General features: G+C 59.5%; 51 protein-coding genes, 1 tRNA gene and 3 pseudogenes (1 of these 55 running past the window's edge). 29 read left to right on the forward strand and 26 right to left on the reverse strand.

The annotated features are described in order from the left end of the window. The first annotated feature begins 327 nt into the window (after nt 1-327). A complete protein-coding gene (gabP, locus tag JIO00_RS01535) occupies nt 328-1719 on the forward strand; it encodes a GABA permease (RefSeq protein ID WP_077747581.1) in 1392 nt (463 codons plus the stop codon). Nucleotides 1720-2064: 345 nt separating this feature from the next. Next, nucleotides 2065-2391, forward strand: a complete 327-nt coding sequence (locus tag JIO00_RS01540) for a hypothetical protein (protein ID WP_010464627.1) — start codon at nt 2065-2067, stop codon at nt 2389-2391. Between the two features lie 79 nt (nt 2392-2470). Here JIO00_RS01540 and vapC read toward each other — a convergent pair whose 3' ends face one another. The 6 genes and pseudogenes from vapC to JIO00_RS01570 form a co-directional block, all read right to left on the reverse strand. Beyond that, nucleotides 2471-2878: a type II toxin-antitoxin system tRNA(fMet)-specific endonuclease VapC gene (gene vapC, locus JIO00_RS01545; protein ID WP_010464625.1), complete on the reverse strand. Its 408-nt coding sequence runs from the start codon at nt 2876-2878 to the stop codon at nt 2471-2473. Next, nucleotides 2878-3108 (reverse strand): type II toxin-antitoxin system VapB family antitoxin, encoded by a 231-nt coding sequence (vapB, locus tag JIO00_RS01550; protein ID WP_083375253.1) that lies wholly within the window; start codon nt 3106-3108, stop codon nt 2878-2880. The genes vapC and vapB overlap by 1 nt, the downstream gene beginning before the upstream one ends. A gap of 175 nt (nt 3109-3283) precedes the next feature. Beyond that, entirely contained in the window at nt 3284-3736 is a 453-nt protein-coding gene (locus tag JIO00_RS01555; protein WP_154911946.1) for a hypothetical protein, read from the reverse strand. 5 nt (nt 3737-3741) lie between these two features. Further along, a complete protein-coding gene (locus JIO00_RS01560) occupies nt 3742-4158 on the reverse strand; it encodes a hypothetical protein (protein ID WP_200667481.1) in 417 nt (138 codons plus the stop codon). A gap of 37 nt (nt 4159-4195) precedes the next feature. Next, nucleotides 4196-5170, reverse strand: a complete 975-nt coding sequence (locus JIO00_RS01565) for an alpha/beta hydrolase family protein (protein WP_200667482.1) — start codon at nt 5168-5170, stop codon at nt 4196-4198. A 183-nt stretch (nt 5171-5353) separates the two neighbouring features. Next, nucleotides 5354-5797: pseudogene (locus tag JIO00_RS01570) on the reverse strand (DUF1016 N-terminal domain-containing protein); the annotation flags it as partial. A 261-nt stretch (nt 5798-6058) separates the two neighbouring features. Between JIO00_RS01570 and JIO00_RS01575 the strand changes: the two are divergent. Then, nucleotides 6059-6508, forward strand: a complete 450-nt coding sequence (locus JIO00_RS01575) for a hypothetical protein (RefSeq protein WP_010464612.1) — start codon at nt 6059-6061, stop codon at nt 6506-6508. A 37-nt stretch (nt 6509-6545) separates the two neighbouring features. Here the strand turns inward: JIO00_RS01575 and JIO00_RS01580 are convergent, their stop codons facing one another. From JIO00_RS01580 to JIO00_RS01605, 6 genes and pseudogenes are all read right to left on the reverse strand, one after another. Continuing rightward, nucleotides 6546-7007, reverse strand: coding sequence for a DUF4234 domain-containing protein (locus JIO00_RS01580; protein ID WP_010464610.1), 462 nt, complete (start codon nt 7005-7007; stop codon nt 6546-6548). A 332-nt stretch (nt 7008-7339) separates the two neighbouring features. After that, a tRNA-Phe gene (locus JIO00_RS01585) sits at nt 7340-7415 on the reverse strand. 103 nt (nt 7416-7518) lie between these two features. After that, entirely contained in the window at nt 7519-7791 is a 273-nt protein-coding gene (locus tag JIO00_RS01590; protein WP_010464608.1) for an oxidative damage protection protein, read from the reverse strand. After that, nucleotides 7788-8857 (reverse strand): annotated as a pseudogene (mutY, locus tag JIO00_RS01595) (A/G-specific adenine glycosylase). The gene JIO00_RS01590 and the pseudogene mutY overlap by 4 nt, the downstream one beginning before the upstream one ends. Continuing rightward, a complete protein-coding gene (locus JIO00_RS01600; protein WP_200667483.1) occupies nt 8854-11085 on the reverse strand; it encodes an AsmA family protein in 2232 nt (743 codons plus the stop codon). The pseudogene mutY and the gene JIO00_RS01600 overlap by 4 nt, the downstream one beginning before the upstream one ends. Before the next feature lie 78 nt (nt 11086-11163). After that, a complete protein-coding gene (locus JIO00_RS01605; protein ID WP_077747588.1) occupies nt 11164-11568 on the reverse strand; it encodes an acetyl-CoA sensor PanZ family protein in 405 nt (134 codons plus the stop codon). Nucleotides 11569-11792: 224 nt separating this feature from the next. Here JIO00_RS01605 and JIO00_RS01610 point away from each other — a divergent pair, with 224 nt between their 5' ends. The 8 genes from JIO00_RS01610 (at nt 11793) to JIO00_RS01645 (ending at nt 18928) form a co-directional block, all read left to right on the forward strand. Then, nucleotides 11793-13457, forward strand: a complete 1665-nt coding sequence (locus tag JIO00_RS01610; protein ID WP_154911952.1) for an OFA family MFS transporter — start codon at nt 11793-11795, stop codon at nt 13455-13457. A 264-nt stretch (nt 13458-13721) separates the two neighbouring features. Further along, nucleotides 13722-14315, forward strand: a complete 594-nt coding sequence (gene hisB / locus JIO00_RS01615) for an imidazoleglycerol-phosphate dehydratase HisB (protein WP_003218037.1) — start codon at nt 13722-13724, stop codon at nt 14313-14315. Next, the gene (hisH, locus tag JIO00_RS01620; protein WP_010464592.1) at nt 14315-14953 is read left to right on the forward strand and encodes an imidazole glycerol phosphate synthase subunit HisH; all 639 of its coding nucleotides are present in this window, start codon (nt 14315-14317) and stop codon (nt 14951-14953) included. The genes hisB and hisH overlap by 1 nt, the downstream gene beginning before the upstream one ends. Beyond that, a complete protein-coding gene (locus tag JIO00_RS01625; protein WP_010464590.1) occupies nt 14954-15211 on the forward strand; it encodes a DUF2164 domain-containing protein in 258 nt (85 codons plus the stop codon). A 103-nt stretch (nt 15212-15314) separates the two neighbouring features. After that, nucleotides 15315-16052 carry a 1-(5-phosphoribosyl)-5-[(5-phosphoribosylamino)methylideneamino]imidazole-4-carboxamide isomerase gene (hisA, locus tag JIO00_RS01630; protein ID WP_010464588.1) on the forward strand — a complete coding sequence of 246 codons (738 nt, stop codon included), beginning with the start codon at nt 15315-15317 and terminating at the stop codon, nt 16050-16052. A 9-nt stretch (nt 16053-16061) separates the two neighbouring features. Then, on the forward strand, nt 16062-16832 hold the full coding sequence (hisF, locus tag JIO00_RS01635) for an imidazole glycerol phosphate synthase subunit HisF (protein ID WP_007972752.1): 771 nt from the start codon (nt 16062-16064) through the stop codon (nt 16830-16832). Nucleotides 16833-16910: 78 nt separating this feature from the next. Beyond that, entirely contained in the window at nt 16911-17666 is a 756-nt protein-coding gene (locus tag JIO00_RS01640) for a substrate-binding periplasmic protein (protein ID WP_010464581.1), read from the forward strand. A 299-nt stretch (nt 17667-17965) separates the two neighbouring features. Further along, nucleotides 17966-18928: an IS110 family transposase gene (locus JIO00_RS01645; RefSeq protein ID WP_017341458.1), complete on the forward strand. Its 963-nt coding sequence runs from the start codon at nt 17966-17968 to the stop codon at nt 18926-18928. Between the two features lie 32 nt (nt 18929-18960). Here the strand turns inward: JIO00_RS01645 and JIO00_RS01650 are convergent, their stop codons facing one another. The 4 genes from JIO00_RS01650 to gpmI all read right to left on the reverse strand — a co-directional run bounded on the left by JIO00_RS01650 (nt 18961) and on the right by gpmI (nt 24153). Next, nucleotides 18961-19737, reverse strand: a complete 777-nt coding sequence (locus JIO00_RS01650) for a divergent polysaccharide deacetylase family protein (RefSeq protein WP_077747589.1) — start codon at nt 19735-19737, stop codon at nt 18961-18963. A 1-nt stretch (nt 19738) separates the two neighbouring features. Beyond that, complete coding sequence (locus JIO00_RS01655; protein WP_010464576.1) at nt 19739-21058, reverse strand: S41 family peptidase; 1320 nt, start codon at nt 21056-21058, stop codon at nt 19739-19741. A gap of 31 nt (nt 21059-21089) precedes the next feature. After that, entirely contained in the window at nt 21090-22382 is a 1293-nt protein-coding gene (locus JIO00_RS01660; RefSeq protein WP_010464574.1) for a murein hydrolase activator EnvC family protein, read from the reverse strand. A gap of 241 nt (nt 22383-22623) precedes the next feature. Continuing rightward, entirely contained in the window at nt 22624-24153 is a 1530-nt protein-coding gene (gene gpmI / locus JIO00_RS01665) for a 2,3-bisphosphoglycerate-independent phosphoglycerate mutase (protein ID WP_010464572.1), read from the reverse strand. A gap of 153 nt (nt 24154-24306) precedes the next feature. Here gpmI and JIO00_RS01670 point away from each other — a divergent pair, with 153 nt between their 5' ends. The 3 genes from JIO00_RS01670 to secB are packed head-to-tail and all read left to right on the forward strand — an operon-like array spanning nt 24307 to nt 25503. Then, on the forward strand, nt 24307-24720 hold the full coding sequence (locus JIO00_RS01670; protein WP_010464571.1) for a rhodanese-like domain-containing protein: 414 nt from the start codon (nt 24307-24309) through the stop codon (nt 24718-24720). 1 nt (nt 24721) lies between these two features. Further along, nucleotides 24722-24976 carry a glutaredoxin 3 gene (gene grxC / locus JIO00_RS01675; RefSeq protein ID WP_010464569.1) on the forward strand — a complete coding sequence of 85 codons (255 nt, stop codon included), beginning with the start codon at nt 24722-24724 and terminating at the stop codon, nt 24974-24976. A gap of 41 nt (nt 24977-25017) precedes the next feature. Beyond that, nucleotides 25018-25503, forward strand: coding sequence for a protein-export chaperone SecB (gene secB / locus JIO00_RS01680; RefSeq protein WP_007949026.1), 486 nt, complete (start codon nt 25018-25020; stop codon nt 25501-25503). Nucleotides 25504-25624: 121 nt separating this feature from the next. On the opposite strand, the gene JIO00_RS01685 is transcribed toward secB, so the two are convergent. Next, nucleotides 25625-26080, reverse strand: a complete 456-nt coding sequence (locus tag JIO00_RS01685) for a tRNA (cytidine(34)-2'-O)-methyltransferase (RefSeq protein ID WP_007949025.1) — start codon at nt 26078-26080, stop codon at nt 25625-25627. On the opposite strand from JIO00_RS01685, the gene JIO00_RS01690 reads away from it, so the two are divergent. Next, the gene (locus JIO00_RS01690; protein WP_010464565.1) at nt 26079-26519 is read left to right on the forward strand and encodes a hypothetical protein; all 441 of its coding nucleotides are present in this window, start codon (nt 26079-26081) and stop codon (nt 26517-26519) included. The genes JIO00_RS01685 and JIO00_RS01690 overlap by 2 nt on opposite strands. Nucleotides 26520-27059: 540 nt before the next feature. Here JIO00_RS01690 and ntrC read toward each other — a convergent pair. From ntrC to glnA, 5 genes are all read right to left on the reverse strand, one after another. Continuing rightward, on the reverse strand, nt 27060-28496 hold the full coding sequence (ntrC, locus tag JIO00_RS01695) for a nitrogen regulation protein NR(I) (RefSeq protein WP_010464563.1): 1437 nt from the start codon (nt 28494-28496) through the stop codon (nt 27060-27062). Then, nucleotides 28493-29578: a nitrogen regulation protein NR(II) gene (glnL, locus tag JIO00_RS01700; protein ID WP_010464561.1), complete on the reverse strand. Its 1086-nt coding sequence runs from the start codon at nt 29576-29578 to the stop codon at nt 28493-28495. The genes ntrC and glnL overlap by 4 nt, the downstream gene beginning before the upstream one ends. 231 nt (nt 29579-29809) lie before the next feature. After that, nucleotides 29810-30430, reverse strand: coding sequence for a DUF4124 domain-containing protein (locus tag JIO00_RS01705; RefSeq protein WP_200667484.1), 621 nt, complete (start codon nt 30428-30430; stop codon nt 29810-29812). Next, on the reverse strand, nt 30427-30936 hold the full coding sequence (locus JIO00_RS01710) for a DUF4124 domain-containing protein (protein ID WP_154502675.1): 510 nt from the start codon (nt 30934-30936) through the stop codon (nt 30427-30429). The genes JIO00_RS01705 and JIO00_RS01710 overlap by 4 nt, the downstream gene beginning before the upstream one ends. A gap of 307 nt (nt 30937-31243) precedes the next feature. Next, on the reverse strand, nt 31244-32650 hold the full coding sequence (glnA, locus tag JIO00_RS01715) for a glutamate--ammonia ligase (protein ID WP_010464555.1): 1407 nt from the start codon (nt 32648-32650) through the stop codon (nt 31244-31246). A 330-nt stretch (nt 32651-32980) separates the two neighbouring features. On the opposite strand from glnA, the gene thiI reads away from it, so the two are divergent. Both thiI and typA read left to right on the forward strand, forming a co-directional pair. After that, the gene (gene thiI / locus JIO00_RS01720) at nt 32981-34435 is read left to right on the forward strand and encodes a tRNA uracil 4-sulfurtransferase ThiI (RefSeq protein ID WP_077747593.1); all 1455 of its coding nucleotides are present in this window, start codon (nt 32981-32983) and stop codon (nt 34433-34435) included. Nucleotides 34436-34574: 139 nt separating this feature from the next. Beyond that, nucleotides 34575-36395, forward strand: coding sequence for a translational GTPase TypA (typA, locus tag JIO00_RS01725; protein WP_010464551.1), 1821 nt, complete (start codon nt 34575-34577; stop codon nt 36393-36395). Between the two features lie 209 nt (nt 36396-36604). On the opposite strand, the gene JIO00_RS01730 is transcribed toward typA, so the two are convergent. After that, nucleotides 36605-37045 carry a YkgJ family cysteine cluster protein gene (locus JIO00_RS01730; RefSeq protein ID WP_102593477.1) on the reverse strand — a complete coding sequence of 147 codons (441 nt, stop codon included), beginning with the start codon at nt 37043-37045 and terminating at the stop codon, nt 36605-36607. A 259-nt stretch (nt 37046-37304) separates the two neighbouring features. On the opposite strand from JIO00_RS01730, the gene JIO00_RS01735 reads away from it, so the two are divergent. The 5 genes from JIO00_RS01735 (at nt 37305) to JIO00_RS01755 (ending at nt 46885) form a co-directional block, all read left to right on the forward strand. Then, a complete protein-coding gene (locus JIO00_RS01735; RefSeq protein ID WP_077747594.1) occupies nt 37305-39755 on the forward strand; it encodes a glycogen/starch/alpha-glucan phosphorylase in 2451 nt (816 codons plus the stop codon). 271 nt (nt 39756-40026) lie between these two features. Continuing rightward, nucleotides 40027-43626 carry a DUF2339 domain-containing protein gene (locus tag JIO00_RS01740; protein WP_200667485.1) on the forward strand — a complete coding sequence of 1200 codons (3600 nt, stop codon included), beginning with the start codon at nt 40027-40029 and terminating at the stop codon, nt 43624-43626. Continuing rightward, a complete protein-coding gene (locus JIO00_RS01745; protein WP_200667487.1) occupies nt 43623-44996 on the forward strand; it encodes a DUF3999 domain-containing protein in 1374 nt (457 codons plus the stop codon). The genes JIO00_RS01740 and JIO00_RS01745 overlap by 4 nt, the downstream gene beginning before the upstream one ends. A gap of 272 nt (nt 44997-45268) precedes the next feature. After that, a complete protein-coding gene (locus JIO00_RS01750; RefSeq protein ID WP_200667489.1) occupies nt 45269-46279 on the forward strand; it encodes a class 1 fructose-bisphosphatase in 1011 nt (336 codons plus the stop codon). Nucleotides 46280-46282: 3 nt separating this feature from the next. Next, nucleotides 46283-46885, forward strand: coding sequence for a DUF924 family protein (locus JIO00_RS01755; RefSeq protein WP_010464540.1), 603 nt, complete (start codon nt 46283-46285; stop codon nt 46883-46885). 116 nt (nt 46886-47001) lie between these two features. Here JIO00_RS01755 and JIO00_RS30040 read toward each other — a convergent pair whose 3' ends face one another. Next, a complete protein-coding gene (locus tag JIO00_RS30040) occupies nt 47002-47766 on the reverse strand; it encodes a methyl-accepting chemotaxis protein (RefSeq protein ID WP_442793946.1) in 765 nt (254 codons plus the stop codon). 141 nt (nt 47767-47907) lie between these two features. Beyond that, nucleotides 47908-48894: pseudogene (locus JIO00_RS30045) on the reverse strand (cache domain-containing protein); the annotation flags it as partial. Nucleotides 48895-49179: 285 nt separating this feature from the next. Here JIO00_RS30045 and JIO00_RS01765 point away from each other — a divergent pair. Together JIO00_RS01765 and JIO00_RS01770 are read left to right on the forward strand one after the other, a co-directional pair. Then, nucleotides 49180-49434, forward strand: coding sequence for a hypothetical protein (locus JIO00_RS01765; protein WP_010464535.1), 255 nt, complete (start codon nt 49180-49182; stop codon nt 49432-49434). Nucleotides 49435-49465: 31 nt separating this feature from the next. Then, nucleotides 49466-50035, forward strand: coding sequence for a lipocalin family protein (locus JIO00_RS01770; RefSeq protein WP_010464533.1), 570 nt, complete (start codon nt 49466-49468; stop codon nt 50033-50035). Between the two features lie 119 nt (nt 50036-50154). Here JIO00_RS01770 and JIO00_RS01775 read toward each other — a convergent pair whose 3' ends face one another. Continuing rightward, the gene (locus tag JIO00_RS01775; protein WP_200667493.1) at nt 50155-51519 is read right to left on the reverse strand and encodes a formimidoylglutamate deiminase; all 1365 of its coding nucleotides are present in this window, start codon (nt 51517-51519) and stop codon (nt 50155-50157) included. Between the two features lie 146 nt (nt 51520-51665). On the opposite strand from JIO00_RS01775, the gene hutC reads away from it, so the two are divergent. The 5 genes from hutC to JIO00_RS01800 all read left to right on the forward strand — a co-directional run. Next, nucleotides 51666-52376: a histidine utilization repressor gene (gene hutC, locus JIO00_RS01780; protein WP_154505298.1), complete on the forward strand. Its 711-nt coding sequence runs from the start codon at nt 51666-51668 to the stop codon at nt 52374-52376. Continuing rightward, nucleotides 52373-52942 (forward strand): HutD/Ves family protein, encoded by a 570-nt coding sequence (locus tag JIO00_RS01785; protein WP_200667495.1) that lies wholly within the window; start codon nt 52373-52375, stop codon nt 52940-52942. The genes hutC and JIO00_RS01785 overlap by 4 nt, the downstream gene beginning before the upstream one ends. Before the next feature lie 397 nt (nt 52943-53339). After that, nucleotides 53340-55028: a urocanate hydratase gene (hutU, locus tag JIO00_RS01790; RefSeq protein ID WP_083375241.1), complete on the forward strand. Its 1689-nt coding sequence runs from the start codon at nt 53340-53342 to the stop codon at nt 55026-55028. Nucleotides 55029-55139: 111 nt separating this feature from the next. Next, complete coding sequence (locus tag JIO00_RS01795) at nt 55140-56612, forward strand: purine-cytosine permease family protein (RefSeq protein ID WP_010464523.1); 1473 nt, start codon at nt 55140-55142, stop codon at nt 56610-56612. A 69-nt stretch (nt 56613-56681) separates the two neighbouring features. Next, on the forward strand, nt 56682-57004 hold the beginning of the coding sequence (locus JIO00_RS01800; protein WP_010464521.1) for an ABC transporter substrate-binding protein. The gene runs 646 nt beyond the window's last position; 323 of the gene's 969 nt are visible here — the first part of the coding sequence; it begins with the start codon at nt 56682-56684; its stop codon lies off the right edge, out of view.

Below are 57004 nucleotides of genomic sequence, written 5' to 3' on the forward strand. Positions count from 1 at the left end.
AGCTTTGACGGGGTGTTGGAAGCGCTAACCGGCCAAACGTTCCTGATCTGCACTTTTATTGTGCGTCGACACATTTTCAGGTGTGTTTCTGGTGCGTTGTTTCGTTCTCAAAGTGGGTCGCAGGGTAACGCTCTGGCGAATTGCCATTAATCTCAATGACTTGCGATGACTGTCTGGTCACGCCGCAGGCCCCGTGCTTCGGGAGTTTGAAACATTTTGGCGCAATTATTGCGTGCAGAATATGGAACGCCCTGTTGGTTTCTTTTTACGAGAAGGAGCGCCGGACGGGATGGATGCAAATCGCTTTCCCTTACAAAGGTAGTTTCAATGAGCAGTACCCCAAGCTCCAATGGCCTCGAACAGGGGCTCAAACCGCGTCATGTGACCATGCTGTCGATCGCCGGGGTTATCGGCGCCGGCCTGTTCGTCGGCTCCGGCCACGCCATTGCTGCCGCAGGCCCGGCCGTGCTGTTGGCGTACGCCGCCGCCGGTGCTCTGGTGGTGCTGGTCATGCGCATGCTCGGCGAGATGGCTGTCGCCTCGCCAGACACGGGCTCCTTTTCGACCTACGCCGATCGCGCGATCGGTCACTGGGCCGGTTTCACCATCGGCTGGTTGTACTGGTGGTTCTGGGTATTGGTGATCCCGTTGGAGGCCAATGCCGCCGCGACCATCCTGCATGCCTGGTTTCCCAACGTGGCGATCTGGGCCTTCACTTTGGTCATCACTTTGCTGCTGACAGTGACCAACCTGTTCAGCGTGAAGAACTACGGTGAATTCGAATTCTGGTTCGCCCTGGTCAAAGTCATCGCGATCATCGGTTTCATCGCACTTGGCATCATGGCGATCTTCGGCTACCTGCCGAACAGCCAGGTCAGCGGCGTTTCGCATTTGTTCGACACCCAGGGCTTCCTGCCAAACGGCATGGGCGCGGTGTTGGGCGCTATTCTGACCACCATGTTTTCCTTCATGGGTACCGAGATCGTGACTATCGCGGCCGCGGAATCGAAGAACCCGGGCCAGCAAATCTCAAAGGCCACCAACTCGGTGATCTGGCGGATTGGTTTGTTCTACCTCGTGTCGATCTTCATCGTCGTGGCCCTGGTGCCATGGAATGACCCGGTACTGGCCGCTGTCGGTTCCTACCAGACCGTGCTTGAGCGTATGGGCATCCCGAATGCCAAGCTGATCGTCGACATCGTGGTGCTGGTCGCTGTGACCAGCTGTTTGAATTCGGCGCTCTATACCGCTTCACGCATGATGTTCTCCCTGGGCAAGCGCGGTGATGCGCCGGCCGTTTCCCAACGCACCAACAAGAGCGGCACGCCGTACTGGGCCGTCATGTTGTCGACTGGCGCAGCGTTCCTTGCCGTGTTCGCCAACTACGTAGCCCCTGCTGCGGTGTTCGAATTCCTGCTGGCCAGTTCCGGCGCCATCGCGCTGCTGGTGTACCTGGTGATCGCGATTTCGCAGCTGCGTATGCGCAAGCAACGTATGGCTCGCGGCGAAAAAATCGCCTTCAGCATGTGGCTGTTCCCGGTCCTGACCTATGCGGTGATCATCTTCATCGTCGCGGCCCTGACCATCATGCTGTTCCAGGAAGCCCACCGCGTCGAGATCCTCGCGACAGGTCTGCTGAGCTTGTTGGTCGTGGCTGCGGGCTTGTTCGTAGCGCGCCGTCGTCGCAACGAGCAGTTGATCGCAGCGGTTGCGCGCTGAGTGTTCTGACACTGTAGAAACACAGAAACGACCGCCATCAGAAATGATCGCGGTCGTTTTTGTTTTCATTCAGACGAGTGATCGGGCGTTTACCTGATGGACACAGTGATGGCTAGATAGTAGCCTTCTCGCCGAATGTGTATCTCGCTGTTGCGGGGTGCGATGGAGTTTCAGGACACGGATTGTTCGACGCCCCCAGCCTTCCTGGCTAAAGCCCCGACCCTTTCTTACCTGCTCCCTCATCTGACGCGAGTCACAGATGCATTTGCGTGTGCTTGCCGTTTAAAGCGCTGCATGGAGAGCCCGGCCATCCAGCCAACCCATTGGGGCATCAAGGAGACAGGCATGGCGTTTACATCGGTTGTGTTCAAAAACCCTAACACCGGTGCCATGAAAGAAGCGCCAATCGGCTTCTCGTGGACCGTGTTTTTCTTTGGCTTTTTCCCGGCTTTGTTCCGTGGTGATTTCAAGTGGGCGGCGATCATGTTCGTCGTGGCCTGCTTCACGTTCAGCCTCAGCAACCTGGTGTTCATGTTCATCTACAACAAGCTGTACGTTAAGGACCTGATCGATGCCGGCTACAAGGCTCAGTCCATCGCCAAAGGCGAACTGGGTTATGCCAGCGCCAAGCTGGGTTTTGATATTCCGCGTCTGGAAGGTGTTGCTGCCTGATTGTTGTTTGAAGGTTTAAAAAAAACGGCCGCTGTCAGTGATGACAAGCGGCCGTTTTTTTTCGTTAGCTTTATTCGATTCAATCGGGATGAACCCAATCCTCTACACGTAATCCTGGCACCCGTTCGAACTCACGCAGATTGTTGGTGACGACAATTAACCCTCGTGAGCGCGCATGTCCGGCAATCATTTGGTCATAGGGACCAATGGGCGTTCCGGCCTTCGCTAGCTCGGACCGTATCATTCCGGTATGCGCGGCTGCTTCATTGTCGAAAGGGAAAACTTCAAGGCGGGCTGTGAAGCCTTCAATTACCGCGAGGTTCTTTTCGGGGGTCGCTGATTTTTCGGCACCGTAGATCAACTCCATCAGCGTAATCGCGCTGATGCATAACTGTCCGTCATGCAAGTTGAAAGCTTCTCTGACTATTTGCGGTTTGTTCTTGATGGTGAAAATACAGATATTGGTATCGAGCATGAACTTGATCATCAGAACGACTCACGCTCCTGATCGGCGGGTTGTTGGCGATCAGTCATAAAATCTGTGCTGACGTTATCTCCATCGAACCAGCTATCCCATGTCTCGTCTGCAGGCGTAATGATGCGAGCCCGACCGATGGCAAATACGTTGACCCGTTTGACGTCACTTGGCATCGCCACAGCTTTCGGCAGACGGACAGCCTGGCTTCGATTGCTCATGAAAAGGGTAGTCTGTTCCATTGTGGCCTCCTGCGTTTTTACTGGTGTCTGAGTCCAGAGAATAGATCTCTATTGGGATATGTCAATGGGATATACCTATCCGATGACGAGAGGTCGATGAGCTTTGGAAATGGACATAAAAAACGGCCGCTGTCAGTGATGACAAGCGGCCGTTTTTGCTTTCAAGGGCGAGTATTTATTCGCTCTTTTCTTCCTGCGCATCCAGCGACTGACGATAGCTGTCCAGCGCATCGCCAAAATCAGTGATGAACTGCGGATCGGTCAGCCACGCCTGTGCGGCATCGCGGTCCATGCCATCGGTCCACATGCGGTAGTCGATCAGCATGTCGGCGGCCAGGTGAGTGGCGGCCATGGCTTCGTTGTCGGCGTTTTCCATGTCCAGCAGTTCGGGGTGGTCGCTGATGATCCCGGCGAGGTCCGACAGCAGGGCCAGCAGCATGTCATTGCGGCTGATGGCTTCGGCGTCGCGCATTTTGCTGAACATCGCCAGGGTGTATTCCGGGATCGGCTCGCCGATTTCGCCCAGGTCATCGTCCAGTGCGGCGGGTTTGCGGCCGTGGATGTTGATTTGTTTGGCTTTGATCTTGGCCCGTTTGGCGCGTTTTTGCTGTTTGTTCAGGGATGCCATTAAATTCAGTTCGCTTTCTGTTGGGTTTGGGCCGCAATGACGTCGGACGCCGCGACATAGTCAGCCTGGAAGGCTGGCGATTCGATCCACGCCAGGGCGCCGGCTTCATCGACTTCGGTGGACCATTGGCGATATTCGATCAGCGCTGCGAGGATGAAATCCATCGCGCCTTCTTCGCCTTCCTGCTCGTACACCAGTTCCAGCAGCGGGTCTTCGAGGAAGGCAATGCACATCGCTTGCTGGTTGATTTTTTCGGCGTCGATCATTTTTTTGAACAGTTCGGTCAGGTCCACCGATTCGAAGTCGATGCGATCGTCATTCGGGTCCAGCTCGACCGGCGCAGCGGCCCGTTGGGTGCGGTTCTGCTTGGCCTTGGCTTTGGCGCGTGTGGCGCGTTTTTGCTGCTTGTTGGCGGAGGCCATGGGGGTCGTTCCGTATTTCGTTGAGTGGGCAAGTCCATCAGCTGCGTGGCACGCGCCGCCCGGGTGTGTCGGGGGCCAGTTCGCCGGTCCGCAGCCAGGACAATGCAATGGGCCATAGTGTGGCTTGGTATGCGCTGCGAAAAAAGGCGAAATGTCCGACTTCTTCTTCGCCGATGTCTTCGGGGGCGATTCGCAGGTGGGTATTTGTGCTGTGGGTGAAGTAGCCGAGCAGGCGCTCAATGGCGGCAATCGTACCGTATGGGTCGTCGCTGATGCTGATGGCCAGGGTTTTTGCGGTGACTGATGCAAAGGGAAGCCGGCCGGTTTTTGCGTGCATGAGGCGACCACTGGGCCGCGTTTCGTAGCGCGCAGTGGGGGTGCTCCAGTCGCGAACCACCGCAGCGGGCGTGTCCTCCAGCCAGCCGAGGCGTTTGCCGGGGAAGTAGCCGTAAAGCCGGGTCATCAACGGCATCACCACATGCCACTTGCCGAACATCCGCCAGCGATGGGCGGGCGCATAGTCGCGCCAGTAAGCGAATTGCGCGCCGACTGTCACCAAGTGCCGAATCAAATGCCCGGACGCTCCCAGACCCGCTGCACAGCCTCCAAAGCTGTGACCGACGACATCAATGGGCTGGCCTGGGAATTCGCGCTGCGCGCGCTTGAGCATCGCCTCGAAATCCAGCGCGCCCCAATCGGACCATGACGCCTGCAACCCTTTCAACGACGTTGGGCGCGACTCGCCGATGCCGCGGTAGTCATAGGTGATGACATCGAAATCGTTGGCGAACAAGTAGTCGGCGAAGCGCGAATAATGCCGGCAACGAACCGAGGTGGCCGCGTTGATGATGACGACCGGGCGCGCGCGGTCCTGAGAGGCGTGCCGCCAAGTGAGGCCGCCGAGGATGAAGGCGTCTGCGGCGGGCTCCTTGAACGGTTCGCCCGCAGTATCGGTGGTCAGCGACAATTCGATCTGAGTCGGTGCCAGTGAAGGCATGTCCTGCAAATTCATCGGCTTTGGACCTTTGCGGGTTAGTTGCCAACGATAGTCCTCACACCGCGTGTGAACAATCCGCCCGTATTTATCAGGGGATCAGATCAAGCAGTCGCTCCTCGATTGCCGCCCGTTCTCGATCCAGCTCAGCACGTAGTTCATCTTCGCTCGGCAGCACTAGTTTGTATTTGCTGGCGAACAGCTGATTTGGCGTTCCAGAGCTCGGCTTGACCAGTTTTGGTTGGCAGACTCGTCCATGTACCACTTGCGCGCCTTATCGCTGTCGACTCGCAGCAGCCTGCGGTAGTGGGTCCAGCTCAATTCGAGACGCAGTGCGTCTCGAATTGGAAACGCCTGATAAAACAGGCGCATTTTTCGCAAATTGGTTTCGTCAAAGCCTTTCCCGAACTCCGCTGTCAGTACCTTCGCCAGCGTAGACAGCAGCTGTTTGCCATAACCCGCCCGCCGAGCCCCCTCCTGCTCGAACTCGACAATATGCCTACCAATCTGCCAGCAGGTTTGCACCTGAACGGTATCGACCGCTCGCAACACCTTCTGGCGTGCCTGACGTATCAGTTCCCCAAGGTTTCCCACCAGAGAGGCGAGTTGGGGATCTTTAGTGATTTCGGTTTTGACGATGCTCATGAAGTCTTCCGCGGCTTGGAGAAACGGCGAAAGAGCATGCCAAGAGAAGGCAGGGCGGCGATGCAGGGCGCGGCCGGGATATCCGCAGGAAATGCCGCATTCGTTTTGCAGGAGCGATCTGACTGAAATGCGTGCTTCAGGAATACAGCGTGTAGTCCATTTCGCAGTGAGCCCAAGTACCAATCAATCTAAAACTTGAGCATCCAGCGAGAAATCCAAAGGAGTAACGATTGGGTTCCGTGGAACCCGGGAGCCACCATCATGAAGTCCATCCATTCCCTCATGTTTTCCATCGCCACCATCGGTGTGCTGATGTTTCCCGCCATGTCAGGGGCCGCGAGCCTGGAGCCCATCGACAGCACAGGCGTGCAGATTCAGCGCCAGGAACAGAACGGGATTACCTATCTGTCCGGCGGTATTGGCGAGGATGAAGCGAAGGCCATTCAGCAAGCGACCGGCTACAACCTGCACATGACCTTTTCCATTGGGCCGGAGGGCAAATATGTACCGGATGTTGAATTGGTTATCCAGAGTGCTCAAGGTCAATCAGTGCTGACACTCAGTCAGGCAGGGCCTCTGGTTTACGTCCAGTTACCGGCCGGCAAGTACACCGTGGTCGCCACCCGTAATGGTGAGGAAAAGCGCGACACGACAGATGTCGGCAGCGCTGGCGTGCGTAATCTGGTGTTCAACTGGAAGGGTGATGAGTGACGGTGGCAGTCCTTCGAGACTGCCCCTCGCCAGTTGATCAGGCTTGCGTCGTCTGGCCACGCAGGATCAGTTGTTTACGCTGCTCTTCAGGCAAGTCGTTGATGCAGTAGTTCACGTAAAAAATGTTCAGGAAGAAGGTATAGAACCCGTTCATGCGCAGGTCGATTTTGTGCTCGTTGAGGGCGTATTCCGACAGTGCGTTTTTTGCCTTGAAGGCCCATACGATGTACAGCGCGTTCAATGCGATCAGCAAAATGCCGGAAAGCGAGTCGAACAACACGTCGCCCAGGTTCGACAACGCGCCGCTCCAGCCAAGGCAGACGGCGACCCAGATGACGTAGGTGTCGTCGACCACTTTGATTTTCGTGGTTTCGTTGATCTTCTGGTTGCTCTTGTACAACCACAACAGCAAGTAGATCCCGGCGGTCGCAATCGACAGCAGGACCATGTTCAAGGTTTTGGTGTTGACCTTGTCTTTCAGTTCATTGATGTCAGACATAACTGTTCCATGTTCAGGACTTTCGAGAAGGGAGCGTGCCTGGAAGGCTGGCTTCGTGTCGTCGAACAGGGGAGGGCAGTGTTTTGCGGGGAGGGGTGAAATGCACGCACTCCTTGCGCTGTCTCTCTCCTGTATCGGCTGATTCGGATGCGGGGCATCGGGATCAATGTCGGCTTTATTCCATGCACGGGGAAAATAATAGCATGGTGCCATCATCGAGGCGGCGTACTAAAGCGTGATTGTTTTCCGGCAGCTGTGCTGCGGTGGATTGTCGTTATCAAATCCCAGGCATAAAAAAACCCTGAATCTTGCGATTCAGGGTTTTCGGTATTTGGTGCCCAGAGACGGAATCGAACCGCCGACACGGGGATTTTCAATCCCCTGCTCTACCGACTGAGCTATCTGGGCAACGGGGCGCATTAAACGGGTTTTTCGGGGGGTCGTCAAGCAAGTTTTCAAAAAAAATTTAACTATTACCGTCGCTTACGTTCCGACCCCCGATAAATCGGGATTATTCTGCCGGCGGAACGTAGCCGTCAGCCTTGGCGTATTCCTCGCCAGAGAAGTACTTGTCCATCTCGCCCTGAAGGTATTTGCGGTCTTCGGCGTTCATCATGTTCAGGCGTTTTTCGTTGATCAGCAGGGTCTGGTGTTTCTGCCAGTCGGCCCAGGCCTTGGCCGAGACGTGGTCAAAAATGTCCTGACCTTTGGCGCCCGGGAATGGAGCGCGCTCCAGGGCGGGCAATTCTTCTTTGTACTTGCGGCACATGATAGTGCGGGTCATGACAACTCTCCTGCGTTCAATACGGCGGCCGCGCGTTCGAGCAAGGTTTTGACCGGGGCGGCAAGGCCCAGGCGCGGCGGGGTGGCGAGGTTATACCAGAGCCAGTCGGCCTCGGCCACGTAATGGCCGGCCTCCTGGACCTGAACCAGCCAGGGTTCGATGGACAACTGGAAGTGGCTGAAGGTGTGGACCAGACTCGGCAGCGCTTGTTGCGTGCCCAGTTCCAGCGAGTGCTGCGAGGCCAGATGTTGCAGGTCGTCGAGGTCATCGAGTTCCGGCAGGCTCCACAGACCGCCCCACAAGCCCGTAGAAGGCCGGCGGTAAAGCAGAATCGCGCCTTCGCCGTTGGCGAGCATCGGCATCAACGTGCGCTTCTGTGGCACGGTCTTGCGCGGCTTCGGGATCGGGTAGCGGGTTTCCAGGCCCCAAGCATGTGCGCTTCGCAGCCCTTTTCCAGCGGGCAGAGCAGGCAACTCGGTTTGCTGCGGGTGCAGAGCGTGGCGCCCAGATCCATCATCGCCTGGGTGTAGGCGTTGACCCGATCATGCGGCGTGAAGCGCTCAGCGTTCGCCCACAGCTGTTTGGCGACCTTCGGCTCGCCCGGATATCCCTCTTGCGCGGTAAAGCGCGCCAGCACCCGTTTGACGTTGCCATCGAGGATCGGCGCCCGCAGGCCCATGCTCAGGCTGGCGATGGCGCCAGCGGTGGACAGGCCGATGCCCGGCAACTCGACAAGCTTTTCGACATCTCGCGGAAACTCGCCGCCGTACTCGGCCACAACGATCTTTGCGGTTTTCTGCAAATTGCGTGCGCGAGTGTAGTAACCCAGGCCGGTCCATAAGTGCAGCACTTCGTCTTCCGGCGCGGCGGCCAGGGCCTCGACCGTCGGCAGCGAAGCCATGAAACGGTCGAAGTAATTCAGCACGGTGCTGACCTGGGTCTGTTGCAGCATGATCTCCGAGACCCACACCCGATACGGCGTGATGCCTTGTTGCCAGGGCAAATCGTGGCGGCCGTGGCGGTCGTACCAGTCCAGCACCGCCGTTGAAAACTGCTCGGCTCTCATCGCTTGAACAGCCCCTTCAGCGCATTTTTCAGTTCGGGGCTGACCTTGTCGCCAAGCTTCTCGTCGATTTTTTCACTGATCCGCTCGCCCGCCAGTTTGCTCGCGACCTCGCCCATGCGTTCGTTATCGAGACGGCACGCCTTGGCGCCCAGTTCCAGCGGGCCACGGCAGCGCAGCGGCCACTCGATGCCGACGAACTTCTCGCCGACCTGGCAGGCCGGGTCCGGCATGTCGCTCTTATCGCCTTCGACGATCACGCCCACGCGATAATCCATGCCCAGTACTCGCAGGTCGACGTCGCCGTCACCTTTGACGGTCATGCCCGGGATGCGCACTTTCAGGTCCGGGTTGCTGGCCACGCCGTTACGGAAGGTCAGGTTACCGTTGAGCTCCTGGAACGGTGTGTCCTTGCCCCGTGGCTCGCCGCTGAGGCTTTTGCGGTTGAGTGTGGCGATGCCTTTGCACAGCTGTTGTTCAAGGTTGGCGTTGAGCAGCACGCCGTTGTTGATGACGAAACTGGCGTTGCCGTTGAGCGTCTCGATCAGCGCTTGCTGGCTGTTGCCGCTGCCGGTCAGCGCGCTGTTGAGCGTCACCAGGCCTTTGACCGGTGGATTCTTCCCTTGGCTTTCAAGGATTTTTTCCACGGGCACTTTGGTGATGCGCGTCTGCATGTTCAGCGCCGGTACTTCCGGGCGCACGTCCAGGGTGCCCTTGGCTTCGAAGTTGCCGCCATACAGGTCGCCGCGCAGTTCCTCCAGAGTCAGCAGGCCGCCTTGGCCAGCGGCCTTGAGCGTTGCGTTCTGAATCGGCAGTTTGTCGAGGGTCAACTGGCCGAAGGTCAGGTCGGCCTGTACGTCGAGTTTGCGCAAGCGTTCTACCGGCAACAGGCGTTCTGTACTCCACGCAGTTTTGGTCGGTGCGGCGGGCAACGGTGTGCTGCCGGCGCCCGCCATGGCGTCGGCTTCGGTGCTGGCGACTTCGGCCTGACGCACTTGCGTCGCGCTACTGGCTTCGGCGGACTTGGGTGGCAGATAGCGGTCAACGTTGAAGGTGTCGGCCTTGAGGGTTGCGCGCAGCGATTGCTTGGCGAAGTCCTCGACGGCGATGCGGCCACTGAAGCTGCTGTCGTCGACTTTCAGGTTGATGTTGTCGAGCGACAGGCTCGCAGGCGTGCCCGCCAGACGGCTGACCAGCTCGACCTTGCTCAGGCTGCCTTCGGCCATGGCCGGGAGTGTCTGGCCGATGCTGTCGACGAATTTCGCCAGGTCGAACTGGGCAATCGAAATGCCGCCGCTGATTTGCGGCGTCTTGTCGAGGTCGTTGACCTTCAACTCGCCCAGTGCGCGCATTTGGTTGGCAGAGATCTTGATACCGGTCCATTCGGCGACGTTCGCGGCTTTATCCAGCAGCAACTGGCCTTGGGCAGCGAAGGTCATGGTCTTGCCTTGCAGCGGATCGCCGGCGACTTCGCCGGAGAGTTTCATGTCCTCGAATTTGTAGCGCTGCAAGGCGCGTTCGAAACGCAACTCGCCATTGAGCTCGGTGCGTACCCGCAGGACCGGCTGATTGGTGCCGAGGAACGCGGTGAGTTTGACCGGAATGTTGGTTGAGTCGTGGACCGGGCCGGTGCTCAGCTGGATGCTTTCGGCGCTGAACTGCTTGCCTGTCTTCTCGTCGTTGTATTCAACGCGGGCGTTGTTGACGGTCAGGCTGTCGATGTCCAGGCGAATCGGTTGGGCCGGTTTTTCCGCCTGGGCGGTGGTGGTCGGCGCAGGCGCAGGTTCGCCAGCAGTAGCGGCTGGCGTGGCCGGGGTGACTGGCGCCGGGGCCTTGCCGATGTCTTCCCAGTTGCCGTGGCCGTCCTTGTCGCGGTTCAGGCGCAGGTTAAGGCCTTCGACGCGCACGTCACTCATCTGCACTTCGCGGCGCAGCAGCGGCAGCACGCGCACGGACAGACCCAGCATCTGCAAGTCGGCGAACGGTTCGGTGGGTTTGGCCAGGGTCGCGACACTGGCTTCGTGCAATTCCAGGCCAAGCCACGGGAACAGGCTCCAGCCGATATCGCCATTGAGCGTCAGCTCGATGTGGGCCTTGTCGCGGGCAATCTGGCGAATCTCGTCTTTATAGTCGTTGGGATCGAAGAGGTGGGTCAGGGCAAAGCCCAGCGCCACAATGATCAGCAACAGCCCGAGAAGCACCAGACCCAGGATTTTGCCGAACGCTTTCATGGGCGAGTCCTTGTAGTTAGTCGAATTCGAAATTTAGCCGGGGAGTATAGCGCTCCGAAGCGGACGACCGGTCAGCGATCACGTCGGCAGCACATCCAGCGGCACTTTCAGCTTGGCGGCCAGTGCCTGAGCTTCGAGATGCCCGGCAGGTGCCAGCAGACGCAAGGTCACGCCCGATTGCGAAGCCATTTTCCGCGCTTCGTCCACCATTCGTTCGGCAACGCCACGGCGACGGGTAATTTTTCGCACGCAGATTTGGGACAAGTGCCAAACGTCGTGGTTTCGTTGCAAGCGAGCCGCGCCGAGCAGCCGATCATTGAAGCGTCCGGCGATCAGCGAACCGTCTTCCAGGCAGCTTTCGATCAGCTGCAAACCCCCTGAAAACGGGGCGAACAGCCAGTCCGGAGCGTCGCGGTAAATTTTTTGCAGGTCTTGCTGATCCTGATAAGTGGCTTCGTGCAGCAGCTCGACAATGATCGGCATGGCGGTTCCTTCAGTGGTACGAGAACAGATGACTTACACAAAGGTGATATCACTTTGGTTTTTCTGTCACGTACAGATGGTAACCTCTGCCGGTTCGTCCGTCCTTCTGCGACGTGATGTCGCACCAAAATGGAGCTTCACCCTGAAAAAGACAGTCATGCGTGCGCATAAGGCTGGGGGCGAAGAGTGGCTGGCGAACCATACTAATAATTGGGGGATACACAATGACCACGAGTATCACGGCGGATGGCTTTACAGCCAATCAGCCCGGGTTCCTGTCCAAGGAACGCATCATCGCCAAGCCCGGTTTCAACCGCTGGCTGGTACCACCGGCCGCACTGGCCATCCACCTGTGCATCGGCATGGCTTACGGCTTCTCGGTGTTCTGGTTGCCACTGTCCAAAGCCCTGGGCGTGACCAAGCCGGTAGCCTGCGCGCCGGACATGAGCTTCATCTCGCAAGTTTTCTCGTCGCAATGTGACTGGCCGATCTCGATGCTCGGCTGGATCTACACCCTGTTCTTCATCTTCCTCGGCTGCTCGGCAGCGATCTGGGGCGGCTGGCTGGAACACGCCGGGCCTCGCAAGGCTGGCGTTGTATCGGCACTGTGCTGGTGTGGTGGTCTGCTGATTTCGGCGCTGGGGATTTATACCCACCAGATCTGGCTGATGTGGATCGGCTCCGGGGTCATTGGCGGTATCGGCCTGGGGTTGGGTTACATCTCGCCGGTGTCGACCCTGATCAAGTGGTTCCCGGACAAGCGCGGCATGGCGACCGGCATGGCGATCATGGGCTTCGGTGGTGGTGCGATGGTCGGTGCTCCGCTGGCCGCAGCCCTGATGGGCCACTTCGCTTCGGCAGACAGCGTCGGTGTGTGGCAGAGCTTCCTGGTGATGGCCGCGATCTACTTCGTGTTCATGATCGGCGGTGCACTGTCCTACCGCGTGCCGCCAACCGGCTGGAAACCTGAAGGCTGGACCGCTCCGGCGAAGAAAGCTTCGAACGCGATGATCACTCACCGTCACGTCCACGTGAATGTGGCGTGGAAAACCCCGCAATTCCGTCTGGTGTGGCTGGTGCTGTGCCTGAACGTGTCGGCGGGTATCGGCATCCTGGGCATGGCTTCGCCGCTGTTGCAGGAAGTGTTCGGCGGTAAATTGATCGGTGTTGACCTGCCGTTCGGTCAGTTGGACGCCGGGCAACTGGCTTCTATCGCGGCGATTGCGGCCGGTTTCACCGGTTTGCTGAGCCTGTTCAACATTGGTGGTCGGTTCTTCTGGGCGTCGTTCTCGGATTACCTGGGCCGTAAAAACACCTATTTCGTGTTCTTCGCCCTCGGTTTCGCGCTGTACGCGCTGATCCCGAACCTCGGTCACCTGGGCAACGTTGCGCTGTTCGTGGCGGCGTTCTGCGTCATCCTGTCGATGTACGGTGGTGGTTTTGCGACCGTGCCGGCTTACCTGGCGGACCTGTTCGGTACGCAAATGGTTGGCGCGATCCACGGTCGTCTGCTGACGGCGTGGGCGGCGGCGGGCGTGTTGGGTCCGGTGTTGGTGAACTACATTCGTGAGTATCAGTTGAGCATCGGCGTTGAGCGCGCCGCGGCTTACGACATCACCTTGTACATCCTCGCGGGCTTGCTGGTGCTGGGTTTCCTGTGCAACCTGATGGTTCGCCCGGTGGCCGACAAGTACTTCATGACTGACGCCGAACTGGCTGCCGAACAGGCGCTGGGCCACGACAAGGGTGCTGATGCCAGCACCGTGCTGGAGTGGAAAGCGGCGCCGGGCACCAAGCCGTTGGCGATTGCTGCGTGGCTGGTGGTGGGGATTCCGTTGGCGTGGGGTGTCTGGGTGACCCTGCAGAAGACGGCGGTTCTGTTCCACTAAGTAAAACGCACTGCCCCTGTGGGAGCGAGCCTGTTCGTGAATGCGGTCTGACAGTCGACAGAGATGTTGAATGTGAAGGCCCTTTCGCGAGCAGGCTCGCTCCCACATTTGTTTGAGGCGCCATCAAATCCGCTTGTATGGACATGTCTATCCCCGATACTCCCGGATTCACTCCGTCAGTGATATCACCTCCCGTGTTTCTGTTTCGCGCCCGCGCCCCTATAATGGCTGCCTTTTTCGCCCAATGATTTTGCGGAGCTGGTGATGGCCGAACGTAAGGCGTCAGTCGAGCGCGACACTCTGGAAACCCAGATCAAAGCCTCGATCAACCTGGATGGCACCGGAAAGGCCCGATTTGATATCGGTGTCCCTTTTCTTGAGCACATGCTGGACCAGATCGCCCGTCACGGGCTGATCGACCTGGATATTGTCAGCAAAGGCGACCTGCATATCGACGACCACCACACGGTGGAAGACGTTGGTATCACTTTGGGTCAGGCCTTCGCCAAAGCCATCGGCGACAAAAAAGGCATCCGTCGCTACGGCCACGCCTATGTTCCGCTCGATGAAGCCCTATCGCGTGTGGTGATCGACTTCTCCGGCCGTCCTGGCCTGCAGATGCATGTTCCCTACACCCGCGCCACCGTTGGCGGCTTCGACGTTGACTTGTTCCAGGAATTCTTCCAGGGCTTCGTCAACCATGCGCTGGTCAGCCTGCACATCGACAACCTGCGTGGCACCAACACCCACCACCAGATCGAAACCGTGTTCAAGGCATTCGGCCGCGCCCTGCGCATGGCCGTAGAGCTTGATGACCGCATGGCCGGTCAGATGCCGTCGACCAAAGGCGTTCTGTAATGCAGACGGTCGCGGTTATCGATTACGGCATGGGCAACCTGCACTCGGTGGCCAAGGCCCTCGAGCACGTCGGTGCCGGCAAGGTCCTGATCACCAGCGATGCCGATGTGATTCGCGAAGCCGACCGGGTGGTTTTCCCCGGCGTCGGCGCGATTCGCGATTGCATGGCGGAGATCCGTCGCCTGGGCTTCGACTCGCTGGTGCGCGAAGTCAGCCAGGACCGTCCGTTTCTCGGCATCTGTGTCGGCATGCAAGCCTTGCTCGACAGCAGTGAAGAGAACGACGGCGTCGATTGCATCGGTCTGTTTCCAGGCCAGGTGAAGTTCTTCGGCAAGGACCTGCACGAAGACGGCGAACACCTGAAAGTCCCGCACATGGGCTGGAACGAAGTGAAGCAGACGGTGAGTCACCCGCTGTGGCACAACATTCCGGACCTGGCGCGTTTCTACTTCGTGCACAGCTACTACATCGCCGCCGGCAATGCGCGGCAGGTGGTGGGTGGCGGTCATTACGGTGTCGATTTCGCCGCGGCGCTGGCCGATGGCTCGCGTTTCGCCGTGCAGTTCCACCCGGAGAAGAGCCATACCCATGGCCTGCAATTGCTGCAGAACTTCGCCGCGTGGGATGGTCGCTGGTAAATGGCTGCCAAGAAGAAGCCGCCGATCCTGACCCTCACTCCCGAACAGGAGAACGAGGCCAATCACAAGATCAAACGCTTCATGGAAGATCGCTTCGAACTGGACCTGGGTTCGTTCGAAGCGGCTGAAATCCTTGAGCTGTTTACTCGCGAAATTGCGCCGCACTATTACAACAGGGCGATTTTCGATGTGCAGACGCACCTCAAAGAGAGGTTCGAAAGCATCGAAAGCGACTTGTGGGCGCTCGAGAAAGCATAGGAGCAGCTGCAAGCTTTAAGCTGCAAGCTGCAAGAAGTAGAAACGCGTGCGTGCTTGCAGCTTATAGCTTGCAGCTTGCAGCTCTTTGGACGAAGGAAAAAGCATGCTGATTATTCCCGCTATCGATCTTAAAGACGGTGCCTGTGTTCGTCTGCGCCAGGGCCGCATGGAAGATTCCACGGTGTTCTCCGATGACCCGGTGAGCATGGCTGCCAAGTGGGTGGAGGGCGGTTGCCGTCGTCTGCATCTGGTCGACCTGAACGGCGCCTTCGAAGGCCAGCCGGTCAACGGCGAAGTGGTCACAGCCATTGCCAAGCGCTACCCGAACCTTCCGATCCAGATCGGTGGCGGTATCCGTTCCCTGGAAACCATCGAGCACTACGTCAAAGCGGGCGTGAGCTACGTGATTATCGGCACCAAAGCCGTGAAAGATCCGGCCTTCGTCGCTGAAGCGTGCCGTGCGTTCCCGGGCAAAGTGATCGTCGGTCTGGACGCCAAAGACGGTTTCGTCGCCACTGACGGTTGGGCGGAAATCAGCACCATTCAAGTGATCGACCTGGCCAAGCAGTTCGAAGCCGATGGCGTGTCCGCGATCGTTTATACCGACATCGCCAAAGACGGCATGATGCAGGGTTGCAACGTACCGTTCACCGCTGCCCTGGCCGCTGCCACGCGCATTCCGGTCATCGCTTCCGGCGGTATCCACAATCTGGGTGACATCAAGTCGCTGCTGGACGCCAAGGCGCCAGGCATCATCGGCGCCATCACCGGCCGGGCGATCTACGAAGGCACCCTCGATGTCGCTGAAGCGCAAGCTTTCTGCGATTCGTACAAAGGCTGAGGACTGACCATGGCGCTGGCCAAACGCATCATCCCTTGCCTGGACGTGGACAACGGCCGGGTGGTCAAGGGCGTCAAGTTCGAGAACATTCGTGATGCCGGCGATCCGGTGGAAATCGCCCGTCGCTACGACGAGCAGGGCGCTGACGAGATTACCTTTCTCGACATCACCGCCAGCGTCGATGGCCGCGATACCACGCTGCACACCGTCGAGCGCATGGCCAGCCAGGTGTTCATCCCGCTGACGGTGGGCGGTGGTGTGCGCACGGTGCAGGACATTCGCAACTTGCTGAATGCCGGTGCGGACAAGGTTTCGATCAACACCGCAGCGGTATTCAACCCGGAATTCGTCGGCGAAGCGGCCCAGCATTTCGGCTCGCAGTGCATCGTCGTCGCTATCGACGCCAAGAAAGTCTCCGGTCCGGGCGAAACCCCGCGCTGGGAGATCTTCACCCACGGCGGGCGCAAGCCAACCGGCCTCGACGCCGTTGAGTGGGCGAAGAAGATGGAAGGCCTGGGTGCCGGTGAAATCCTGCTGACCAGCATGGATCAGGACGGCATGAAAAATGGTTTCGACCTGGGCGTCACCCGCGCCATCAGCGATGCGCTGGGTATCCCGGTGATTGCCTCCGGCGGCGTCGGCAACCTGCAGCATCTGGCTGACGGCATCATCGAAGGCCACGCCAGCGCCGTATTGGCGGCGAGTATTTTCCACTTCGGCGAATACACGGTGCAGGAAGCCAAGGCCTACATGGCGCATCGCGGAATCGTCATGCGCTAAACAAATCCATGAAGGCCAGTGGACAGCATGGCGGGCTCAAGGCACTCTTGGGCACGCCATGGATTTCGGTAGCCCAACATGATCAAACGCCTGCTTCTTGTCCTCGCCAGCGCTTCTCTGTTGCTCATCAATGGAGCCCACGCTGAAGAAAGTCCCGACACCGACCTGGTGTTACTGACGGAAAATTTCCCGCCATACAACATGGCGAAGAACGGCAAGAACTTCGCTCAGGACGAGAACATCAATGGCATTGCCGTGGACATCGTCCGCGAGATGTTCAAACGTGCCGACGTCACCTACAGCCTGACACTGCGCTTCCCTTGGGAGCGAATCTACAAGCTCGCCCTCGAAAAACCCGGTTACGGCGTGTTCGTGATGGCGCGCTTGCCGGACCGCGAAAAGCTCTTCAAATGGGTCGGCCCGATTGGCCCGGACGACTGGATCATGCTGGCCAAGGCTGACAGCAAGATCAGCCTGGAGACGCTGGATCAGGCGCGCAAATACAAGATCGGCGCATACAAGGGCGATGCGATTGCCGAGACGCTGGCCAAACAAGGGTTGAAGCCCATTGTCGTGCTGCGCGATCAGGACAACGCAAAGAAGCTGGTGAGTGGTCAGATAGATTTGTGGGCCACGGGCGATCCGGCCGGGCGCTATCTGGCGCGTCAGGAGGGCGTTAACGGTCTCAAGACGGTGTTGCGGTTCAATAGCGCCGAACTCTATCTGGCGTTGAACAAAGACGTTCCAGATGACGTGGTGGCCAAGCTGCAAGCCGCGCTGGATCAGCTGCGCAAAGAAGGCGTGGTGGACGACATCATGGCGCGGTATCTCTGATACCACCGTGTTCAAGTGTGGGGGCGAGCCTGCTCGCGATGAGGCAGTGTCAGTCAACATCACTGTTGGCTGATTCACCGCCATCGCGAGCAGGCTCGCTTGTATGTTTAGACTTGAAGGGGTGGGTGGGACTAAAGCTCGTCATCTGACTCTGACCAGTACAGACCGTGGGAGACTTCGTCCCACCCCTTCACCTAATGCGCCGATAAGGAATGCATCGGCTCGGACCGACGATAGAAACAAGCCAGCGCAACGGTGAACCCCGTCAAGTATCTAAACCCTAGCTCGGAGGGTGTGCCATGACAATCCTGGATTCGCAGGTGGTCGTCGGTGTGGATGTGGCGAAGGACGAGATCGTTATCTATCGATCCGACCTGGAAAAGACCCTAAATATCGCGAACAAGCGATCAACCTTGAAGCAATGGCTCAAGACGCTGCCAGCGCACAGCGCTATCGCGCTAGAAGCGACCAATATCTATCACCTTGATACAACGGAAATGGCCCATGAAATGGGCCATGACGTTTACGTCATCGATGGCAGTCGCCTCAACAAATACCGCGATGGAATAGGCATGAGGGCGAAAACAGATACGTTGGATGCCGAACTGCTGGCCCGTTACTTGAGCCGCGAATCCGACAGATTGAGGATCTGGAATCCGCCACCGAAGGCTTACACACAAATGAAAAGCCTGCTTCGCCGTCGGGCTCAGTTGGTCCGGGCCTGTGTTGCACTCAAGCAGAGCTGGAAAAACGAATCCTTGCTGAAAGAGCACTTCAACCAGCTTCTGGCCGCCATTGCCCAGTTCGAAAAGATGATTCAGAAAACGCTCAAGGAAATTGCTGAGGAAGGTGGGATTGATGATCAGGTGAAGCGTTGCCAGGCCATCGAGGGCGTAGGGCTCCTGACGGCCACCGCAGCGGCCACTGCTTTTATGCGTGGGGAATTTGCCAACAGCGACGAGTACGTCGCCTTCCTCGGCATGGATCCGCGTGTGAGGCAGTCAGGACAAAAGGATCAAAAGCGCCGACTCTCTAAACGAGGGGACTCGGAGTTCCGGCGCTTGTTTCACAATAGCGCTATGGCTGCCAGCCGTTCGCCGACCTGGAAGCCGTACTACGAACGCTATCTGGCCAGAGGTCTAAAAGGCACTCAGGCCTTGGTTATCCTGGCACGCAAGCTGGCCAGAGTGATGTTTGCCCTGATGAAAAACCAAACCGAATACAAGCCAAATTCTATGTTTGGGTGTTCCCCCCAAACATAGAATCTCCCACAGTGGTTTTGTGTCGTTGCGGATTAGCGGTACACGCCATCCTTTCCATGCGCAGCCGTCGCGCGATTGCTGCGCACGCTGATCATCTGCTTGATGTCGATCCACTCAATGCCCTGAGCCTTGAGCTTGGGCAGTTCCCTCTCCAGCACCGCCAGCGTTTGCGGATACGGATGCCCGATCATCACCGCCGAGCCTTGCTTGTGTGCCAAATTAATCGCCGTCTGCAACTGCGTGAAAATCGCCGCTTCGGTGCGCTCGTCATCCAGAAACACATCCCGCGAAACGCTTGCCAACCCAATCTTCTGTGCCTCGGCTGCCGCGACGGTCTGTGCGCTGGTGCGGCTGTCGACGAAGAGCTTGTGCCGGCGCTGCAAGTCCGCCATCAACCAGGCCATGGCCGGTTGCTGAGCGGTCATGCGACTGCCCATATGGTTGTTGATGCCGGCGGTGTAAGGCACGACCTTGAACGCCGCGCTCAGGCGTTTCTCAAGTTCGTCGATGGGCAAATCGGGATGCCAGGCAAACGGGCCGGTGGCCGGGTCCATGGGCATGTGCAGGATGACGATCTTGCCGGCGCGATGGGCCTCGCGGGCGAATTCGGTGGCGTGGGGCGTGTCGGGCATGATCGCCGCTGTCACCGGGCCGGGCAGGGCCAGCACGCGACGATCCCGGGGCAGGTTCTGCCCCAGGTCATCGATGATCAACGTGAGATAGGCTTTCTGCGGCGCAGCGGTAGCGGGCGTTGCGTGGGCAACGCCCGCCAGACAGCACAGCAGACCGATCAGCAGCCGCAGGCGCACCTCAGCGACCGGAGGTGATGCTCAGCCCTTTGAGCAGGCTCAGCGCCTGGGCCAGCTGGTAATCGTCATCCTGCGGCATTGCCTTGGCCTTGCTGCTGGAACCGCTCGGTTTGTCGGCGCCGCCGTTGCCATTGCCCAAGTGACCCTGCAGATCGGCTTCCTTGAAGTATTCGCTGTCCTGCTCGTTGGTGATCTTGGCCCTGCGCACTTCGATGTCCGGGACGATGCCCTGGGCCTGGATTGAGCGGCCGTTCGGCGTGTAGTACAGCGCCGTGGTGATCTTCAACGCACGGTCGTTGTTCAGTGGCAGCACGGTTTGTACCGAGCCTTTGCCGAAACTGGTGGTGCCCATGACCACCGCGCGTTTCTGATCCTGCAAGGCGCCGGCGACAATTTCCGAGGCCGAGGCGCTGCCGCCGTTGATCAGCGTAACCATTGGCACGGCTTCGCTTTCGTCTTTGCCGGTGGCCGAGAAGCGCAGTTCAGAGTTGGCGATGCGGCCCTTGGTGTAAACGATCAGGCCCTTGGTGATGAAGTGGTCGACCACTTCCACTGCCGATTGCAGCACGCCGCCCGGGTTGTTGCGCAGGTCGAGAATGATGCCGTTGAGCTTCTTGCCGTTGTCCTTGCGCAATTTGGCCAGGGCTTTGGACACTTCTTCACCGGTCTTGACCTGGAACTGAGTGATGCGGATGTAGCCGTAGCCCGACTCCAGCAGCTGCGCCTTGACGCTCTTCACCTGAATGATGGCGCGGGTCAGGGTCACGTCGAACGGCGTACCGCCGTCGCGCACCAGGGTCAGGGTGATTTTCTGGCCGATCTTGCCGCGCATCTTGTCCACGGCTTCGGTCATGCTCTGGCCGCGAGTCGGCTGGCCGTTGATCTTCACGATGAAGTCGCCAGCCTGAATGCCAGCCTTGGACGCCGGGGTGTCATCGATGGGCGAAACCACTTTGATGAAACCGTCTTCAGCGCCGACTTCGATGCCCAGGCCGCCGAATTCGCCGCTGGTGCTTTCCTGCAATTCAGCGAAGTCTTCCGGGCCCAGATAGGCGGAGTGCGGATCGAGGTTGCTGAGCATGCCTTTGATGGCGTTTTCCAGCAGGGTCTTGTCGTCCACCGGTTCGACATAGGCGGCCTTGATCCGATCCATGACCTCGGCAAAGGTGCGCAACTCTTCCAGAGGCAACGGCGCCTTGGTGGTCGCAGCAGTGCCCGCAGGCGCGACCGCCGGGGCCGGTTGAGCGGCAAACGCCAGAGGCGCGCCGATCACCAGGGCGATCGTCAGGGCCAGCGAGGTAAGGCGGGACAAATGCAGCATGTCTAACGAACTCCTGAAGTAGATGGCGTACTTATCCTTGCGCACGACACCATTGCGCCGGATCACTCGGGTGACCCTGCTGACGAATAGCGAAATACAGCGCTGGTGTGTCCTGCCCGCCACTGTTACCGACAGTGGAGATGGACTCACCGGCTTTTACTACGTCACCCGCAGACTTGAGCAGCGTCTGGTTGTGACCATAAAGACTCAAAAAACCGTTGCCATGGTCGAGAATCACCAGCAGCCCGGCGCCACGCAACCAGTCGGCGAATACCACGCGACCGCCATGCACGGCGTGCACCTGGCTGCCGGCGGAGGCGCTGATCATCACGCCGTCCCACTTGGTTCGGGCGTCGTCGCCACGGGATTCACCGAAGCGTGCCAGCAGTCGACCATCAACCGGCCACGGAAGTCTTCCCCGGCTTGAAGCAAAAGGGCCGCCAAAGGTCTCGCCTGAACTGGAAACCAATGCGCCAGGGTTCGACTTGACCGGTTTGCGTGGGGCGTCAGTGGCATTCGCCTGCTCCTGAGCCTCACGTAAACGCTTTTTTTCGGCTTCCTGCTGGGCGATGAGCGCTTTTTGTCGCGCCTCTTCAGCCTCTCGTGCCTGGCGGGCCAGGGTTTCCTCGATGGTTTTAAGGACTTTAGACAGGTCTGCCTGATCCTGCTCGCGGGCGGCCAGCTTCTGGTCGCGCGCCTTCACGTCGTCGCTCAACTTGGCCAGGACTTGCTGGCGCTCCTTGCGAACCTTGTCGAGTTCGTCGCGCTGGCTGTCGAGGCTGCTCTTCTGCACCAGCAATTGTGCCTGTTGCAGGGCGATGTCTTTTTCGACGTTGGCCAGTTGGCGCAAGGTTTCGTTGAAATTCTTCAGCTGCTCCAGGCGGGCCTGGCTCAGGTAGTCGTAATAGGTGAGGGTTCGGGCGAATTTTTCCGGATTCTGCTGGTTCAGCAGGAGTTTCAAGTACTCCTGACGGCCGTTCTGATAGGCCGCACGGGCCTGAATGGCGATCAGTCGTTGCTGTTCAGTGCGCGCGCTCTGGAGTTTTTTTTTCTCAGCATCGAGTCGCTGCAGCTCGGATTCGCTTTTCTTCAGCTCTTTTTGCAGGGCTTCGACCTGCTTCTCGAGCTTGCCCATCTCGGTCTCGGTGCCTTTGAGGTCTTTCTGCACACCGGATTTTTCTTCCTGCAGCTTGCCCAGCAGTTTTTTCAGCTCGGCAATATCCTGACGCGTGGCGTCCAACTGTTGTTGGGTTTGCGCGCGCTCATCAGCGAAGGCCGGTTGGAGCAGGCAAGTCAGGGCAAGGGCTATCAGGACGCGAAGCATAGAGGCGGGCGACACCAGGGAAAGGGACGGCCTAGTATGCCCGCCAAGCGCCGCAAAAAAAACGCCCAATTGGGGTTGTGTGATAACCGGAGCAGCGTTGCCTCTGAAAACACTCCAAAACCACTGTGGGAGCGAGCCTGCTCGCGATGGCGCCCTGACATTCAACAATGATGTTGGCTGTCAGATTGCTATCGCGAGCAGGCTCGCTCCCACAGGGTTTGGCGTCGTCAGATGGATCTGGTTACACCAGAATCGACGTGCCGGTCATTTCAGATGGTTTTTCCATCCCCAGCAGCATCAGCATCGTCGGCGCGACATCCGCAAGCACGCCGCCATCACGCACCTTGAAGTTCCGCTTGCCGACATAGATGAACGGCACTGGCTCAGTGGTGTGAGCTGTGTGTGCCTGGCCGGTGGAGGCATCGGACATTTGCTCGACGTTGCCGTGGTCGGCCGTAATCAGCGCTTCACCGCCAACCTTGTCCAGCGCTTCGACGATACGGCCGACGCACAGGTCCAGGCATTCAACGGCTTTCACCGCCGCATCAAACACGCCGCTGTGGCCAACCATGTCGCCGTTGGCGTAGTTGACCACGATCACGTCGTAACGCTGGTTTTCGATGGCCTCGACGATGCGGTCGGTGACTTCCGGGGCACTCATCTCGGGCTGCAAGTCGTAGGTGGCGACTTTTGGCGACGGAATCAGGATGCGTTCTTCGCCCGGGAACGGTTCTTCGCGACCGCCGGAGAAGAAGAAGGTCACGTGGGCGTATTTCTCGGTTTCGGCGATGCGCAGCTGGGTTTTGCCGTTTTTCGCCAGGTAATCGCCCAGCACGTTGTCCAGGCTGCCGGCGGCAAAGGCCGATGGCGCAGGGATGCTGGCGGCGTATTGGGTCAGCATCACGAAACCGGCCAGTTTCGGCTGGCGCGCACGTTCGAATTCCTTGAAATCGTCTTCGACGAACACGCGGGTCAGCTCACGGGCGCGGTCGGCGCGGAAGTTCATGAAGACCACGGCGTCGCCGTCTTCGACTTTCACCGGCTCGCCGATGGAGGTGGCTTTGACGAATTCGTCGCTCTCGCCACGCTCATAGGCAGCTTGCAGCCCTTCCTGTGCGGTGGCGGCGTTGAATTCGCCGTTGCCGTCGACAATCAGGTTGTAGGCCTGGGATACGCGGTCCCAACGGTTGTCACGGTCCATGGCGAAATAACGGCCGATGATGCTGGCGATCCGGCCTTTGCCCAACGCCTGGAAAGTCGCGTCGAGCAGTTCGATGGACGATTGGGCGCTTTTCGGCGGGGTGTCGCGGCCATCGAGGAAGGCGTGCAGGTAGATTTTTTCGGCGCCGCGCTTGTAAGCCAGTTCGGCCATGGCGACCAGGTGATCCTGGTGGCTGTGAACGCCGCCATCGGACAGCAGGCCCATGAAGTGCACGGCTTTGCCGGCAGCAACGGCTTTATCCACAGCGGCGCAGATGGTCGGGTTTTCGAAAAACTCGCCGTCGCGGATCGATTTGGTCACGCGAGTAAAGTCTTGATACACCACGCGACCGGCACCCAGGTTCATGTGGCCGACTTCGGAGTTGCCCATCTGGCCGTCCGGCAGGCCGACGTCCATGCCGCTGCCGGAGATCAGGCCGTTCGGCACAGTGGCCCACAAGCGGTCCAGTACGGGCTTCTTCGCCGCAAACACGGCGTTGGATTCAGGGCTCTCACTGTGACCGAAGCCATCGAGAATAATCAGGACCAAAGGTTTAGGCGTGGTAGTCATGGATTCCACTCGTGGCTGAATTAAAAGAGGGCGATGGAAAAGGGAGTGGCAGTTTAAAGCGAAGTTCCTGCGCCGTCACCGCCGGACGGGGTTTGGCCCACCATAGTGGCTGTGTATACTGGCCGACATTTTAACGCCCTGGAACCTCCTTCGATGGTTGCTAACCTGATTCAATTCGCCACTAACCACTATCTGCTCGTCGGTATCTTCGTCGTACTGCTGGCGTTGCTGATCGCTTATCAGATGCAAGGCGGCGGCCGCAGCCTGAGCACCGGTGAACTGACCGGGCTGGTCAACAAGGACGCAGGCGTTGTAATCGACATCCGTCCGGTCAAGGATTTCGCCGCCGGTCACATTGTTGGCGCGTTGAATATTCCTCACGACAAGCTGACCGCTCGCATTGCCGAACTGGAAAAACACAAGGCCAAGACCATCATCCTGGTCGATGCCATGGGCCAGACCGCCGGCACTCACGCCCGCGAACTGATGAAATCCGGCTACACCGCCGCCAAGCTGTCCGGCGGTATTTCCAGCTGGAAAGGCGATAACCTGCCGCTGGTGAAGTGATATGAGCAACGTCGTCGTCTATTCCAGCGATTACTGCCCTTACTGTTCGCGAGCCAAATACCTGCTCGAGAACAAAGGCGTGGCCTTCGAAGAGATCAAGGTCGATGGCAAGCCGCAGGTGCGAGCCGCCATGGCCCAGAAGGCCGGACGTACGTCCGTGCCGCAGATCTGGATCGGCGAGCGCCACATTGGTGGCTGTGATGATTTGTTTGCCCTTGAGCGCGCCGGCAAGCTCGACGCCATGCTCAAGGCCTGAACGCCTTCCCTATAAGACCCCAAGATCAGAAAGGATCTGAGATGACTGACCAACAGAACACTGCAGCTAGCGAAGAAGAAACCGCACCGCAATTCTCCTTGCAGCGCATCTACGTACGTGACTTGTCGTTCGAAGCCCCGAAAAGCCCGGCGATCTTCCGCCAGCAGTGGGAGCCAAGCGTCGGTCTGGATCTGAACACTCGTCAAAAGGCCCTGGAAGGCGACTTCCACGAAGTCGTGCTGACCTTGTCCGTGACCGTGAAAAACGGTGACGAAGTGGCGTTCATCGCTGAAGTGCAACAGGCCGGGATCTTCCTGATCAAGAACCTGGACGACGCTTCGATGAGCCACACCCTCGGCGCGTTCTGCCCGAACATCCTGTTCCCGTATGCTCGCGAGACCCTGGACAGCCTGGTGACCCGCGGTTCGTTCCCGGCCCTGATGCTGGCGCCGGTGAACTTCGACGCGCTGTACGCACAAGAACTGCAACGCATGCAGGCGGCTGGCGAGACTCCGACCGTTCAGTAAGCGGTTCAGCAACACCCATGTGGGAGCGAGCCTGCTCGCGAAAGCGGTGTTTCAGTCGGTATTGATGTCGACTGACACGCCCTCTTCGCGAGCAGGCTCGCTCCCACATTTGTTATGGGTGTTACTTGAAACCGAGCTGACGCCAGCCTTCGTAGACGGCGACCGCCACGGTGTTCGACAGGTTCAGGCTGCGGCAGCCTTCGCGCATCGGCAAGCGCAGGCGTTGTTCGCCGGGCAGGGCATCGAGCACTTCCGCCGGCAAGCCACGGCTTTCAGGGCCGAACAGGAACGCGTCGCCCTCGGCGAAGCTGGCATCGTGGAACGGGCGCGAGCCCTTGGTGGTGAACGCGAACAGCCGTGGATGACCAAGACTTTCCAGGCAACTGGCGAGGTCCGCGTGGCGTTGCAGGGTGGCATACTCGTGGTAGTCGAGGCCGGCCCGGCGCAGGCGTTTGTCGTCCATCTCGAAGCCCAGCGGTTCGATCAAATGCAGGTGGCAGCCACTGTTGGCGCACAGCCTGATAACGTTGCCGGTATTCGGCGGAATTTCTGGTTGAAAGAGGATGACGTGAAACATGCACGGCTCCGAAGGTAAAGATGAGCGGCATTCTACGCCGCCCATCGATCCACGTTCGAAACTATTACCGCGGGTGATGGGTTCGCTGGCGATTGTCGGACTGATGGTGGGGCTGATGATCGGTCGCCTGACCACGCCTGACCCCAGCGAATTGCAACAGATCGAGGTGACGGACGATGGGCTGGTGGTGTGGTTCAACAACGAACCCAAATCCCATGGCGAATTCGTGGACGGCAGCCTCGCGCTGCTGTTCGAGGCGCAAGGCAAGGCGCAGAAAGGTCAGCTCAAGCTCAACGATAAGGTCGTGAACTGGCGCACGCGCTTGAGTGATGGGGGGTTGTTGCTGACGGTAGTGGCGGCCCGGCCTCTGCTGGGCGAGTGGACCGGTAGCGAGGTCGATGACCGCTGGCGGCTGGAGATCCATCTCCGGGAGCAATAAAAGAGGGAATCCCCGGCCTGCCTGTACCAAGGTTCCCAAAACGGCAGGGCTCGCGCATGGCGTCGAGCCCGGTGTAAAGAAGGAACCCCTGACCTGCCTGTATCAAGGGCCCCAAAACTGGGGGGCTCGTCGCGAGTGCGGTATGAGCCCGATGTAAAGAGGGGAATCCCCGGCCTGCCTGTACCAAGGTCCCCGAAACCGGGTAGTGAACTGAATCACTGAATGGACTATTGCAGGGGGCGTGCCAGGTTTTAACAAGTTGAAACAGAAAGCTGCGCTGGAATGCCGAAAGCCCCGTATTGCGGGGCTTTCGTGTTTTTTCGATAGGGGTTCAATTGCGAAAACCGGCGGGGTTCTGGATTTGTTTTTGTGCGCGATTGCGGTTCACGGTGCATTCAGTCGGTGCACGTTGGCCCCAAAAGCTTCGCGGGCAAGCCTCGCTCCTACAGGGTTTGCGCCATTTCAAGATTAGCGCGTGACCTGTAGGAGCGAGGCTTGCCCGCGAATGGATGTAACTGTCAGCGAAGATCCAAAGGCTGCTTAGCCTTCTTCCCCCTCATCATCATCCCCGCCATCAACCTTCATCCCCAATTCCTTGATCTTGCGCGTCAGGGTATTACGTCCCCAACCCAGCAAGACCGCCGCATCGCGACGTCGCCCGGCGGTGTGTTTCAGGGCGGTCTCGATCATGATCCGCTCGAACGCCGGTACCGCGCTGTCGAGCAAACTCGATTGACCGCGAGCCAACGCCTGATCAGCCCATTGACGCAGCGCTTGCTCCCAATTGGTCACAGGCGCCGAATCCTGCGGCAGGCTCAGCAGTTCCGGCGGCAGGTCGCTGATGTGCACTTCGCGACCCGAAGCCATCACCGTGATCCAGCGGCAGGTATTCTCCAGCTGACGCACGTTGCCGCCCCACGGCAGGTTCTTCAGGTATTCCTCGGTTTCGCTTTTCAGCAGCTTCGGTTCTACCGCCAGTTCTTGCGCAGCGCGGCTGAGGAAGTGCTTGGCCAGGGTCGGGATGTCTTCGCGACGGTCCGACAGCCGTGGAATGTGGATGCGGATCACGTTGAGGCGGTGAAACAAGTCCTCACGAAATTTCCCGGCGTGCACCAGGGTTTCCAGGTTCTGGTGCGTCGCAGCGATGATGCGCACATCGACCTTTACCGGCGTATGACCGCCGACGCGATAGAACTCGCCGTCGGCCAGTACGCGCAGCAAGCGGGTCTGGGTGTCGGCCGGCATGTCGCCGATTTCATCGAGGAACAGCGTGCCGCCGTCCGCCTGCTCAAAGCGCCCGCGACGCAGGTTGGCTGCGCCGGTGAACGCGCCTTTCTCATGGCCGAACAACTCGGATTCCATCAGGTCTTTCGGGATTGCCGCCATGTTCAACGCGATGAACGGCGACGCAGCCCGTGGACTATGGCGGTGCAGGGCGTGGGCTACCAATTCTTTACCGGTACCGGATTCACCGTTGATCAGCACGGTGATGTTGGAGTGGCTCAAGCGCCCGATGGCGCGAAACACTTCCTGCATCGCCGGCGCTTCGCCGATGATTTCCGGGGTGCGGGTCAAGGCGACCGGGACTTCTAGGCCTTGCTGTTCCTGGGCGTGCTGGTTGGCGCGTTTGACCAACGACACCGCTTCGTCGACGTCGAACGGTTTTGGCAGGTACTCAAACGCGCCGCCCTGATAGGACGCGACAGCGCTGTCCAGATCGGAGTGCGCAGTCATGATGATCACTGGCAACCGTGGGTGTTGCTCGCGAATCCGCGCCAGCAGGTCCAGGCCACTGGCACCCGGCATGCGGATGTCGGAGATGATCACGTCCGGCTGCTGGCGCGCCAGGCGGCTCATCACGCCATCGGCGCTGTCGAAGCTTTGCGTGGTCATGCCTTCCTGCTGCAAGGCTTTTTCCAGGACCCAACGGATAGAACGGTCGTCATCGACGATCCACACGGTTTCACTACGGCTCATGTCGATGTGGCTCCTTGTTCCAGGGGCAGAAAGATCGAGAAAGTGGTGTGGCCTGGGTGGCTGTCACATTCGATCAGGCCCTGGTGCTGGCTGATGATGTTCTGGGTAATGGCCAGGCCCAGCCCGGTACCGTCCGGGCGGCCGCTGACCATGGGAAAGAAGATGGTTTCTTGCAGGTCCGCGGGAATGCCAGGACCGTTGTCGATGATTTCGATCTTGGTCACCAGGCGATGGCGCACGTGGCCAATGGTGAACTGGCGCATGGCGCGGGTGCGCAGGCTGATTCGGCCCAGGCGCAGCTCGTTCTGGCTGCTGATGGCCTGCATTGCGTTGCGCACGATGTTCAACACGGCCTGGATCATTTGTTCTCGGTCGATCAAGACGTCGGGAATGCTTGGGTCGTAGTCGCGCACCAAAGTGATGCAGCCCTGACTTTCGGCCTCGACCAGATGACAAACGCGTTCCAGAACTTCGTGGACGTTGCACATGGCCAATGACGGCAGCTTATTGGAGCCGAGCATGCGATCGACCAGATTGCGCAGGCGGTCGGCTTCTTCAATGATCACGTTGGTGTAGTCGCGCAGGCTCTCTTCCGGCAGTTCACGGGCGAGCAATTGCGCCGCGCCGCGAATCCCGCCCAGCGGGTTCTTTATTTCGTGAGCGAGGCCGCGCACCAGCATTTTGCTGGTTTCCTGTTTCGACAGTTGCGCCTCTTCCTTGGTGATCCGCAACAAACGGTCACGGGGGTGGACTTCCAGCAGCAGCATCGTGGCGCCGTTGGCCAGGATCGGCGTCACCGCGTAGTCGACGGTCAGCGTCTGGCCGGTGAGGGCGGTGAGCATCGCTTCGCGCTTGGTAAACGGGTGCGCCTGCTCGACCGCCTGGCGCAAGGAATTCAGCGCTTCAGTGGATTCGGTGAACAACTCGCTGATGAACTGCCCATGGCTACGCTGACCGCTGATGGCCAGGAGCATCTCCGCCGCCGGGTTCATGTACTCGAGGCGCAATTCGGCATCGAGCAAAATGGTAGCGGTGGTCAGATTGTCGAGAAGCAGACGATGGAGTGCGTCACTGATGGTCATTTAGGACCTCTTTTGGAGCAGGGCATGCGCGCGAATAACGCGCCGATATGAGGAAAATGCAAAAACCAAACCAAGGCTCCGAAAAGAAGCGTTTAAAGCCTGAAACGGGCGTTTGACGCTCGTTTGCGTGGCGTTCTGCCAGCTTTTGCGGGTACTTTCGAACCAAAATGGGTTGAGATGTGGGTACGGTGCACCCTATTGCACCAATATAGTGCGCAAAGCTGAACGGCGTTAGAAGAAACGCAGGAAGGGATTTTTTTCTTCTACGGGTTTGTCTTTGAGCGGACATTCCGGCCGTTGGCCATAGTCGGTGAGAGCGCAAGGTTTGACTTTGCGCTTCTGTGCGAGGGAGATGCGCAGCATCTGGAAGGGTTGATTGGCCGTGCGTTCGACGGTGCGACCCAGTTCATCGAGGATTTCCACGGACAGGTTGTGGCGGCCGCGGTCGATGTTGCTCAGGGCAAACACCGGACTGACGCCGGGCTCGGCGGTGGGTTGGCCGTCGAGCAGCAATCGGTAGCGGTGCCCTCGTTGCAGGCCTGGTTCATTGGTGACACTGACGATCAGCTCACCGGCATTGCTACGGACCGTAGCGTCCGGTTCCGGGACAAGCACGCGGAGCATGTCGTAGTGGAACAAGGGTTTGTCTTCGGTTTTTTGCGTAGCGGTCACCGGCGCGGCCCCGCTGGGGTTGGCAGACATGCGATTGCTCGTCGCCAGCGGCACACGCTTGGCGTTGCCTGAGCCTGGCTGGTCGGTGTAGACCCGGTTGCCCTGGGCGTCGACGTAGGTGAACACCTCGGCCGTGACCGGCAGCGCGATCAGGCAGGCGATCAGCAGCCACATCCTCATCGCTTGTGCACCCGTTGCACGGTAAATGTCTGCGTCGGGCTCTGCTGGATGATGTTCTCGCCATCGATCACCTGCACCGCCAGGCTGTGTTCGCCACGATCGATGTTCACCAGTTGCAGGATCGGCACGTTGCTCGATTGCCCATAGGGTTGGCCATCAAGCAACAACCTGAACAGATGCGGCGCTTGCAGGCGCGGTTTGATCAGGACGCTGACTGTGAACGTGCCGTTGTTGGCGCGCAGGGCTTCGTCGGTGGGCAAACCGGTCAACTCCAGCACCTCATAGGCGCTGCGCGGCGGCTCGCGGTTGCTGGCTTCGGCAGCGGGCGCGGGAGGTGCCTGAGGCGCAACGCTGTTGAGCGGTGGCAACTCGACCGGCTGCGCCTTGACGCCATCGGGTGGCTGATTGCTGTAGGCGGTGTTGCCGGAGGCGTCAGTGTACTTATAGATCTGCGCTGCGGCGGGCAGGGCGATCAGCAGCCACATCAGAAGAAAACCACGACCCATAAAATCGACCAGAAACAAAAGCGTTGGGGTGCAGCATAGGTCAGGGGTGGCGGTTGACCCAATTCAAAAACATCCGGGCATGATTTACAGGGATCTCCCAAACGCAACAAAACCCTGTGGGAGTGAGCCTGCTCGCGATAACGGTGGATCAGCCAACATCAATATTGAATGAAAAAATGCCATCGCCGGGAAGCCGGTCTCACTCCCACAGGGTTTTTTCAGCGTTTGTTGTTGAATCGCGGGCATAAAAAAGACCTCCCGAAGGAGGCCTCTTTTTTGTCACGCCGCTTGCGCAGGCGCTACCGGATCAGCAGCTGTAGTACAGCTCATATTCCAGTGGGTGTACGAAGGTGCGGACCTTGATTTCTTCTTCGCTTTTCAGAGCGATGTAAGCGTCGATGAAGTCATCGGAGAACACGCCGCCTTTGGTCAGGAACGCGCGACCTTTGTCCAGCTCTTCCAGGGCTTCTTTCAGGCTGCCGCAAACTTGTGGGATCTCTTTCGCCTCTTCAGGCGGCAGGTCGTACAGGTTTTTGTCAGCTGCGTCGCCAGGGTGGATCTTGTTCTGGATGCCGTCCAGGCCAGCCATCAACAGTGCAGCGAAGCCCAGGTACGGGTTGGCTGCTGGATCCGGGAAGCGGGCTTCGATACGGCGAGCACGAGGGCTGGACACGTAAGGAATACGGATCGAAGCGGAACGGTTACGAGCCGAGTAGGCCAGCATTACCGGCGCTTCGAAACCTGGGACCAGACGTTTGTAGGAGTTGGTCGACGGGTTGGTGAAGCCGTTCAGGGCCTTACCGTGCTTGATGATGCCGCCGATGAAGTACAGGGCGGTGTCGGACAGGCCGGCATAGCCTTCGCCAGCGAAGGTGTTCTTGCCATCTTTGGCGATGGACAGGTGAACGTGCATACCCGAACCGTTATCGCCGTACAGCGGCTTAGGCATGAAGGTCGCGGTGCGGCCGTAGGCATCAGCCACGTTGTGTACGCAGTACTTCAGGGTCTGAACTTCGTCAGCCTTGGCCACCAGGGTGTTGAACTTCACACCGATTTCGTTCTGGCCGGCAGTGGCCACTTCGTGGTGGTGAACTTCGATAACCAGGCCCATCTCTTCCATGGCGTTGCACATGGAGGTACGGATTTCATGGTCGTGGTCGAACGGCGGAACCGGGAAGTAGCCGCCTTTGACGCCTGGACGGTGGCCTTTGTTGCCGCCTTCCACGTCCTGGTCGGACATCCACGAACCTTGTTCGGAGTAGATCTTGAACATCGAACCGGAGATGTCGGACTTGAACTTCACTTCGTCGAAGATGAAGAATTCTGGCTCTGGACCTACGAATACGGTGTCGCCGATACCGGTCGACTTCAGGTATTCCTCGGCACGCTTGGCGATCGCACGTGGGTCACGGTCGTAGCCTTGCATGGTCGAAGGCTCGATCACGTCGCAAACCAGGATCAGGGTCGGCTCTTCGGTGAACGGGTCGAGGACGGCAGTGGAGTCGTCCGGCATCAGGATCATGTCGGAGGCTTCGATGCCTTTCCAGCCAGCGATGGAGGAACCGTCGAACATTTTGCCTTCTTCGAAGAAAGCTTCATCCAGCGCGTCGCGAGCCGGCATGGTCACGTGGTGCTGAGTGCCTTTGGTGTCCGTGAAGCGCAGATCAATCCACTTGACGTCATGATCTTTGATGAGTTGAACCGACTTCGACATAGTGTCCTCCGGGTGGCTTCGGGCTTAGTAGTGGATGCCCTTAGAATGTGGGTGATGCCGGCGCGAATACTCTGCCAAGGCAACCTGCCTCACAAGGGAGCAAATTGCATGCCAGTGCCCCAGCATGGGTTTTTTGCCCCAATATCACGCTTATAAAGGCACAAAGCGTCTGTAAGCGGAAAATCTCGCCCTACAATGTAGCGTTAAAATCATCAAATGACCTGTTTTGGTGCGCGCAAAACCTTCTGCACATTAACTGGTTAAACCTTGAGCAATTTCCGCTATAATCCGCGCCCCCCTTTTTCGGCTGGGCCTGCGCGCGCTGTTTTCATGAAATTAATCGTAAAAGTCTTCCCCGAGATCACCATCAAGAGCCGCCCGGTACGGATGCGTTTCATCCGCCAGTTGGCCAAAAATATCCGTACCGTGCTCCGCGACCTGGACCCGGCTGTGGTGGTGAACGGTGTGTGGGACAATCTCGAGCTGGAAACCCGCGTCAGCGAGCCCAAGGCCCTGAAGGAGATGACCGAGCGCCTGAGCTGCATGCCGGGCATCGCGCATTTCCTGCAAGTCGACGAATACCCGCTGGGCGACTTCGACGACATCGTCGCCAAGTGCAAGCAGCACTTCGGTGATGCGCTGGCCGGGAAGATCTTTTCGGTGCGCTGCAAGCGTGCCGGCAAGCACGAATTCAGTTCGATGGACGTCGAGAAATACGTCGGCAGCCAACTGCGTCGTCAGTGCGGCGCCGCGGGAATCTCGCTGAAAGAGCCGGAAATCGAAGTCCGCATCGAAATTCGCGACAAACGGTTGTTCGTGATCCACAGCCAGCACAACAGCATCGGCGGATATCCGCTGGGCGCCCTGGAACAGACGCTTGTGCTGATGTCGGGTGGGTTCGATTCCACGGTGGCTGCGTACCAGATCATGCGCCGCGGCCTGATGAGCCATTTCTGCTTCTTTAATCTGGGCGGGCGGGCCCATGAACTGGGCGTCATGGAAGTCGCGCACTTCATCTGGAAGAAGTACGGCAGCTCCCAACGCGTGTTATTTGTGAGTGTGCCATTCGAGGAAGTACTGGGAGAAATTCTCGGGAAAGTCGATAACAGTCATATGGGTGTAGTTTTGAAGCGTATGATGTTGCGCGCTGCTTCCCGTATTGCCGATCGGCTGGACATCGAAGCGCTGGTTACCGGCGAGGCGATTTCCCAGGTGTCGAGCCAGACACTGCCGAACCTGTCCGTGATCGACTGCGTGACCGACAAGCTGGTCTTGCGTCCGCTGATCGCCAGTCACAAGCAGGACATCATCGACCTGGCCAACGAAATCGGTACTGCCGACTTCGCCAAGCACATGCCGGAATATTGCGGGGTCATCTCGGTGAACCCCAAGACCCACGCCAAGCGTCCGCGCGTGGAGTACGAAGAACAACAGTTCGACATGGCAGTACTTGAGCGTGCGCTCGAGAACGCCAAACTGGTGCCGATCGATCGCGTGATCGACGAATTGGGCCAGGACTTGCAGATCGAAGAAGTCAGCGAAGCGTTGGCTGGTCAGATCGTCATCGACATCCGTCACCCGGATGCCGCTGAAGACGACCCGCTGGGCCTTGCTGGCATTGAGGTACAAACGATGCCGTTTTATGCATTGAACGCTCGTTTCAAGGAACTGGACCCTACTCGCCAGTACCTGCTGTATTGCGACAAAGGCGTGATGAGTCGCCTGCATGCCCACCATTTGCTCAGTGAGGGGCATGCCAATGTGCGCGTTTATCGACCGAGCTAAGTGCCCGGGGCTGTTTGCCTGTGGCCTGCGTCACCGGCCCCCCGACGCCGCCGTCAAGCTGTAACGGCTTTGCCGGACTCTACTGTTAATCGCTGCCAAGACTTGTCAGCACACCGAATCCTCTGATCGAGATACACAAGTGATCGAAAATCTACGCAACATCGCCATCATTGCTCACGTTGACCATGGTAAGACCACCCTGGTAGACAAACTCTTGCGTCAATCCGGCACCCTGGAGCGCAACGAGCTCAACGACGAGCGCGTGATGGACTCCAACGACCAGGAGAAAGAACGCGGTATTACCATTCTGGCGAAAAACACCGCCATCAACTGGAACGGCTACCACATCAACATCGTGGACACCCCGGGCCACGCCGACTTCGGCGGCGAAGTTGAACGCGTAATGTCGATGGTTGACTCCGTTCTGCTGCTGGTTGACGCTCAAGACGGCCCTATGCCGCAAACCCGTTTCGTGACCAAGAAGGCTTTCGAAGCCGGCCTGCGTCCAATCGTGGTGATCAACAAGGTTGACCGTCCAGGCGCACGTCCGGACTGGGTTCTGGACCAGATCTTCGACCTGTTCGACAACCTCGGTGCTACCGAAGAACAGCTGGACTTCAAAGTCGTCTACGCCTCGGCCCTGAACGGCATTGCCGGTCTGGAACACACCGACATGGCTGAAGACATGACCCCGCTGTACCAGTCGATCGTCGACAACGTACCTGCGCCGAAAGTCGACCGTGAAGGTCCGTTCCAGATGCAGATCTCCGCTCTGGACTACAACAGCTTCCTGGGTGTTATCGGCGTTGGCCGTATCGCTCGTGGCCGCATCAAGCCGAACACTCCGGTTGTTGCTATCGACGCCGACGGCAAGAAGCGTAACGGTCGTATCCTGAAGCTGATGGGTCACCACGGTCTGCACCGTATCGACGTTGAAGAAGCAGCTGCCGGCGACATCGTCTGCATCAGCGGCTTCGACCAGCTGTTCATCTCCGACACTCTGTGCGACCCACTGAACGTCGAAGCGATGAAGCCGCTGACCGTTGACGAACCAACCGTTTCCATGACCTTCCAGGTAAACGACTCGCCTTTCTGCGGTAAAGAAGGCAAGTTCGTGACGTCCCGTAACATCAAGGAACGTCTGGACAAGGAACTGCTCTACAACGTTGCCCTGCGCGTTGAAGAAGGCGACACCGCCGACAAGTTCAAAGTCTCCGGCCGTGGTGAGCTGCACCTCTCGGTACTGATCGAAACCATGCGTCGCGAAGGCTTCGAAATGGGTGTTGGTCGTCCGGAAGTGATCATCCGCATGGTTGACGGCGTGAAGCACGAACCGTACGAAAACGTGACCATCGACCTGCCAGAAGAATCGCAAGGTTCGATCATGGAACAGATCGGTATCCGTAAAGGCGACCTGACCAACATGGTTCCGGATGGCAAGGGCCGTGTGCGCCTTGAGTACAACATCCCGGCTCGTGGCCTGATCGGTTTCCGTAACGAGTTCCTGACCCTGACCTCCGGTGCAGGCATCCTGACCTCGATCTTCGACCGTTACGACGTGATGAAGTCCGGCGACATGTCCGGCCGTCAAAACGGCGTGCTGGTTTCGGTTGCTACCGGTAAGGCTCTGACTTACTCGCTGGAAACCCTGCAAGCTCGCGGCAAACTGTTCCTGGGTCACGGTGAAGACGTGTACGAAGGTCAAATCGTCGGCATCAACAGCCGCGACAACGACCTGGGCGTCAACCCAACCAAAGGCAAGAAGCTCGACAACATGCGTGCCTCGGGTAAAGACGAAACCATCGCTCTGGTTCCGCCTATCCGTTTCACCCTGGAACAAGCTCTGGAATTCGTTCAAGAAGACGAATTGTGCGAAGTCACTCCTAAGTCCATCCGTCTTCGCAAGAAGATCCTGGGCGAAAGCGAGCGTACCCGCGCTGCCAAGAAAGCCGGTAACTGAGTCTCGACTTAGTTAACTGCTAAAAAAACGCCCCCGACCGCAAGGTCGGGGGCGTTTTTGTTTGTCTGGGGTTTGTGCGGTGTCAGTTCGGGTCCCTTCGCGGGCAAGCCTCGCTCCTACGGGTTTTGCACGCGTCACAAGAACGGCGCATGACCTGTAGGAGCGAGGCTCGCCCGCGAAGGCGATCTATCCGGCAGCGTGATTGCAGATCAGAACTTCTCAAGCGTCCTACGGCTGGCGCTGCTCTCGCGCACCACTTCTTTAGGCTTGTATGCGCAATACCCCGGCCGTGGCCCGATTTTCGGGTGATTGCGGCAAGTGTCCGGGCGCTTTTCATAAATAGTGCACAGACGGCTCTTACGATCCAGGTACAGGCAATCGTTGTTGCTCATGCGCTGGAGGGTGAAGATCTCGGACTTCTGGTTGTAACGCTCGACGATCCCTTCCTTCTGCAAGCGCTTGGCAATGTTCTTTGGCGGCTCGCCGCGCTCGAACTCGTCGACGATGCCGATGCGGATCAGGTCCTTGATCTTGACCTCGACCGGCAGCGTGCAGCAGCTGGATACACACGAGCCGCACATCGGTGCAGAATATTTGGCCCAGGTATCGAGGCGATCGATCTCCGCAGCGGCGATCAGGTTGGACTTCATCATCGGTTGTTACCAGCGTGTGCATCAGGGCGCGCGATCATACCGGGACTGGTGGATTTTTGAACAACCTTTCGCCAGATTTTTTCTCCTTCGCTCAAATAACACCGTTAATCCGGCACGGCCCCTGCATTGATTCAGGCACATGACAATGTAATGCCGCCCTATCTCGCACTATCAGGAAAAACTGCCGAACCAGAGTCCCAACGGCCTGTCAGACCGTCTAGGCTCAACAACTCCACGCTCGCTCGAGGTCCTATCGATGACTCAAGAACCACTTGTTCGCGAAGCAGAGGTGGCCGCATTTCGCGATGCCGTCTTGACCAAACTCACCTACGCGGTGGGCAAAGACCCGGATCACGCCTTCGACCACGACTGGTTCGAAGCCATTGCGTTGGCAGCGCGCGATCACATGGTCGAGCACTGGATGGATCACACCCGGCAGATCTACCGCAAAGGTCAGAAACGGGTTTACTACCTCTCCCTGGAATTTCTCATCGGCCGGCTGCTCTACGACAGCCTGAGCAACCTTGGCCTGCTCGACGTCGCCCGCGAAGCGCTGACTGAACTCGGCGTCGACCTGGAACGTATCCGCCTGCTGGAGCCCGACGCGGCGCTGGGCAACGGCGGCCTCGGTCGTCTGGCAGCGTGCTTCATGGAAAGCATGTCGACCCTCGGCATCGCTGGCCACGGCTACGGTATTCGTTATGAACACGGCTTGTTCCGCCAGGCCATCGTTGACGGCTGGCAGCAGGAGCAAACCGAACACTGGCTGGACTTCGGCAACCCGTGGGAATTTGAACGGCCTGAAGTCGTGTACCCGATCGGCTTCGGCGGCAGTGTCGAAACCGTCACCGATGAAAACGGCAAGTCCAAGCAAGTCTGGTCCCCGGCGGAAACCGTGCGGGCCATTGCCTACGACACGCCGGTGGTCGGCTGGCGCGGGGCGAGCGTCAATACGCTGCGCCTGTGGCGTGCCCGCGCCATGGAAGATTTGCACCTGGAGCGCTTCAACGCCGGTGACCATTTGGGCGCTGTGGCCGAAGTCGCCCGGGCAGAAAGCATCTCCCGCGTGCTCTACCCGGCGGACAGCACCGAAGCCGGCCAGGAACTGCGCCTGCGACAGGAATACTTCTTTGTCGCCGCGTCCTTGCAGGACTTGCTGCGCCGCCATCGCAACATGCACACCTCGGTCCTGACCCTGGGCGACCACGCGGCGATCCAGCTCAACGACACGCACCCGTCAATCGCCGTGGCCGAACTGATGCGTCAGCTCGTCGACGTCTACGACGTGGCGTGGGATGCCGCATGGCAGGTCACTGTCGACACGCTCTCGTACACCAACCACACGCTGTTGCCGGAAGCGCTGGAAACCTGGCCGGTCGGTTTGATGGAGCGGATGCTGCCGCGGCACATGCAGATCATTTACCAGATCAACGCCCAGCACATCGATTCGCTGCGCGCCAAAGGCATTCACGACTTCGACGTGCTGCGCGCGGTGTCGCTGATCGAGGAAGACAACGGCCGCCGAGTGCGCATGGGCAACCTGGCGTTCCTCGGATCCCACAGCGTCAACGGCGTGTCCGCGCTGCACACGCAGCTGATGCGCAAAACCGTGTTCTCCGAACTGCACAAGCTCTATCCAGAGCGGATCAACAACAAGACCAACGGCATCACCTTCCGCCGCTGGCTCTACCAGGCCAACCCCGAGCTGACGTCGATGATGGTCGACGCCCTCGGCCCGGACCTGTTGGACAACGCTGAAGCACGCCTGAAGGAACTGGAGCCGTTTGCCGAGAAAGCTGCGTTCCGCAAAGCCTTCGCCGAGCAGCGGCTGCACAGCAAAAAAGCCCTGGCGTACCTGATTCATGAACGACTGGGGATCGCGGTCAACCCGGCGGCCATGTTCGACGTGCAGGTCAAGCGGATCCACGAATACAAACGCCAGTTACTCAACCTGATGCACACCGTGGCGTTGTACCAGGCGATTCGCGCCGAGCCGGAAATCGACTGGGTGCCGCGGGTGAAGATCTTCGCCGGCAAGGCGGCGGCCAGTTATCACCAGGCCAAGCTGATCATCAAGTTGACCAACGACATCGCCCGGGTGGTGAACAACGACCCGACGGTGCGCGGACTGCTCAAAGTGGTGTTCCTGCCCAACTACAACGTCAGCCTGGCGGAAAGCATCATTCCGGCGGCGGATTTGTCTGAGCAGATTTCCACCGCGGGCTTTGAAGCCTCGGGCACCAGCAACATGAAGTTCGGCCTCAACGGTGCGCTGACCATCGGCACCCTCGATGGCGCCAACGTCGAAATGTGCGAGTTCATCGGCCCCGAGCACATGTTCATCTTCGGCCTCAGTGCCCAGCAGGTTGAGGCGCGCAAGCAGAACCATGAGTTCAATGCGACGCCGGATATTGCCGCATCACACCGTTTGAATGACGTGCTGCAAGCGATTCGCGGCGGGGTGTTCTCGCCGGATGATCCGGCCCGTTACACCGGGTTGATCGACTCGCTGATCGATTACGACCGCTTCCTGGTCTGCGCCGATTTCGATTCCTATTGGGACGCGCAGATGCGCGTGGAAGCCCATTGGCATGATTCGCAAGCCTGGTGGCGTTCGGCGGTGTTGAATACTTCCCGGATGGGCTGGTTCTCGTCCGACCGGACCATTCGCGAGTACGCCACGGATATCTGGAAGGCATTGGAGTAACTTTTAGCAATAATTGCGAGCAAGGCCCGGCGGTTGTTGGGCCTGATCGATATACTAAGCCCCAGTTTCACCGGGCAGCAGGCACTGGCAATCCATTGTGGGAGCGAGCCTGCTCGCGAAAGCGGTCTGACATTCAACGTCAATGCTGAATGTCATGGCCCCTTCGCGAGCAGGCTCGCTCCCACAGGTTTGTGTGGTTTCACACTAGACTCAGCCAGAGACTGCTTCACCCGGATTCGCCCCGCAGCGGGGCCGCTTAGGGATATCGACCATGCAATGGATGTTCATGCTGATTGGGCTGGTGCTGGGTTGGATACTCGATGAGTCATTCAGCGATGCGCTATTGGGTGCGCTGCTCGGGTTGGGAGTAGGGCAGGCCATTCGTATCGGCCGCCTGGATTCAGAAGCGACCGAGCAGCGTCGACTGCTGGAGCAGTCGCAGGTTGCGCTCAATGGCGTGCAGCAACGCCTGGCATTGTTGGAGGTGCCGGGCGTCACAACGCCTGAAACCAGCGAGCCGGTTGCCAGCGAAGCCGCTCCGTCGCCTGACTTCACCCTCGATGACATTCCTGTCGAAACCCCCGAGCTGATCTGGGATCTTCCGCCCGAACTCGAGCCGATGAGCGCAACGGCAGCGCAAACCAGCCGTCCGCTGCCCGACGATGTCTGGAAACCCGAGCCTGTTACCCGCGAACCGCAACAACCCGCCGTCCCGCGTGGCCCGAACTTCATCGAGCGGGCCATCAGCGGCGCTCGCAACTGGCTGTTCGGCGGCAACACCGTGCTGCGGGTCGGCGTGGTGCTGTTGTTCCTCGGTCTGGCGTTCTTGCTGCGGTATGCCACCGAAGGCATGGTGGTGCCGATCGAACTGCGTTACGCCGGGGTTGCGGCCGCTGCGTTGGGCTTGCTTGGTCTGGGTTGGTGGCTCAGGACACGCAATAGCAATTACGCGCTGATGCTGCAAGGCACCGGCATCGCCGTGTTGTACCTGACGGTGTTTGCCGCGATGCGCCTGCACCCGCTGCTCGATCCAAGCGCCGCCCTGGGCCTGCTGGTCGCGGTCACGGTGTTCTCGGCGATTCTCGCCATCACCCAGGATGCGTTGGGCCTGGCCGCGGCCGCTGCACTCGGCGGCTTCGCGGCACCGATCCTGACTTCCACCGGCGCCGGCAACCACGTCGCGCTGTTCAGCTACTTCGCCTTGCTCAACGCCGGCATCCTCGCCATCGCCTGGTTCAAGGCCTGGCGACTGCTGAACCTGATCGGTTTCGTCGGCACCTTCGGCATCGGTTTCGCCTGGGGCCTGCGCTCCTACACACCGGAATTGCTGTGGAGCACCGAACCGTTCCTGGTGCTGTTCTTCCTGATGTACCTGGCCATCGGTCTGCTGTTTGCCCGGCGCAAGTTGCTGGAGATGAGCGACGCCCCCGAGGACGGCAGCCGCGAGGCGCTGCTGCGCTGGTCGGTGCGCAAGGGCGATTACGTCGACGGCACGATGCTGTTCGGCCCGCCGCTGGTGGGCTTCGGATTGCAGTTCGCGCTGGTTCAGCATTTGGAGTTTGCCGCAGCGTTCAGTGCCTTGGCCTTGGGCATGATCTACATGGGCCTGGCGCGTTTCCTGATGGGCGGCCGCGCATTGCTGCTCGCGGAAACCTGCCTGGCGCTGGGCGTGATCTTCGCCAGCCTGGCGATTCCGCTGGGGCTCGACGCGCGCTGGACGGCTGCCGCTTGGGCGGTCGAGGGCGCGGGCATTTTCTGGCTCGGCCTGCGTCAGCAACGACCGCTGGCTCGTGCGTTTGCCTTGCTGCTGCAACTGGGCTCGGCCATCGCGTTTGTCAGCGAATTGCGCATCGGCGACGGCAGTTTGCTCGACGGCGCTCCGCTTGGCGCGTTGATGCTCGGCGTGGCGTTGTTGTTCAGCTTCTATCAATTGCGCAAAGCCCTGCCCGAACAGACATCGGAATGGGAGCGCAAAGGGCGGCCGGTGTTGGCTTGCCTGGGCCTGACCTTCCTCTATCTGTTGGCGCCATTGTTCTTCCTGACCCACGGCACCGCCATCAGTTGGGCGCTGGCGGGGTTGGCGACGTTGTTTGTCGGCTTGCGCCTGCAATCGCGCACGTTCCTGTTCACCGCGTTTGCTGTCCAGTTGCTCGGCGGTGCGCTGTTCCTGCTGCGCTTGCAAGGTTCCAGCGGTGAGTCTGGCGCCGTGTTCAGCGCGGGTTGGAGCGGTTTGCTCAGCGCCTCCCTGATTGGCTTCGCGCTGATCGCCGGCATGTTGCTCGCCGCGCGTGATGAGATGGTGCGCAGCGATGTCCGGCTACTGCGCGGCTTGTCGGTGGTGTTGCTGGCGGGTCTGGTGCTGATCAATCTGGCGGTGCTGTTCGTGCTGCCCTGGCAGACCGCGAGTGCGGTGTGGGCGGCCAGTGGCTTGTTCATCATATGGCTGAGCCTGTACCTCAAGCAGCGCGTGAGTTTTGTCTTCGGTTTGCTTTTGCAGTTGATTGGCGGCGCGGCGTTCCTGTTCGCGGGGCCGGACCTGCTCGGGCCGCTGGCCAGCGAAGGGTTGAAACCTCTGGCCCACAGCGGTTTCTGGACGCCGCTGGTGTTGGGCCTGGCCGCGATGGTCGGAGCGTGGCGCTTGCAACTTGGCAACCATGCCTCGGCGTTTGATGTGCTGAGCTTGCAGCGTTTGTCCGAAGTGTTGCTGGTGTGGGGCGCAGGCTGGTGGGCGCTGGCGTGGATCAGCGAAGTGCTGCGTTTTGCACCGCTGAATCTGCAAGCAACCTTGTTGCTGGCGGTTGCCGCCTTGAGCGTGGCGCTGTGGGCGGTGTTGGCGCTGCGCTTGAATTGGTCGTCGCTGGGCCTGCTTTGCACCTTGCTGATGCCCGCTGCCGGTCTGGTACTGCTCGCCGCGTGGCACTCGCGTTATCACCCGGCAGCCAATTTCGGTTGGCTGGTGTGGGCGGCCGTGTTCGTTGTGCATTTCATCTCCCTGCGACGTCTGGCGCCGATGTTGCCGGCGCGTGCCCTGAGCACCGCTCATGTGCTCGGCTGCTGGCTGTTGATCGGTGTGCTGGCCTTGGAGCTGCGTTACGGTTTGCTGCTGTTGTCCGAGCAGTACAACGCCTGGCGCTGGCTGGGTTGGGCGATCCTGCCGAGTCTGTATCTGGTGCTGATGGCGGCGCCACGGAATGGGCCTTGGCCTGTTTCGGCGTATCCACGCGAGTACCGTTTCTATGCGGCGGCACCGTTGGCGCTGCTGATGCTCGGCTGGTTCTGGCTGGCGAATATCGTCAGCGACGGCACGGCCGAGCCGCTGCCCTATGTGCCGCTGGTCAATCCGTTGGAGTTGGGTCTGCTGTTTGCGCTGTTCGGCGTCTACGTCTGGTCCCGTAGCGCCGTGACGCAACTGGCGATTCGCAAAGATTACATAGCGCACGCCACGCAACTGATCGCCGGAGTCTCGCTGTTCGCGTTCTTCACCGCACTGGTGATGCGCACCGCGCACCATTGGGGCGGTGTGCCGTTCGAGCTCGATGCGTTGCTTGAATCGATGCTGGTGCAGGCGGGGCTGTCCATCGTCTGGACCCTGATGGCGCTGAGCCTGATGATCGGCGGCCATCTGCGTCATCGCCGTGAAGTCTGGCTGATCGGCGCCGCGCTGATTGGCGTGGTGGTGGCCAAACTGTTCTTTGTCGAACTGAGTAACCGTGGCGGCCTTGCGCGGATTGTGTCGTTTATCGGCGTCGGCGTGTTGCTGCTGGTGGTGGGCTATTTCGCGCCGCTGCCGCCCAAGCGCGCCGAGGCTGCGCGCCAAGGCGGAGCCGACGCTGAAAGGCCGGCCCCTGAAACCGAAGGAGTGTCGTCTTGAGTCAGAAGTTGAACCTGGGCTGGTTGGGCGCTGTTGCGTTGGGTGTGGCGCTGTCCGCCAGCGCTCAGGAAAAACCGGCGGACTTTGCCACGCACGTGCCGTTGTCGGTGAACGGCGAAGGGCCTTGGTATCGCCTCGAATTGCCCTTGAGCGTGCAACTGAATGCGCGGCAAACGGACCTCAGCGATGTTCGCGTGTTCAACGCTGCCGGTGAGGCCCAGGCCTACGCCTTGGCGCGCGAGGCGGCGTCAACCCGGGAAAATCGCACGCTGACCGATGTGAAGTGGTTCCCGCTGTACACCTCGGCGGACGCCACGGAGCGTGCGCCGGGCATCCGCGTGCAATCGAGCGAGAACGGCACGTTGGTCGAAGTGCAACCGTCCAGTCAGCTGGAGGCGGGCGAAGAAGTGCTGCGCGGCTGGTTGCTCGACGCCAGCGCCATCAAGGCGCCGTTGCAGCAGTTGATCCTCGACTGGACCAGCGAGCGCGATGGCTTTCAGCGTTTCACCATCGAGGCCAGCGACGACTTGCAGCATTGGCAGTCGTGGGGCGAAGGCCAGGTGGCGCGGCTGACGTTTGCCGATGAACGGGTCGAGCAGCATGAAGTCGGCTTGCCGGGGCAATCGGCGCGTTATCTGCGCCTGCTGTGGAATTCACCGCAATTGGCACCGACGCTGACGTCTGCGCAGCTGCAAAGCGCGAGTCCCCGCAGTCTGCCGCTGCCGTTGGTCTGGTCGCAGCCGCTGGCGGGCAGCAGCGTGAAGGCGGGTGAGTACACCTGGCAGTTGCCGATGGGGCTGAATGTCGAGCGGGTCCAGGTCGAGCTGAGTCAGCCCAACAGCCTGGCGCCGGTGACGTTGTCCGGTCGTCGCGAAAGCAGCCTGCCGTGGCAGCCGCTGACCAGCGGTTTGCTCTATCGCCTGACCCAGAGTGGCCAGGACGTGGTGCAGAACGAATTGCAGCTGTCGGGGCAAACCGTGCAGCAGTTGAAGCTGGTCGTGGATGAGCGCGGCGGTGGCTTGGGTGCTGAAGCGCCGACGTTGAAGTTTGCTGTGCGCTCGATGCAATTGGTGTTCCTGGCGCGTGGGGCGGGGCCTTATACGCTGGCGCTGGGGAGTGCGACGGTGAAGGCGGCGAACCTGCCGTTGTCGACGCTGATCCCGGATTACAGCGCGGCCAAGTGGGCGGCGCTGGGCAAGGCTTCGGTGGAGGGTGCGGCGGTGGTGAGCAACTCTTCCACGGTGACGGCGGCCGCGACAGCGGACACGGACTGGAAGAAGTTCGGGTTGTGGGGGGTGTTGCTGCTGAGCGTGCTGTTTCTCGCAGCGATGGCGTTCAGTTTGCTGCGCAAGCCCCCCGTTAAACCCTGAACCTGTGGCGAGGGAGCTTGCTCCCGTTCGGCTGCGAAGCAGTCGTGACTTCGGCGGCTGCATGTTCTCGGACAAATGGCGGCGAATGCTTCAGGGGGCCGCTTCGCACCCCAACGGGAGCAAGCTCCCTCGCCGCCATAGAGTTCATTTACGGCTACGCTCAACCCCGCGCATGAACTCTATTGGGCGTATCACGTCTGATAGGAGGAAATGCGCCTCGACTCGCGTTAAACTGCGCGGGTTTTTAGCCCCCAATTCCACCGGAGCCTTCCATGTCCCGCGTTACCCTGAGTCGCTATTTGATTGAGCAGACCCGTAGCAACAACACCCCTGCCGATCTGCGTTTCCTGATCGAAGTGGTGGCGCGTGCTTGCAAGGAAATCAGCCACGCCGTGTCCAAGGGCGCCCTGGGCGGCGTTCTGGGCAGCATGGGCACTGAAAACGTCCAAGGCGAAGTGCAGAAGAAGCTTGATGTGATGTCCAACGACATCCTGCTCGAAGCCAACGAATGGGGCGGTCACCTGGCCGGTATGGCATCCGAAGAAATGGATAATGCCTACCAGATCCCGGGCAAATACCCGAAAGGCGCGTACCTGCTGGTATTCGACCCACTGGATGGTTCGTCGAACATCGACATCAACGCGCCGGTCGGTACGATCTTCTCGGTGCTGCGTTGCCCGAACGAATACCTGACCCAGAACGAGCCTTTGAACGAAAAGGCCTTCCTGCAGCCAGGCACTCAGCAGGTTGCCGCCGGTTATGCGATTTACGGTCCACAGACCATGCTGGTGCTGACCCTGGGCAATGGCGTGAAGGGCTTTACCCTGGACCGTGAAATGGGCAGCTTCGTGCTGACCCATGAAGACATCACGATCCCTGAGTCCACGCAGGAATTTGCGATCAACTCGTCCAACAAGCGTCACTGGGAAGCGCCGGTACAACGTTATGTCGACGAATTGCTGGCTGGCGATGAAGGCCCGCTGAAAAAGAACTACAACATGCGCTGGGTCGCGGCGATGGTTGCCGACGTACACCGTATCCTGACCCGTGGCGGTCTGTTCATGTACCCACGCGACAACCGCGAGCCGTCCAAGCCGGGCAAACTGCGTCTGATGTACGAAGCCAACCCGATGTCGTTCCTGGTTGAGCAGGCTGGCGGCGCTTCCACCGATGGCCATCAGCGCATCCTCGACATCAAGCCTGAGGGCTTGCACCAGCGTGTTGCGGTGTTCCTCGGTTCGAAAGAAGAAGTCGCACGCGTCACGGCTTACCACAAGGAATAAACCATGACCGCGCCCTGGCAGCCGTTGCTCGAGTGGTGGTTCGGAACCTTCGAATCCCCCCAAGACATAGCGGCTGACAAGGGCAAGTTATGGTTCGGCAAGCGCGACATCCAGGACCTCGAAGCGCAGACGCGTTTCGGGGACTGGGTCGAGCAGGCACTGGCCGGCGGATTGACTGAGTGGGCGCAACGCCCCGAAGGTTGGCTGGCCCTGGTGCTGCTGCTCGATCAGCTCCCGCGAATGATCTTTCGCGACACCCCCAAATCCTTTTCAGGCGATCTCAGGGCTCAGGCACTGGTGGCGCAAGGCATTGCTGCGGATTTCGATCGGCAGTTGCGGCCGATTCAGCGGGTGTTTATCTACCTGGTGTTTGAACATTGCGAGAATCTGGCGGTGCAGAACGAGGCGGTTTCGCGGTACATCGATCTGGTTGCGCAACAGCCTGAGAGTGATCGGGCACTGTTTATCGACTATCTGAACTATGCCGAGAAGCATCAGCAGGTGATTGCGCGGTTTGGGCGGTTTCCGCACAGGAATGCGGTGTTGGGAAGGGAGTCTACGGCTGAAGAGCTGGCGTTTCTTTCCGGGCCCGGTTCTCGCTTTTAGTTTTCTGCTGTAGCTGATGCCGCCATCGCCAGCAGGCTGGCTCCCACATTGGGTTTGTGTCGTTCACAATCCCCTGTGGGAGCCAGCCTGCTGGCGATGGGGCCAGTGAAAGCCGCTTAAATCCGGAAGCTGCCCACCAACTGCTTCAACCGTGCCGCCTGCTGCTCAAGGTCCGCACATGCACGCAACGTCGACTGCAAGTTCTCCACCCCTTCCTGGTTCAACGTATTGATCTCGGTAATGTCGACATTGATCGACTCCACCACAGCGGTCTGCTCTTCAGTCGCGGTCGCCACGGACTGGTTCATCCCGTCGATCTCCCCAATACGCTGGGTCACGCTGCCCAGACGCTCACCGGCCTGGTTGGCGATGCCGACGCTGCTTTCGCTCTGGCGCTGGCTGTCGGTCATGGTGCTCACCGCTTCCCGGGCGCCGACTTGCAGTTCCTCGATCATCTTCTGCACTTGCTGCGCCGAATCCTGAGTGCGATGGGCGAGGTTGCGCACTTCGTCCGCAACCACGGCAAAACCACGTCCGGCTTCACCGGCGCGGGCAGCTTCGATGGCGGCGTTCAATGCCAGCAAATTGGTTTGCTGCGAGATGCTGGTGATCACTTCCAGAATCTGCCCGATGTTCACCGTGTTGCTGTTGAGCGTTTCGATGTTGCCGCACGAATCGCTGATCTTCGCCGAGAGCTGCTGCATCGCCGCGATGGTTTTATCCACCACGTGCTGACCTTCTTCGGCCAATGCGCGGGCATCGCTCGAATGCTGGGAGGCGAGGGCGGCGTTCTGGGCAATTTCCTGGGCGGCAGCGCCCAGTTCGTTGATCGCTGCAGCCACGCTGCTGGTGCGCGAGGCTTGCTGATCGGAATTGAACATTGACGAGTTCGACGCGGCAACCACACGCAAGGCGACTTCGTTGACCTGGCCGGTGGCCGAAGACACTTCGCGGATCGAGGTGTGAATACGTTCCACGAAGCGGTTGAACGAGGTGCCCAAGGCACCGAATTCATCGTGGCCGTGGATGGTCAGGCGTTTGGTCAGGTCACCTTCGCCTTCGGCGATGTCATGCATGGCGCGGCCCATGGTCAGCAGCGGCTGCATCAGAAAGCTGATCAACATGCCCAGCAACGCGATGATGATGACAACGGCGATGACCATGGCAATGATCGCCGAGGTACGGAATTCGCTGAGCATCGAGAACGCGGTGTCCTGGTCCAGCACCAGCGCCACGTACCAGTCGGCCGAGGGCACACCGTTGACGTGGGTAAAGGAGATGAACTGGGTCTTGCCGTCGAGCTCGACTTCTTTCATGCCCGGGCTGACTTTTGGTGCGCCGTTCGGGTAGGCCTCGGCGAGGCTCTTGAGCACCAGTTTGCTGTCCGGGTGGATCAGGATCTTGCCGTCGGCGCTGACGATGAACGCGTGGCCGTGACCGCCGAAGTTCAGCGAGTTGATGATTGCGCTGACGCTCGACAGGTCGATGTCCGCGCCGGCGACGCCGATCATCTGGCTCTGATGCTGCACCGGCGTGGCCACGGTGATCACCAGTTTGCCGGACGAGGCGGCGATGTACGGTTCGGTGACGATGGTCTGTTGCGCGCTGTTGGCCGCCTTGTACCAGCCACGTGCGCGAGGATCGTAGTCTGCCGCACGATTGCCCGCCGGGATCGAGAACATCACGCCGTCAGTGCCACCGAAGTAGCTCAGCTGGAAGTTGCCGGTGTAGGCCGGCAAGTCGATGGCGCGTTTGAGGCTGGCGGGTGTGCTGCCGTCCACTGTGATCTGCTGGGACAACGATTGCAGCAACTGGATGCGGCTTTCCAGCCAGGTCTGGATGTTGCGGGTGGTCAGGCTGCCGAGTTCCTGCATCGAGGATTCGGTACTGCTGCGCAAGGTCTGGCGCTGACGGTAGTCGTTGAACAGGATGAAGCAGGCAAACGCAACAGCGACCACGAGGGCGGCTGCCAGCAGGATCTTGTGGCTGAATTTCATGTTTCTGGTCATTAAGTGCACTACCGCGGAGGGGCTGGTCAGCGAGGGGGCGTCAATTTGCCACAGTCGAGGGCTTTGCGCTGCTTCTATGTCGACTGGCCAGCGCCAAAGATTAGGCGTGTTTTTGCGAAAACCGATGAAATACTCAGCGGCGCAGGAAAGTTGCTGATTTTTCGAAAAAAGGCAGACGAGCGGCCCGATAAATAGCCGGGCGGTCGGGGAACCAGATGGGGGTTTTCTCTTCTAAGCTTCTGCTTGGCAGCCATGCCATTCCCCCCTCGCCCCAGGAGCTACACCATGTCGCTGCGTTCTATCGCCCTGCTCTCGTTCTGCGTGTTGTTGGCCGCATGCAGCAAGGTCAATCAGGAAAACTATTCGAAACTGTCGGCCGGCATGCCCAAGGCAGAGGTTGAAGCCTTGTTGGGTAAAGCCACTGATTGCTCGGGCGCGCTCGGCATGTCCAGTTGCACCTGGGGTGACAAGAACAGCTTTATCAGCGTGCAGTACGCCGGTGACAAAGTACTGATGTTTTCCGGCCAAGGCCTGAAGTAATCCGGGGCTACGCGCCCACGGGAGAAAAACAATGAAGCGGTTATTGATACTCCTTTTTGCCGGCCTGGTATTGGCCGGCTGCGCCACTTCTGGCACAGATCCGTTGGCGCCGAAAACCGTCAACAGCGTCAATCTCAAGAAATACCAGGGCACCTGGTACGAGTTGGCCCGCCTGCCGATGTATTTCCAACGCAACTGCGCACAATCCGAAGCCCATTACACGCTCAATCCTGACGGCAAGGTGCAGGTGCTGAACCGCTGCCTGACGGCGGACTGGCAATGGGAAGAGGCCAAGGGCACGGCTTATCCACAAGTGCCGGGCAAGACCGACAAGTTGTGGGTCGAGTTCGATACCTGGTTCTCGCGCTTGCTGCCAGGTGTGGCGAAGGGGGAATACTGGGTGCTTTACGTCAGCGACGATTACAAGACCGCCATCGTCGGTGACCCGAGCCGCAAGTACCTGTGGCTGCTGTCGCGCACGCCGACGGTCAACGGTGTAGTGCGTGAAGAACTGCTGAGCAAGGCGCGTCAGCAAGGCTACGACACTACGCGGCTGATCTGGCGCGCGTCGGATACGCAGATGGCCAAGACCTCGAACTGACGGCTAGTAAAGAACAAATGTGGGAGCGAGCCTGCTCGCGATAGCGGAGTATCAGTCAACACTTCTGTTGAATTTGATCGCCCTGTCGCGAGCAGGCTCGCTCCCACATTTCGTTTGTGTCAGCCCAGGAGGTCGCGCAGGACTTGGGTAAACGCCCGATTGCTTTCTTCTTCTGCTGCATGACGCCCGCCACGCACCACCCACTGGCCATTGACCAGCACATCGCGCACCTGGCGATCGCCGCCGGCAAACAACCAACGATTGAGAATCCCGTCACCGCTGGCCGTTGCCAGGTACGGATCGTTGCCGTCCAGCACCAGCCAATCCGCACGTTTACCAACTTCCAGTGCACCGATCGGCTGCCCCAGCGCCTGAGCGCCGCCATCCAGCGCAGCGTCATATAGCGTGCGGCCAACCATCGGCTGATCCGCGCCATACAGCCGATTACGCCGCTGATCGCGCAGGCGCTGGCCGTATTCCAGCCAACGCAACTCTTCCACAACGCTCAATGACACATGGCTGTCGGACCCGATACCCATGCGTCCACCCTGCGCGAGGAAATCCACCGCCGGAAAAATCCCGTCGCCGAGGTTGGCTTCGGTGGTCAGGCACAGACCGGCGATGGCGCGACTCTTGGCCATCAACGTGACTTCTTCCGGATTGGCATGGGTCGCGTGGACCAGGCACCAGCGCTGATCGATTTCTGTATTTTCGTACAGCCATTGCAGAGGACGACGACCGCTCCAACTCAGGCAGTCATCGACTTCCTTCTGCTGTTCAGCGATATGAATGTGCACCGGGCACTGCTTGTCGCTGGCCGCCAGCACTTCGCTGATCTGCTGCGGTGTTACCGCGCGCAACGAGTGGAAACACAAGCCCAGCGACTGCGCCGGTTGCTGCGCCAGGATCGGCTGCAAACGCGACTGAAGCGTGAGGTAGTTCTCGGTGCTGTTGATGAAGCGGCGCTGACCGTCGTTCGGCGCCTGGCCGCCGAAACCGGAATGGCTGTAAAGCACCGGAAGCAAGGTCAGACCGATACCGGCGGAACTGGCCGCCTGGCTGATGCGCAGCGCCAGTTCGGCCGGATCAGCGTAAGGCTGGCCGTTGGTGTCGTGATGCACATAATGAAATTCCGCGACCGAGGTGTAACCGGCCTTGAGCATTTCGATGTACAGCTGGCGGGCGATGACGCCGAGTTGATCCGGGCTGATTTTTCCGACGAGGCGATACATCAAGTCGCGCCAGGTCCAGAAACTGTCATTCGGATTGCCCGCCACTTCCGCCAGCCCGGCCATGGCCCGCTGGAAGGCGTGGGAATGCAGATTCGGCATCCCCGGCAGCAGCGGACCGCTCAGCCGTTCGGCGCCATCTGCGTTGGAATCGGCCTGGATATGGGTCAAAACGCCCTCGGCGCTGACCTCAAGACGTACATTGTTGGCCCATCCACTAGGCAGCAGCGCGCGTTCGGCAAAGAAGGCGGACATGGTTCAGAACCCCATCGTGTGTTATTTGTATATACATATACAGACGTTTGCCTGCTCGGTAAACTCCGGCAAGCTAGCGACTTCTAACAGACGACCAAGGATTAACCGTGCCGACTCCGCCCCCAGTGTCACCGTTGGCCGCGAACATGGGCGACAGTCCGGCGCCCTTGTACGCCCGCGTCAAACAGATGATCACCCAGCAAATCGACAGTGGAAACTGGCCGCCGCACTACCGCGTTCCGTCGGAAAGCGAGCTGGTCAGCCAACTCGGTTTCAGCCGCATGACCATCAACCGCGCCCTGCGCGAGATGACCGCCGACGGTCTGCTGGTGCGTATGCAAGGTGTCGGCACGTTCGTCGCCGAGCCGAAAAGCCAGTCCGCGCTGTTTGAAGTGCACAACATCGCCGACGAAATCGCCTCCCGTGGCCATCGCCATACCTGCAAGGTGATCACCCTCGAAGAAGAGGCCGCCGGTTCCGAGCGCGCTTTGGCGCTGGACATGCGCGAAGGCCAGCGGGTTTTCCATTCGCTGATCGTGCATTTCGAAAACGACATTCCGGTGCAAATCGAAGACCGTTTCGTCAACGCGCTGGTGGCGCCGGACTACCTCAAGCAGGACTTCACCCTGCAAACGCCTTACGCCTATCTGAACCAGGTCGCGCCGCTGACCGAAGGCGAGCACGTGGTCGAGGCGATTCTGGCCGAGGCCTCAGAGTGCAAATTGCTGCAGATTGAAAAGGGCGAGCCGTGCCTGCTGATTCGTCGCCGCACCTGGTCCGGCCGCCAGCCGGTAACCGCCGCCCGTTTGATCCACCCTGGTTCCCGTCATCGTCTGGAAGGTCGGTTTCATAAATGAATGTAACGAAGATTCTACGCGCAAAAGATTACCCGCGAATGCCGTGGAAAAACGGCGGTGGCAGCACCGAAGAAATCACCCGCGATGCGGGGACCGGGCTTGACGGCTTCGGCTGGCGCCTGTCGATTGCCGATATCGCCGAATCCGGCGGATTCTCGACGTTCGTCGGCTATGAGCGGGTGATCACCGTGTTGCAAGGCGACGGTATGACCTTGCGGGTTGACGGCCAGGACACGCCTCCATTGTTACCGTTGGAGCCTTTTGCGTTCAGCGGCGAAAGCCACGTGATCTGCACCTTGCTGGGCGGGCCGATTCGCGACTTCAACCTGATTTATGCGCCCCAGCGTTACTACGCGCGGTTGCAGTGGCTGGCCGGTGAGCAGCAGTTTTTCAGCTCGGCTGGCACCGTGCTCATATTTAGTGTCACTGACGAGCTTGTCGTGAAGGTCGGCAACAGCGCCTCGCAACTCGGTCGCCATGATTGCCTGCAACTCGGTGGTAACTCCGGCCTGCTGGAAGTTTCCAGTAACGGCCCGTGCTGTGTGATCGAGCTGACTGCACGCTGATCCAATACCACCACTGATCGTTCCCACGCAGAGCTTGGGAGCGATCAACTGATTCGAAACTGCGCACCACTTTGTTACCGAACGCCCCAGCGTGGCGCAAAACCATGCCCAAGTAACAGCAGTCACCCCCCCTCGCAAAATCCCCCGAAAAATTTCATCGTTGCCAGAACCCTTGATCCAGGCGCGTTCCAGCCCGTTTAAAACTTTTCTTGAACGGCCCTCCAACAAGTTGGCCGCTTGATTGCATATGCTTGTATGTACAAGTAAAGACGTATGCGTATGAGTCGACCGAGACTCCTCGCAACGTCCACTGATTCGCTTGTGGCGCAACAGTGCGCACAGGCTGGCTTACCCACCGCCAGGGTTGGTTTGGATTGATCGCTGAGGAGTCTTTTTCGTGACTGACAATACCCAGAAACCTACTAAATACCGTGATGTTGAAATCCGTGCCGCCCGCGGTAACAAGCTGACCGCCAAGAGCTGGCTGACCGAAGCGCCGCTGCGCATGCTGATGAACAACCTCGACCCGGAAGTTGCCGAGAACCCTAAAGAACTGGTGGTTTACGGTGGTATCGGTCGTGCGGCGCGTAACTGGGAATGCTACGACAAGATCGTCGAAAGCCTGACCAACCTGAATGACGACGAGACCCTGCTGGTGCAATCCGGCAAGCCGGTCGGCGTGTTCAAGACACACACCAATGCTCCGCGCGTGCTGATTGCCAACTCCAACCTGGTGCCACACTGGGCGAGCTGGGAGCACTTCAACGAACTCGACGCCAAAGGCCTGGCCATGTACGGCCAGATGACCGCCGGCAGCTGGATTTACATCGGCAGCCAGGGCATCGTCCAGGGCACTTACGAAACCTTCGTCGAAGCCGGTCGCCAACATTACAACGATGACCTGAAAGGTCGTTGGGTCCTGACCGCAGGCCTCGGCGGCATGGGTGGCGCTCAGCCTCTGGCTGCAACCCTGGCCGGTGCTTGCTCGCTGAACATCGAATGCCAACAGGTGAGCATCGATTTCCGCCTGAACAGCCGCTATGTCGATGAACAAGCCACCGACCTCGACGACGCCCTGGCCCGCATCGAAAAATACACCAAGGAAGGCAAGGCGATTTCCATCGCGCTGCTGGGTAACGCGGCAGAAATCCTGCCGGAACTGGTCAAGCGCGGCGTGCGCCCGGACATGGTCACCGACCAGACCAGCGCCCACGACCCGCTCAACGGTTACCTGCCAGCCGGCTGGACCTGGGAAGAGTACCGCGCTCGCGCCAAGACCGAGCCTGCTGCCGTGGTCAAAGCCGCCAAGCAATCGATGGCCGTGCACGTTAAAGCGATGCTCGAATTCCAGAAAATGGGTATTCCGACCTTCGACTACGGCAACAACATCCGTCAGATGGCGCAAGAAGAAGGCGTCGAGAACGCATTCGACTTCCCGGGTTTCGTACCGGCTTACATCCGTCCGCTGTTCTGCCGCGGCATCGGTCCATTTCGTTGGGCTGCACTGTCGGGTAACGCTGAAGACATCTACAAGACCGACGCCAAGGTCAAAGAACTGATCCCGGACGACGCCCACCTGCACAACTGGCTGGACATGGCCCGCGAGCGCATCAGCTTCCAGGGGCTGCCGGCCCGAATCTGCTGGGTTGGCCTGGGCCAGCGCGCCAAGCTGGGTCTGGCGTTCAACGAAATGGTGCGCAGCGGCGAGTTGTCCGCGCCGATCGTGATCGGTCGCGACCACCTGGACTCCGGTTCGGTCGCCAGCCCGAACCGCGAAACCGAATCGATGCAGGATGGCTCCGACGCCGTGTCCGACTGGCCACTGCTCAACGCCTTGCTCAACACTGCGAGCGGCGCGACCTGGGTTTCCCTGCACCACGGCGGCGGCGTCGGCATGGGCTTCTCCCAGCATTCGGGCATGGTGATTGTCTGCGACGGTACTGACGAAGCGGCCGAGCGTATCGCTCGCGTCCTGCACAACGACCCGGCCACCGGTGTCATGCGTCACGCCGATGCCGGTTACCAGATCGCGATCGACTGCGCCAAGGAACAAGGGCTGAACCTGCCGATGATTACCGGCAAATAAACCAGGCTTTGGCCTGATGCAAAACCTGTAGGAGTGAGCGATACGGCGCCCCGCATCGCTCGCTCCTACAGGGATCACCAACACCGACAAACAATCCACAGAGGTTGAACAATGGCTGTTAATGACGATCGTGCAGGCAGTAAACCGTTGATCGAGACACGTTCGATCGACTACATCCCGGAAGCGGAAAGACACGGTCGTCTGTTAAGCCAGTTCACCCTGTGGATGGGTGCCAACCTGCAGATCACCGCGATTGTCACCGGGGCGCTCGCCGTGGTGCTGGGCGGTGATGTGTTCTGGTCGCTGATCGGTCTGCTGATCGGTCAACTGCTGGGCGGTGGCGTGATGGCGTTGCATGCAGCGCAAGGGCCAAAACTTGGCCTGCCGCAGATGATCTCCAGCCGCGTACAGTTCGGCGTTTATGGTGCGGCCATCCCAATCGTGCTGGTCTGCCTGATGTACCTGGGCTTCACCGCAACGGGAACCGTGCTTTCCGGCCAGGCGCTGGGCCAGTTGTTTGGCGTCAGCGACAGCGTCGGTATCCTCATCTTCGCCAGTGTCATCGTGCTGGTCACGGTGCTCGGTTATCGGGTGATCCATTTCATCGGCCGTGTCGCCAGCGTCATCGGCGTGATTGCCTTTGTTTATCTGTTCAGCCGTCTGATGAGCCAGACTGATGTGGGTGCACTCCTGCAAATCCGCCACTTCAGCTGGAGCAGCTTCCTGCTTGCGGTGTCCCTCGCGGCATCCTGGCAGATCGCCTTCGGTCCTTACGTGGCTGACTACTCGCGCTACCTGCCGAGCAAGACTTCCTCGGTGAAAACCTTTTTCGCCGCTGGCGCGGGTTCGGTGATTGGTGCACAGGTGGCGATGATCCTCGGCGTGTTTGCCGCCGCTTCGGCCAACGGACAATTCGCCGGCCACGAAGTGGCCTATATCGTGGGTCTGGGCGGCACCGGTGCCACCGCTGCGCTGCTGTATTTCAGCATCGCGTTCGGCAAGGTCACCATCTCCACGCTGAACTCCTACGGCAGCTTCATGTGCATCGCGACCATCATCAGCGGTTTCCGTGGTCACCTGCAGGTATCGCGCTTGCAACGTCTGGTGTTCGTGCTGTTCATCGTCGGTACGGCCACCCTGATCGCGTTGCTCGGTCAGCACTCGTTCCTCGGTGCGTTCAAGTCCTTCATCCTGTTCCTGCTGGCGTTCTTTACGCCATGGAGCGCGATCAACCTGGTGGACTACTACTGCATCACTCGCGAGCGTTATGACGTGCCGGCGCTGGCCGATCCAAAGGGTCGCTATGGCCGTTGGAACCCACTCGGCATCAGCATCTATGTCTTCGGTGTGCTGGTACAACTGCCGTTCATCGCCACCAAGTTCTATACCGGTCCGCTGGTGGAAACCCTGGGTGGTGTGGATATTTCCTGGATCATCGGTCTGGTGCTTCCCGCAGCCCTGTACTACGTCTGTGCGAAAAAATGGCACGGCTCGGTACCCGATCACCTGATTCTGCCGGTTGAGCAGGACAGCGTTGTACAACAAAAAACAAGTGGGGCTGGTCGCGCTGCGGCGCAGGCCTGATTGGACGTGGACAGGGCTGGATGCCTCTTGACTGCCGTAAGCCAATTCATGATTAGGAGCGTCACTACAATGAAATCGAACAAGACCCTGCTGACCACATTGCTGTCCATGGGCCTGCTCGCCAGCGCCGGCGCCACTCAGGCTGCCGGTTGGTGCGAGTCGGGCAAACCGGTGAAGTTCGCCGGCCTGAACTGGGAAAGTGGCATGCTGCTGACCGACGTGATGCAAATCGTGTTGGAGAAGGGCTACGACTGTAAGACCGACAGCCTGCCGGGCAACTCCATCACCATGGAAAACGCCCTGAGCAGCAACGACATTCAAGTGTTCGCCGAAGAGTGGGTTGGCCGCAGCGAAGTCTGGAACAAGGCCGAGAAGGCCGGCAAGGTTGTCGG

Source organism: Pseudomonas sp. SW-3 (assembly GCF_016615645.1).
Taxonomy (GTDB): Bacteria; Pseudomonadota; Gammaproteobacteria; order Pseudomonadales; family Pseudomonadaceae; genus Aquipseudomonas; species Aquipseudomonas mandelii.

What these genes read in the sequence shown, in the direction of transcription:
- JIO00_RS01605 (WP_077747588.1), bottom strand. Translation starts at nt 11,568, where the DNA reads ATGCCGATCATTGTCGAGCTGCTGCACGAAGCCACTTATCAGGATCAG.
- glnA (WP_010464555.1), bottom strand. Translation starts at nt 32,650, where the DNA reads ATGTCGAAGTCGGTTCAACTCATCAAAGATCATGACGTCAAGTGGATT.
- JIO00_RS01590 (WP_010464608.1), bottom strand. Translation starts at nt 7,791, where the DNA reads ATGACCCGCACTATCATGTGCCGCAAGTACAAAGAAGAATTGCCCGCC.
- hisB (WP_003218037.1), top strand. Translation starts at nt 13,722, where the DNA reads ATGGCCGAACGTAAGGCGTCAGTCGAGCGCGACACTCTGGAAACCCAG.
- JIO00_RS01575 (WP_010464612.1), top strand. Translation starts at nt 6,059, where the DNA reads ATGAAGTCCATCCATTCCCTCATGTTTTCCATCGCCACCATCGGTGTG.
- JIO00_RS01670 (WP_010464571.1), top strand. Translation starts at nt 24,307, where the DNA reads ATGGTTGCTAACCTGATTCAATTCGCCACTAACCACTATCTGCTCGTC.
- JIO00_RS01580 (WP_010464610.1), bottom strand. Translation starts at nt 7,007, where the DNA reads ATGTCTGACATCAATGAACTGAAAGACAAGGTCAACACCAAAACCTTG.
- JIO00_RS01540 (WP_010464627.1), top strand. Translation starts at nt 2,065, where the DNA reads ATGGCGTTTACATCGGTTGTGTTCAAAAACCCTAACACCGGTGCCATG.
- JIO00_RS01600 (WP_200667483.1), bottom strand. Translation starts at nt 11,085, where the DNA reads ATGAAAGCGTTCGGCAAAATCCTGGGTCTGGTGCTTCTCGGGCTGTTG.
- JIO00_RS01795 (WP_010464523.1), top strand. Translation starts at nt 55,140, where the DNA reads ATGGCTGTTAATGACGATCGTGCAGGCAGTAAACCGTTGATCGAGACA.
- JIO00_RS30040 (WP_442793946.1), bottom strand. Translation starts at nt 47,766, where the DNA reads ATGTTCAATTCCGATCAGCAAGCCTCGCGCACCAGCAGCGTGGCTGCA.
- JIO00_RS01565 (WP_200667482.1), bottom strand. Translation starts at nt 5,170, where the DNA reads ATGAATTTGCAGGACATGCCTTCACTGGCACCGACTCAGATCGAATTG.
- hisH (WP_010464592.1), top strand. Translation starts at nt 14,315, where the DNA reads ATGCAGACGGTCGCGGTTATCGATTACGGCATGGGCAACCTGCACTCG.
- JIO00_RS01770 (WP_010464533.1), top strand. Translation starts at nt 49,466, where the DNA reads ATGAAGCGGTTATTGATACTCCTTTTTGCCGGCCTGGTATTGGCCGGC.
- JIO00_RS01610 (WP_154911952.1), top strand. Translation starts at nt 11,793, where the DNA reads ATGACCACGAGTATCACGGCGGATGGCTTTACAGCCAATCAGCCCGGG.
- vapB (WP_083375253.1), bottom strand. Translation starts at nt 3,108, where the DNA reads ATGGAACAGACTACCCTTTTCATGAGCAATCGAAGCCAGGCTGTCCGT.
- gpmI (WP_010464572.1), bottom strand. Translation starts at nt 24,153, where the DNA reads ATGACTACCACGCCTAAACCTTTGGTCCTGATTATTCTCGATGGCTTC.
- JIO00_RS01640 (WP_010464581.1), top strand. Translation starts at nt 16,911, where the DNA reads ATGATCAAACGCCTGCTTCTTGTCCTCGCCAGCGCTTCTCTGTTGCTC.
- JIO00_RS01685 (WP_007949025.1), bottom strand. Translation starts at nt 26,080, where the DNA reads ATGTTTCACGTCATCCTCTTTCAACCAGAAATTCCGCCGAATACCGGC.
- vapC (WP_010464625.1), bottom strand. Translation starts at nt 2,878, where the DNA reads ATGATCAAGTTCATGCTCGATACCAATATCTGTATTTTCACCATCAAG.
- JIO00_RS01710 (WP_154502675.1), bottom strand. Translation starts at nt 30,936, where the DNA reads ATGGGTCGTGGTTTTCTTCTGATGTGGCTGCTGATCGCCCTGCCCGCC.
- secB (WP_007949026.1), top strand. Translation starts at nt 25,018, where the DNA reads ATGACTGACCAACAGAACACTGCAGCTAGCGAAGAAGAAACCGCACCG.
- JIO00_RS01750 (WP_200667489.1), top strand. Translation starts at nt 45,269, where the DNA reads ATGTCCCGCGTTACCCTGAGTCGCTATTTGATTGAGCAGACCCGTAGC.
- hisF (WP_007972752.1), top strand. Translation starts at nt 16,062, where the DNA reads ATGGCGCTGGCCAAACGCATCATCCCTTGCCTGGACGTGGACAACGGC.
- JIO00_RS01660 (WP_010464574.1), bottom strand. Translation starts at nt 22,382, where the DNA reads ATGCTTCGCGTCCTGATAGCCCTTGCCCTGACTTGCCTGCTCCAACCG.
- grxC (WP_010464569.1), top strand. Translation starts at nt 24,722, where the DNA reads ATGAGCAACGTCGTCGTCTATTCCAGCGATTACTGCCCTTACTGTTCG.
- ntrC (WP_010464563.1), bottom strand. Translation starts at nt 28,496, where the DNA reads ATGAGCCGTAGTGAAACCGTGTGGATCGTCGATGACGACCGTTCTATC.
- JIO00_RS01765 (WP_010464535.1), top strand. Translation starts at nt 49,180, where the DNA reads ATGTCGCTGCGTTCTATCGCCCTGCTCTCGTTCTGCGTGTTGTTGGCC.
- hisA (WP_010464588.1), top strand. Translation starts at nt 15,315, where the DNA reads ATGCTGATTATTCCCGCTATCGATCTTAAAGACGGTGCCTGTGTTCGT.
- glnL (WP_010464561.1), bottom strand. Translation starts at nt 29,578, where the DNA reads ATGACCATCAGTGACGCACTCCATCGTCTGCTTCTCGACAATCTGACC.
- thiI (WP_077747593.1), top strand. Translation starts at nt 32,981, where the DNA reads ATGAAATTAATCGTAAAAGTCTTCCCCGAGATCACCATCAAGAGCCGC.
- JIO00_RS01775 (WP_200667493.1), bottom strand. Translation starts at nt 51,519, where the DNA reads ATGTCCGCCTTCTTTGCCGAACGCGCGCTGCTGCCTAGTGGATGGGCC.
- JIO00_RS01625 (WP_010464590.1), top strand. Translation starts at nt 14,954, where the DNA reads ATGGCTGCCAAGAAGAAGCCGCCGATCCTGACCCTCACTCCCGAACAG.
- JIO00_RS01705 (WP_200667484.1), bottom strand. Translation starts at nt 30,430, where the DNA reads ATGAGGATGTGGCTGCTGATCGCCTGCCTGATCGCGCTGCCGGTCACG.
- JIO00_RS01735 (WP_077747594.1), top strand. Translation starts at nt 37,305, where the DNA reads ATGACTCAAGAACCACTTGTTCGCGAAGCAGAGGTGGCCGCATTTCGC.
- JIO00_RS01655 (WP_010464576.1), bottom strand. Translation starts at nt 21,058, where the DNA reads ATGCTGCATTTGTCCCGCCTTACCTCGCTGGCCCTGACGATCGCCCTG.
- JIO00_RS01755 (WP_010464540.1), top strand. Translation starts at nt 46,283, where the DNA reads ATGACCGCGCCCTGGCAGCCGTTGCTCGAGTGGTGGTTCGGAACCTTC.
- JIO00_RS01560 (WP_200667481.1), bottom strand. Translation starts at nt 4,158, where the DNA reads ATGGCCTCCGCCAACAAGCAGCAAAAACGCGCCACACGCGCCAAAGCC.
- JIO00_RS01690 (WP_010464565.1), top strand. Translation starts at nt 26,079, where the DNA reads ATGCACGGCTCCGAAGGTAAAGATGAGCGGCATTCTACGCCGCCCATC.
- JIO00_RS01555 (WP_154911946.1), bottom strand. Translation starts at nt 3,736, where the DNA reads ATGGCATCCCTGAACAAACAGCAAAAACGCGCCAAACGGGCCAAGATC.
- hutC (WP_154505298.1), top strand. Translation starts at nt 51,666, where the DNA reads ATGGGCGACAGTCCGGCGCCCTTGTACGCCCGCGTCAAACAGATGATC.
- JIO00_RS01785 (WP_200667495.1), top strand. Translation starts at nt 52,373, where the DNA reads ATGAATGTAACGAAGATTCTACGCGCAAAAGATTACCCGCGAATGCCG.
- JIO00_RS01740 (WP_200667485.1), top strand. Translation starts at nt 40,027, where the DNA reads ATGCAATGGATGTTCATGCTGATTGGGCTGGTGCTGGGTTGGATACTC.
- JIO00_RS01645 (WP_017341458.1), top strand. Translation starts at nt 17,966, where the DNA reads ATGACAATCCTGGATTCGCAGGTGGTCGTCGGTGTGGATGTGGCGAAG.
- JIO00_RS01730 (WP_102593477.1), bottom strand. Translation starts at nt 37,045, where the DNA reads ATGAAGTCCAACCTGATCGCCGCTGCGGAGATCGATCGCCTCGATACC.
- gabP (WP_077747581.1), top strand. Translation starts at nt 328, where the DNA reads ATGAGCAGTACCCCAAGCTCCAATGGCCTCGAACAGGGGCTCAAACCG.